General features: G+C 68.1%; 58 protein-coding genes and 1 pseudogene (1 of these 59 cut by a window edge). 37 read left to right on the top strand and 22 right to left on the bottom strand.

All coding sequences use genetic code 11. The annotated features are described in order from the left end of the window. Positions 1-232, top strand: the 3' portion of a protein-coding gene (locus FHR96_RS17785; RefSeq protein ID WP_183389072.1) for a DUF2721 domain-containing protein. It extends 212 nt beyond the left edge of the window; 232 of the gene's 444 nt are visible here — the last part of the coding sequence; the start codon falls outside the window, past its left edge; it ends in the stop codon at positions 230-232. A gap of 46 nt (positions 233-278) precedes the next feature. Beyond that, entirely contained in the window at positions 279-1346 is a 1068-nt protein-coding gene (gene rlmM, locus FHR96_RS17780) for a 23S rRNA (cytidine(2498)-2'-O)-methyltransferase RlmM (RefSeq protein WP_183389071.1), read from the top strand. Positions 1347-1418: 72 nt separating this feature from the next. On the opposite strand, the gene FHR96_RS17775 is transcribed toward rlmM, so the two are convergent. Continuing rightward, positions 1419-1706, bottom strand: a complete 288-nt coding sequence (locus FHR96_RS17775) for an antibiotic biosynthesis monooxygenase family protein (RefSeq protein ID WP_183389070.1) — start codon at positions 1704-1706, stop codon at positions 1419-1421. Between the two features lie 45 nt (positions 1707-1751). Here FHR96_RS17775 and tusA point away from each other — a divergent pair, with 45 nt between their 5' ends. Further along, positions 1752-2003, top strand: a complete 252-nt coding sequence (gene tusA, locus FHR96_RS17770; protein ID WP_183389069.1) for a sulfurtransferase TusA — start codon at positions 1752-1754, stop codon at positions 2001-2003. Positions 2004-2019: 16 nt separating this feature from the next. Here the strand turns inward: tusA and FHR96_RS17765 are convergent, their stop codons facing one another. From FHR96_RS17765 to FHR96_RS17750, 4 genes are all read right to left on the bottom strand, one after another. Next, positions 2020-2724: a hypothetical protein gene (locus FHR96_RS17765; RefSeq protein ID WP_183389068.1), complete on the bottom strand. Its 705-nt coding sequence runs from the start codon at positions 2722-2724 to the stop codon at positions 2020-2022. A 119-nt stretch (positions 2725-2843) separates the two neighbouring features. Continuing rightward, positions 2844-3827, bottom strand: a complete 984-nt coding sequence (locus FHR96_RS17760) for a DUF3080 family protein (protein WP_246393021.1) — start codon at positions 3825-3827, stop codon at positions 2844-2846. Positions 3828-3870: 43 nt separating this feature from the next. Next, on the bottom strand, positions 3871-5325 hold the full coding sequence (locus tag FHR96_RS17755; protein WP_246393020.1) for an MATE family efflux transporter: 1455 nt from the start codon (positions 5323-5325) through the stop codon (positions 3871-3873). Between the two features lie 94 nt (positions 5326-5419). Further along, positions 5420-6112: a winged helix-turn-helix transcriptional regulator gene (locus FHR96_RS17750; RefSeq protein ID WP_183389065.1), complete on the bottom strand. Its 693-nt coding sequence runs from the start codon at positions 6110-6112 to the stop codon at positions 5420-5422. A 158-nt stretch (positions 6113-6270) separates the two neighbouring features. Between FHR96_RS17750 and FHR96_RS17745 the strand changes: the two genes are divergently transcribed. Both FHR96_RS17745 and FHR96_RS17740 read left to right on the top strand, forming a co-directional pair. Beyond that, positions 6271-7692, top strand: a complete 1422-nt coding sequence (locus tag FHR96_RS17745; protein WP_183389064.1) for an FAD-binding oxidoreductase — start codon at positions 6271-6273, stop codon at positions 7690-7692. 89 nt (positions 7693-7781) lie between these two features. Further along, positions 7782-8354, top strand: coding sequence for an elongation factor P hydroxylase (locus FHR96_RS17740; RefSeq protein ID WP_183389063.1), 573 nt, complete (start codon positions 7782-7784; stop codon positions 8352-8354). 28 nt (positions 8355-8382) lie between these two features. On the opposite strand, the gene FHR96_RS17735 is transcribed toward FHR96_RS17740, so the two are convergent. Continuing rightward, positions 8383-8865 carry a hypothetical protein gene (locus tag FHR96_RS17735; protein WP_183389062.1) on the bottom strand — a complete coding sequence of 161 codons (483 nt, stop codon included), beginning with the start codon at positions 8863-8865 and terminating at the stop codon, positions 8383-8385. Continuing rightward, positions 8858-9739, bottom strand: a complete 882-nt coding sequence (locus FHR96_RS17730; protein ID WP_183389061.1) for a TatD family hydrolase — start codon at positions 9737-9739, stop codon at positions 8858-8860. The genes FHR96_RS17735 and FHR96_RS17730 overlap by 8 nt, the downstream gene beginning before the upstream one ends. A gap of 217 nt (positions 9740-9956) precedes the next feature. Here FHR96_RS17730 and FHR96_RS17725 point away from each other — a divergent pair, with 217 nt between their 5' ends. Beyond that, entirely contained in the window at positions 9957-11906 is a 1950-nt protein-coding gene (locus FHR96_RS17725) for an ATP-binding cassette domain-containing protein (protein ID WP_183389060.1), read from the top strand. Positions 11907-12128: 222 nt separating this feature from the next. On the opposite strand, the gene FHR96_RS17720 is transcribed toward FHR96_RS17725, so the two are convergent. Further along, a complete protein-coding gene (locus FHR96_RS17720) occupies positions 12129-12584 on the bottom strand; it encodes a universal stress protein (protein ID WP_183389059.1) in 456 nt (151 codons plus the stop codon). Positions 12585-12688: 104 nt separating this feature from the next. Here FHR96_RS17720 and FHR96_RS17715 point away from each other — a divergent pair, with 104 nt between their 5' ends. After that, complete coding sequence (locus FHR96_RS17715; protein ID WP_183389058.1) at positions 12689-13219, top strand: preprotein translocase subunit YajC; 531 nt, start codon at positions 12689-12691, stop codon at positions 13217-13219. 34 nt (positions 13220-13253) lie between these two features. Here FHR96_RS17715 and slyA read toward each other — a convergent pair whose 3' ends face one another. Both slyA and FHR96_RS17705 read right to left on the bottom strand, forming a co-directional pair. Further along, a complete protein-coding gene (slyA, locus tag FHR96_RS17710) occupies positions 13254-13694 on the bottom strand; it encodes a transcriptional regulator SlyA (RefSeq protein WP_183389075.1) in 441 nt (146 codons plus the stop codon). A gap of 72 nt (positions 13695-13766) precedes the next feature. Further along, on the bottom strand, positions 13767-14927 hold the full coding sequence (locus FHR96_RS17705) for a DUF5924 family protein (RefSeq protein WP_183389057.1): 1161 nt from the start codon (positions 14925-14927) through the stop codon (positions 13767-13769). Between the two features lie 307 nt (positions 14928-15234). On the opposite strand from FHR96_RS17705, the gene fadB reads away from it, so the two are divergent. Continuing rightward, complete coding sequence (gene fadB, locus FHR96_RS17700) at positions 15235-17412, top strand: fatty acid oxidation complex subunit alpha FadB (protein ID WP_183389056.1); 2178 nt, start codon at positions 15235-15237, stop codon at positions 17410-17412. A gap of 30 nt (positions 17413-17442) precedes the next feature. Next, complete coding sequence (fadA, locus tag FHR96_RS17695; protein WP_183389055.1) at positions 17443-18621, top strand: acetyl-CoA C-acyltransferase FadA; 1179 nt, start codon at positions 17443-17445, stop codon at positions 18619-18621. A gap of 72 nt (positions 18622-18693) precedes the next feature. Here the strand turns inward: fadA and FHR96_RS17690 are convergent, their stop codons facing one another. Beyond that, positions 18694-19365 carry a GntR family transcriptional regulator gene (locus FHR96_RS17690; protein WP_183389054.1) on the bottom strand — a complete coding sequence of 224 codons (672 nt, stop codon included), beginning with the start codon at positions 19363-19365 and terminating at the stop codon, positions 18694-18696. Between the two features lie 138 nt (positions 19366-19503). Here FHR96_RS17690 and FHR96_RS17685 point away from each other — a divergent pair, with 138 nt between their 5' ends. The 5 genes from FHR96_RS17685 (at position 19504) to FHR96_RS17665 (ending at position 25298) form a co-directional block, all read left to right on the top strand. Then, a complete protein-coding gene (locus FHR96_RS17685; RefSeq protein WP_183389074.1) occupies positions 19504-20856 on the top strand; it encodes a malonyl-CoA decarboxylase in 1353 nt (450 codons plus the stop codon). Positions 20857-20882: 26 nt separating this feature from the next. Beyond that, complete coding sequence (locus FHR96_RS17680) at positions 20883-22430, top strand: malonate--CoA ligase (protein WP_183389053.1); 1548 nt, start codon at positions 20883-20885, stop codon at positions 22428-22430. 124 nt (positions 22431-22554) lie between these two features. Then, a complete protein-coding gene (gene madL / locus FHR96_RS17675) occupies positions 22555-22977 on the top strand; it encodes a malonate transporter subunit MadL (protein WP_183389052.1) in 423 nt (140 codons plus the stop codon). Between the two features lie 12 nt (positions 22978-22989). Beyond that, on the top strand, positions 22990-23751 hold the full coding sequence (gene madM, locus FHR96_RS17670) for a malonate transporter subunit MadM (protein WP_183389051.1): 762 nt from the start codon (positions 22990-22992) through the stop codon (positions 23749-23751). Between the two features lie 71 nt (positions 23752-23822). Then, entirely contained in the window at positions 23823-25298 is a 1476-nt protein-coding gene (locus tag FHR96_RS17665) for an amidase (RefSeq protein ID WP_221195871.1), read from the top strand. Here FHR96_RS17665 and FHR96_RS17660 read toward each other — a convergent pair. Beyond that, positions 25295-26377, bottom strand: coding sequence for a TAXI family TRAP transporter solute-binding subunit (locus FHR96_RS17660; protein WP_183389050.1), 1083 nt, complete (start codon positions 26375-26377; stop codon positions 25295-25297). The genes FHR96_RS17665 and FHR96_RS17660 overlap by 4 nt on opposite strands. 63 nt (positions 26378-26440) lie before the next feature. Then, positions 26441-26902 carry a flavodoxin family protein gene (locus FHR96_RS17655; RefSeq protein ID WP_183389049.1) on the bottom strand — a complete coding sequence of 154 codons (462 nt, stop codon included), beginning with the start codon at positions 26900-26902 and terminating at the stop codon, positions 26441-26443. 124 nt (positions 26903-27026) lie between these two features. Between FHR96_RS17655 and FHR96_RS17650 the strand changes: the two genes are divergently transcribed. After that, on the top strand, positions 27027-27503 hold the full coding sequence (locus FHR96_RS17650; RefSeq protein WP_183389048.1) for a YbhB/YbcL family Raf kinase inhibitor-like protein: 477 nt from the start codon (positions 27027-27029) through the stop codon (positions 27501-27503). Positions 27504-27540: 37 nt separating this feature from the next. On the opposite strand, the gene FHR96_RS17645 is transcribed toward FHR96_RS17650, so the two are convergent. Beyond that, entirely contained in the window at positions 27541-28428 is an 888-nt protein-coding gene (locus FHR96_RS17645) for a LysR family transcriptional regulator (protein WP_183389047.1), read from the bottom strand. 103 nt (positions 28429-28531) lie between these two features. On the opposite strand from FHR96_RS17645, the gene FHR96_RS17640 reads away from it, so the two are divergent. From FHR96_RS17640 to FHR96_RS17610, 7 genes are all read left to right on the top strand, one after another. After that, the gene (locus FHR96_RS17640) at positions 28532-29416 is read left to right on the top strand and encodes a HalD/BesD family halogenase (protein ID WP_183389046.1); all 885 of its coding nucleotides are present in this window, start codon (positions 28532-28534) and stop codon (positions 29414-29416) included. A gap of 87 nt (positions 29417-29503) precedes the next feature. Next, the gene (locus FHR96_RS17635; protein ID WP_183389045.1) at positions 29504-30787 is read left to right on the top strand and encodes a M24 family metallopeptidase; all 1284 of its coding nucleotides are present in this window, start codon (positions 29504-29506) and stop codon (positions 30785-30787) included. A 51-nt stretch (positions 30788-30838) separates the two neighbouring features. Beyond that, on the top strand, positions 30839-32344 hold the full coding sequence (locus tag FHR96_RS17630; protein ID WP_183389044.1) for a CoA-acylating methylmalonate-semialdehyde dehydrogenase: 1506 nt from the start codon (positions 30839-30841) through the stop codon (positions 32342-32344). Positions 32345-32559: 215 nt separating this feature from the next. Next, the gene (locus FHR96_RS17625) at positions 32560-34143 is read left to right on the top strand and encodes a thymidine phosphorylase family protein (RefSeq protein ID WP_183389043.1); all 1584 of its coding nucleotides are present in this window, start codon (positions 32560-32562) and stop codon (positions 34141-34143) included. Continuing rightward, positions 34143-35048 carry a ribose-phosphate diphosphokinase gene (locus FHR96_RS17620; protein ID WP_183389042.1) on the top strand — a complete coding sequence of 302 codons (906 nt, stop codon included), beginning with the start codon at positions 34143-34145 and terminating at the stop codon, positions 35046-35048. The genes FHR96_RS17625 and FHR96_RS17620 overlap by 1 nt, the downstream gene beginning before the upstream one ends. Before the next feature lie 149 nt (positions 35049-35197). Next, positions 35198-35833 (top strand): hypothetical protein, encoded by a 636-nt coding sequence (locus FHR96_RS17615; RefSeq protein WP_183389041.1) that lies wholly within the window; start codon positions 35198-35200, stop codon positions 35831-35833. 155 nt (positions 35834-35988) lie between these two features. Continuing rightward, positions 35989-36273 (top strand): YrhK family protein, encoded by a 285-nt coding sequence (locus FHR96_RS17610; RefSeq protein WP_183389040.1) that lies wholly within the window; start codon positions 35989-35991, stop codon positions 36271-36273. A 12-nt stretch (positions 36274-36285) separates the two neighbouring features. Here the strand turns inward: FHR96_RS17610 and FHR96_RS17605 are convergent, their stop codons facing one another. After that, complete coding sequence (locus tag FHR96_RS17605) at positions 36286-37233, bottom strand: zinc metalloprotease HtpX (RefSeq protein WP_183389039.1); 948 nt, start codon at positions 37231-37233, stop codon at positions 36286-36288. A gap of 138 nt (positions 37234-37371) precedes the next feature. Here FHR96_RS17605 and FHR96_RS17600 point away from each other — a divergent pair, with 138 nt between their 5' ends. Then, positions 37372-38397, top strand: coding sequence for a D-alanine--D-alanine ligase family protein (locus FHR96_RS17600; RefSeq protein WP_183389038.1), 1026 nt, complete (start codon positions 37372-37374; stop codon positions 38395-38397). A 3-nt stretch (positions 38398-38400) separates the two neighbouring features. On the opposite strand, the gene FHR96_RS17595 is transcribed toward FHR96_RS17600, so the two are convergent. Further along, a complete protein-coding gene (locus tag FHR96_RS17595; protein WP_183389037.1) occupies positions 38401-40434 on the bottom strand; it encodes a CocE/NonD family hydrolase in 2034 nt (677 codons plus the stop codon). Positions 40435-40701: 267 nt separating this feature from the next. On the opposite strand from FHR96_RS17595, the gene FHR96_RS17590 reads away from it, so the two are divergent. Next, positions 40702-41217: an Hsp20/alpha crystallin family protein gene (locus tag FHR96_RS17590; protein ID WP_183389036.1), complete on the top strand. Its 516-nt coding sequence runs from the start codon at positions 40702-40704 to the stop codon at positions 41215-41217. Positions 41218-41286: 69 nt separating this feature from the next. Here the strand turns inward: FHR96_RS17590 and FHR96_RS17585 are convergent, their stop codons facing one another. After that, a complete protein-coding gene (locus tag FHR96_RS17585; RefSeq protein WP_183389035.1) occupies positions 41287-41769 on the bottom strand; it encodes a hypothetical protein in 483 nt (160 codons plus the stop codon). A 288-nt stretch (positions 41770-42057) separates the two neighbouring features. On the opposite strand from FHR96_RS17585, the gene FHR96_RS17580 reads away from it, so the two are divergent. The 4 genes from FHR96_RS17580 (at position 42058) to FHR96_RS17565 (ending at position 45913) form a co-directional block, all read left to right on the top strand. After that, complete coding sequence (locus tag FHR96_RS17580; RefSeq protein ID WP_425485680.1) at positions 42058-44046, top strand: CocE/NonD family hydrolase; 1989 nt, start codon at positions 42058-42060, stop codon at positions 44044-44046. Positions 44047-44225: 179 nt separating this feature from the next. Further along, positions 44226-44792, top strand: a complete 567-nt coding sequence (rloA3, locus tag FHR96_RS17575; RefSeq protein WP_183389033.1) for a retropepsin-like aspartic peptidase RloA3 — start codon at positions 44226-44228, stop codon at positions 44790-44792. Between the two features lie 124 nt (positions 44793-44916). Continuing rightward, entirely contained in the window at positions 44917-45525 is a 609-nt protein-coding gene (locus tag FHR96_RS17570) for an O-methyltransferase (protein ID WP_183389032.1), read from the top strand. Positions 45526-45547: 22 nt separating this feature from the next. Beyond that, positions 45548-45913: a DCC1-like thiol-disulfide oxidoreductase family protein gene (locus FHR96_RS17565; RefSeq protein WP_183389031.1), complete on the top strand. Its 366-nt coding sequence runs from the start codon at positions 45548-45550 to the stop codon at positions 45911-45913. Between the two features lie 14 nt (positions 45914-45927). Here the strand turns inward: FHR96_RS17565 and FHR96_RS17560 are convergent, their stop codons facing one another. Then, positions 45928-46854, bottom strand: a complete 927-nt coding sequence (locus FHR96_RS17560) for a LysR family transcriptional regulator (RefSeq protein WP_183389030.1) — start codon at positions 46852-46854, stop codon at positions 45928-45930. A gap of 140 nt (positions 46855-46994) precedes the next feature. On the opposite strand from FHR96_RS17560, the gene FHR96_RS17555 reads away from it, so the two are divergent. Next, complete coding sequence (locus FHR96_RS17555) at positions 46995-47291, top strand: DUF2798 domain-containing protein (RefSeq protein ID WP_183389029.1); 297 nt, start codon at positions 46995-46997, stop codon at positions 47289-47291. A gap of 20 nt (positions 47292-47311) precedes the next feature. Here the strand turns inward: FHR96_RS17555 and FHR96_RS17550 are convergent, their stop codons facing one another. Beyond that, complete coding sequence (locus FHR96_RS17550; protein ID WP_183389028.1) at positions 47312-47899, bottom strand: NADPH-dependent FMN reductase; 588 nt, start codon at positions 47897-47899, stop codon at positions 47312-47314. Between the two features lie 81 nt (positions 47900-47980). On the opposite strand from FHR96_RS17550, the gene FHR96_RS17545 reads away from it, so the two are divergent. The 3 genes from FHR96_RS17545 (at position 47981) to FHR96_RS17535 (ending at position 49675) form a co-directional block, all read left to right on the top strand. Beyond that, on the top strand, positions 47981-48316 hold the full coding sequence (locus FHR96_RS17545) for a hypothetical protein (protein ID WP_183389027.1): 336 nt from the start codon (positions 47981-47983) through the stop codon (positions 48314-48316). 78 nt (positions 48317-48394) lie between these two features. Then, on the top strand, positions 48395-49153 hold the full coding sequence (locus FHR96_RS17540) for a VIT1/CCC1 transporter family protein (RefSeq protein WP_183389026.1): 759 nt from the start codon (positions 48395-48397) through the stop codon (positions 49151-49153). A gap of 84 nt (positions 49154-49237) precedes the next feature. Next, a complete protein-coding gene (locus FHR96_RS17535) occupies positions 49238-49675 on the top strand; it encodes a nucleoside deaminase (RefSeq protein ID WP_183389025.1) in 438 nt (145 codons plus the stop codon). Positions 49676-49701: 26 nt separating this feature from the next. Here the strand turns inward: FHR96_RS17535 and FHR96_RS17530 are convergent, their stop codons facing one another. Next, a complete protein-coding gene (locus FHR96_RS17530; protein ID WP_183389024.1) occupies positions 49702-50643 on the bottom strand; it encodes a 2-dehydropantoate 2-reductase in 942 nt (313 codons plus the stop codon). A gap of 126 nt (positions 50644-50769) precedes the next feature. Between FHR96_RS17530 and FHR96_RS17525 the strand changes: the two genes are divergently transcribed. Then, the gene (locus FHR96_RS17525) at positions 50770-51081 is read left to right on the top strand and encodes an antibiotic biosynthesis monooxygenase family protein (RefSeq protein ID WP_183389023.1); all 312 of its coding nucleotides are present in this window, start codon (positions 50770-50772) and stop codon (positions 51079-51081) included. Between the two features lie 4 nt (positions 51082-51085). Here FHR96_RS17525 and FHR96_RS17520 read toward each other — a convergent pair whose 3' ends face one another. After that, positions 51086-51289 carry a YjfB family protein gene (locus FHR96_RS17520; RefSeq protein ID WP_183389022.1) on the bottom strand — a complete coding sequence of 68 codons (204 nt, stop codon included), beginning with the start codon at positions 51287-51289 and terminating at the stop codon, positions 51086-51088. A gap of 134 nt (positions 51290-51423) precedes the next feature. Between FHR96_RS17520 and FHR96_RS17515 the strand changes: the two genes are divergently transcribed. Then, on the top strand, positions 51424-51765 hold the full coding sequence (locus FHR96_RS17515) for a zinc ribbon domain-containing protein YjdM (protein WP_183389021.1): 342 nt from the start codon (positions 51424-51426) through the stop codon (positions 51763-51765). A 3-nt stretch (positions 51766-51768) separates the two neighbouring features. On the opposite strand, the gene FHR96_RS17510 is transcribed toward FHR96_RS17515, so the two are convergent. Continuing rightward, positions 51769-52671, bottom strand: a complete 903-nt coding sequence (locus FHR96_RS17510; protein ID WP_183389020.1) for a complex I NDUFA9 subunit family protein — start codon at positions 52669-52671, stop codon at positions 51769-51771. A 335-nt stretch (positions 52672-53006) separates the two neighbouring features. On the opposite strand from FHR96_RS17510, the gene FHR96_RS17505 reads away from it, so the two are divergent. The 3 genes and pseudogenes from FHR96_RS17505 to FHR96_RS17495 all read left to right on the top strand — a co-directional run. Next, a complete protein-coding gene (locus FHR96_RS17505) occupies positions 53007-53810 on the top strand; it encodes a FadR/GntR family transcriptional regulator (RefSeq protein ID WP_183389019.1) in 804 nt (267 codons plus the stop codon). Then, positions 53807-53977, top strand: coding sequence for a hypothetical protein (locus FHR96_RS17500; protein WP_379685214.1), 171 nt, complete (start codon positions 53807-53809; stop codon positions 53975-53977). The genes FHR96_RS17505 and FHR96_RS17500 overlap by 4 nt, the downstream gene beginning before the upstream one ends. After that, a pseudogene (locus tag FHR96_RS17495) lies at positions 53958-54070 on the top strand (TRAP transporter large permease subunit); the annotation flags it as partial. The gene FHR96_RS17500 and the pseudogene FHR96_RS17495, both read left to right, overlap by 20 nt.

The raw sequence follows: 54070 nt of genomic DNA, 5'->3' as shown, positions 1-54070 counted from the left end.
TACGCTATCGATGTTCGCGCTGTTCCTGTCACTCAAGCTGCTCGGCATGCTGCTGTTCGGGGTCAGCCTGATCAGCCTGTCGGTGTCGCTGGTCTTCTCCCTCTGGGAGGTGAAGATCTCGACCAACGCCCTGAATGTCCAGTTGCAGGACATCGAGAACTGGAGCCGTGATCGGGCGACCAGCAGGGCCGTTGCCGAGGAGGATGAGGACGAGGGCATGCACGGCTTGTGAGCCCTGTGTCCCCCGGCTAGACTGGCGGGCCTTCACAGGAGGCTACATGAACCCCCAGCAGTTGCTGTTCTATTGCCGCTCCGGTTTCGAGCCCGATCTTGCCGGCGAGGTCGCCACCAAGGCGGCCATGCTGGGCTGGCAGGGCTATCCACTGTCCGAGCCCCATGCCGGCCACGTGCGTTTCGTGGTGACCGACGAGCGTCCCGCCAACGCCCTGCATCGCGCACTGTCCCTGGAGACACTGGTCTTCGCCCGTCAAAGCCTGGTCGCCCTCGAGCCTCTGGAAGGGCTCTCCCGGGAGGATCGACTCTCACCCATCGTCGAGCAGGTACTGGCCAGTGGCTGGAGCTTCGAGTCTTTGTGGCAGGAGACCCCGGACACCAACGAGGCCAAGGCGCTGGCCGGATTGATCAAGGCCCTTCGGCGCCCGCTCGAGTCGACCCTCAAGAAGCGCGGGGCGCTGCGCCGCAAGGCGGGGGGGCGGCGCCTGCATCTGCTGTGGACCGACGGCGATCGAGTGCAGCTCGGCATGAGTTTCCCCGGCAATCGCAGCGAGCAGCTCGGCGGCATCCGCCGACTACGCGCGCCTCGCGAGGCACCCAGCCGCTCGACCCTCAAGCTCGAGGAGGCCTGGCACGAATTCGTCCCGCGGGACCAGTGGGAGACGCGCCTGGCCGAGGGCATGCAGGCGGCGGACCTGGGGGCTGCACCGGGAGGCTGGACCTGGCAACTGGTCCATCGCGGCATGCAGGTGTTCGCCATCGACAACGGCCCCATGGATCGACGACTGATGGCGACCGGACTGGTGGAGCACCTGCGCGAAGACGGTTTCGTGTGGGAGCCGCCGATGCGGCTCGATTGGCTGGTCTGCGATATCGTCGACAAGCCGGCGCGGGTAATCGACATGGTCGAGCGCTGGCTGGTCCGGCGCTGGTGCCGAGAGGCGGTGTTCAATCTCAAGCTGCCGATGAAGCGGCGTTGGGAAGCGGTCTCGGAAGGATTGGCCCGCCTGGATCAGGCCCTGGACGAGGCGGGCGTCAAGGCAGAGATCGCCTGTCGCCACCTCTACCACGACCGCGAGGAAGTGACGGTCCACGTGCGGCTGCTGAACTGAGGGCGAGCGGCCCTGGCGGCAGGCTCATCCTTGCGGATTGCAACGGGATCACCGCGCTGGCAGGTGGGCCGACTAATAGCTGGGCGCGAAGATGCGCACGTGTTCTTCCTCGGTCAGCAGCGGGTAGAGGTCCTGCATGACCCGGCCGCGTTGCTCGCTGTCGCGCCATGCTTTCCAGGCGTTGAGGTCGCGCCACTTGGTGATCACCAGGCGCCGGTCGTCGTGGCCCTGTTCGGTGAGGCTCTCGCCGCCGCCGAACCCCGGGGCACCGAGCACCTGGCGCATGGCCTCCCGGGCGACCGCCTCGTATTCTGCCTCCAGCCCGGGCATGATACGACGTTCGATAAGAATCTTGATCATCCACTCACTCCCCACTCACTGCTGCGTTTCGAGGCGAACTCATCGATGGTTGACTCCACGGATTCCCTGCCGACCTGCCATGCCGAGCTGGACACCACCGGGCTCTACTGTCCCGAGCCGATCATGCTGATGCACAACAAGGTGCGTGACATGCAGCCGGGCGAGGTGCTCAAGGTGATCGCCAGCGACCCGGCCACCACCCGCGACGTGCCCAAGTTCTGTGGATTCCTGGGGCACGAACTGCTGGCACAGAGCGAGGCCGACGGCCAGTATCTCTACTTCATCCGCCTGGGGTGACGTAGCGCCTTACCCCTCAGCTTTCGGACGACTCCGGCATGACCATCAAGGCCAGGGCCTCCAGGGTGGCGGGGTCCTCGCGCCGGATGCGGTTGGCGATCTGTCGCTGGAAGAAGTAGACCACCCGGTGGCGGCTGTGCCCGGGATAGAGGCAGGCGTCGCCGAGCAGGATCGGCGTCGAGTCGACCAGCTGCTCGTCGGCCAGCAGTGCCTCCACGGCGCCGTCGCTGTAGAGCCGCCAGCCGAAGATCTGCTTGAGCTGCCAGGGGGCATCGCCCTCGTCCATGCACAGGGCGTGAGTGCCCTGGGTATCCGGCAACTGCTGGATCAAGGTGGGTTCGTCGGTCGTCTCGTACTCGAAGTAGGCGGCGGCCTGCTCGAGTTCCATGACCTTGTGATCGGGAGGCAGCTCGAACAGCTCCTCGGTTTCCGGGTCGCGATAGCCGATGAAGCGGCCATGCTCGGGATCGTCGAGCACCTGGCAGGGCGTCAGGTGCTCCATCCAGGGCACCAGGCCGACGACTTCGCCGTCCTCACGCAGCCCCCAGGCCAGCAGGGGCATGCCGAAGTAGGCATCGGATTCGTCGGGCAGGTGGTACACCATCTCCAGGCCATCGAGCTCGGGAGCGAGGCGAATCAGGCGTTTACGAGCCTGCTGGCGTTGGCGCATGGCGTCCAGGTCGATGACCTGGGCGGGGCGAGGTGACAGCGGGATACCCATGTAGTCCCTCCAGCGGCGGCTTGGTCACGGCGTTGGCCCTCGGGGCCGGTCGGCAGCGCTCAACGTCACTGTCACCCCATCAATAGCACAGACTGGTGACCGAGGTTAAGCCTTGGTTGTCAGCGGCAGTGCCGCAGCAGGCTGGCGCGCAACTCCCGATGCCGTTGCCGAGCCGTCGCCAGGGCAGGCCAGGGCGCCCGGGGATCCTCGAGCGACAGCCAGCGCCGTCGGTAGGTCACGATGGCCGGTCGAGGGGAAATCAGCTGGGCGTCGAGCAGGCGATGGACGGCCGATAACCAGCGTCGTGACGCGAGCTCGAGGCGATCCAGCCAGGCCACCAGCCGCGTGTCGCCAGAAAAGGACGGCAGGCCGGCCGGCGTGGCCGGGCAAGCCTCGTCTTCCAGCGCCGTCTCGAGCAGACGCGAGGCCTCGCTCAGGCGCCGTTCGGCGAGCATCAGCGCGCGCAGCAGCTCGGCGGTCAGCGGCCGCTCCTGCAGCGTCTTCAGGTGCCCTTCCAGGGTGGCCGAGTCCGCCTCCCAGCGGCGGTCGAACTGGTGAAGGGTCGCCTCGCGTAGATAGGCCAGCGCCGGCAGTTGAACATCCACCTCGGACAGGGCATCCGGTGGCAGCGGCGAGCTGGCCCGGGAGAAGCTGTCGACCCATTCGCTCGAGGCGAACAGGGCGTTCCAGCTTGCCCTGGGGAGCTGGTCGGTCTTGAGCTGGGTGAGGCGTGCCAGCCTGGCCTTGTCGTTGTCGCCGAGCGTGGCCGGGACCTCGGTGTTCCAGCACCCGCTCAAGCGACGCCACAGGGCCAGCTCATAAAGCCAGCGTTGGCTGGGGGCGGCCACCTTGCCCAGCTGGTTGTTGCGCCCGGCGACCAGGTTGGCAATGTGGCAGCCGCGCAGGGCGAACACGTCCAGCAGCCCCTCGCGGGTCTCGGGGAGGGTGAACAGCCGGGCGTCGGGCCCGGGGAAGTCGCCGATATTGGTCGGACGGGCCTTGGTCGGGGGCGCCAAGTCCAGCGCAGCGGCCAGGCGCTGTTGATAGTCGCCGAGCAGGGCTCCGGCGGGCCCCTCGCCGCAGCCGTTCAGCAGCCAGGCCATCAGGCCGAGCAGCCACCACCGGCCTCGTTTATTCCGGCGGCGTTTATTCCGCTGACAGGGGAATCTCCAGGTCACCATCCGCGATTGCCTTGCTCCGTCGTCTCAAGCGTTCGCCCAGCAGCAGGGCGGCCACCGTCAGGCCGGCCACCAGGCCGATCCAGTAACCATAGACGCCGAGCGGTGCCAGCTGGCCGAACAGGCCGTGGTCGCCGAGCCAATGGCCGCCACCGAGCCCGACCAGCCAGTAGGCGACGAGCGTGATCAGCATGATCACCCGGGTGTCCTTGTAGCCGCGCAGGGCGCCGGCGAGATTGACCTGCAGCGAATCGGAGATCTGGTAGAGCATGGCCAGGCCCACCAGCGACAGGGTGATGCGAGTCACCTCCGGATCGTGGGTATAGAGGCCAATCACCGGCTCGGCGGTGAGCCACAGCAGCAGGCAGTTGAGCAGCGCCACGCCGAGCGCGATCAGGATGCCGTTCCAGGCTACCAGGCGCGCGGCCTCGGGGCGTCCTTGCCCCAGGGTGTTGCCGACCCGCACCGTCAGCGCCATGCCCAGTGACAGCGGCAGCATGAACAGCAGCCCCGTGTAGTTCAGGGCCACCTGGTGGGCGGCCACGGTGACCTCGCCGAGGCTGGCGATGAACAGCGCGATCAGGGTGAACAGCGTCACTTCCACGAAGATCGCTACCCCGATGGGCACGCCTACGTAAAGCAGCTCACCGATCGGCCGCCAGCGCGGCAGGGTGGGCGAGCGCCACAGCGCGACATCGCCGTAGGCGCGGCTGCGGCGGGTGTAGGCGATCATGGCCAGGCACATCACCCACATCGACAGTGCGGTGGCCAGCCCACATCCCACCGCCCCCAGCGCCGGGAGGTGCGCCAGGGGCGCTGGCAGCCAGTCGCCCAGCAGGGCCTCGAGCCCCGCGCCGCCGTAGATCAGCAGATAGTTGCTGGGCACGTTGACGGCCAGGCCCAGCAGGCTGATCCACAGGGCAGGCCGGGTATGGTTCATGCCGTCGGAGAAGGCGCGTAGCGCCATGAACAGTCCGACGCCCGGCATTCCCAGCGCTACCGCGGCCAGATAGCCCGTGGCGCGCTCGGCCACGGCGTCGGGTACCTCCATCAGCCGAAACACCGGCATTACCGTGGTCCACAGCAACCCTGCCGCGACAATCCCCAGTGCCATGCCGATCCACAGTGCCTGGTGCACCTGGATGCGAATGCCGTCTCGGCGCCCTGCGCCGAGCAGCTGGGCCACCACGGGGGTCAGGCCCATCAAGGTGCCGGTCATGAACAGCATCAGCGGCATCCACAGGCTCGAGCCCACCGAAACGGCAGCCAGGTCGGTGGCGCTGAGACGGCCGGTCATCATCACGTCCACCGTGCTCATGGAGGCCTGGGCGAGCTGGGCGCCGCAGATGGGCAGCGCCAGGCGAATCAGGGGACGAGTTTCCGTGCGCGAGGCGGCTATCAGTTGGGGAATGAACTGGGCCAAGGGAGAGCTCCATGCGAGGGTGACCCCGTGCTCCATGCATTCGGGGAAGCCCTCCAGTCTATCAGGACAATCGGGGCTTAGCCCGCTGCGCTGCCTACTGCCGCGTTCCCGCGCGGGGAACCTCGGCAAAGGAGCTCAAGCGAAGCCAGCCAGCGAAGGACTGCCGCAGCGACCGAGGGCCATGCAGGGTCAAGTCCCCGTCGCGCCGGGCACGTTCGACGCTGCGGTCACCCAGCCAGATGGCGGTCATCACCGCCAGCGGAACGGCCACCTGCAGGTCCACGTCGAAGCCAGGGTCCTTGAAGCAGACATCTACCCGCTCTGCTTCCAGAAGCAGCCAGTAGAAGCGCTGGCGTGCCGGCATGTCGAGGAACTCGAAGCGCAGCACGGTGCGGCCGGTCGGCAGGCGATCGAGATGCAGGCGACGATGGAGGTCCCACATCAGCAGGTCCGGGTCCAGGTCCTCGCGCGAGGCGTGCTGGCTCACCCAGCGTTTGCCCCAGGCCCCGAGGGCTTCGATCACCGGGCGCAGGGCTTCCCCGGCGGCGGTGAGCCGATAGGCACTGCCACCGCCTGGCAAGGCGAAGCGCTCCACCAGGCCCTGATCCTCGAGGCGCTTGAGTCGCTGGGAAAGCAACGAGGGCGACATCCGAGGCACGCCGCGGCGCAGGTCGTTGAAGTGCTGGCTACCGCACAGCAGCTCGCGCATCACCAGCGGCGTCCACCGCTCGGCGACGATCTCGGCGGCCTTGGCCACCGGGCAGAACTGTCCGTACCCCTTGTCCATGTTCTGACGCTAGCCCAGCGCCACACGGGGTACAAATATCGAACTGGTGAAAGCCCCCAGGCAGCGCCACGCTGAAAGCGAACTCTCTCCATGCCTGGCGGCCACCATGATGGGCCGCCGTCTCGAACGGGGATAGATACTATCCCGGGAGCTTGATCATGAAGCCGCATCTTTCTGCATCCCGCCCGTCGGCCGAGGCGCTTGCTGCCCTGCGTGGCCGCTTGCGCGGCACCCTGATGGCGCCGGACGAGGTGGGGTACGAACAGGCCCGGATGGTCTGGAACGCCATGATCGATCGGCATCCGGCGCTGATCGTGCGAGCCCGTGGCACCGCCGACGTGATGGCTGCGGTGCGCTTCGCCAGGGAACATCGGCTGGCGATCGCCGTCCGCGGTGGCGGCCACAACGTGGCCGGTCTCGCGGTCTGCGACGGTGGCCTGATGATCGACCTGTCGGCCATGACCTCGGTACAGGTCGATCCTCAGCGGCGGAGGGCTCGCGTCGAGCCGGGCGCCTTGCTCGCCGACCTCGACCGGGAGACCCAGGCTCGGGGGCTGGTCGTTCCCGCGGGGTTCATCTCTTCTACCGGCGTCGCCGGTTTGACCCTGGGAGGCGGCTTCGGCTACCTGTCGCGGCGCTGGGGGCTGACCGCCGACAATCTGCGCGAGGTGGAGCTGGTCACCGCCGAGGGAGAGGCGCGCCGGGTCACGCCCGATGGCGACCCCGAACTGTTCTGGGGGCTGTGCGGCGGCGGGGGAAACTTCGGCGTCGTCACGGCCTTGGTGTTCGCCCTCCACGACTTGCCGCACGAGGTCCTGGCCGGCCCGGTGGTGCATGATATTGCCGAGGCGCCGGCAGTGTTGCGGCGGGTCGCCGAGATCATGCGCGATGCCCCCGACGATGTCGCCTGCCTGCCGGTGCTGCGTCATGCACCGCCCAAGCCCTTCATCCCCGAGTCCCACCACGGGGCCATGATCCTGCTGCTGGCGATGATCCACAGCGGCGAGCCAGGGCGAAGTGAGCAAGCCTTGGCGCCATTGCGCGGGATCGGTCGGCCGCTGGGCGACGCCGTGGCCAGACGCCCCTACGTCGCCTTTCAATCGATGTTCGACGCCACCGCCGCTGCCGGAGCGCGCAACTACTGGAAAGGACACTACCTCGACGATCTCGCTGACGATGGCATCGACACGCTGTGCGAGCAGGCGGTTCGCATGCCGGGGAGCGAATCGTCCATCGGCATGCTGTCGCTGGGCGGCGAGATCGCCAGGCGAGACGCGGCCTCGACTCCCTATCCGCATCGCCGCGCCGGCTGGGTCGTGAACATCCAGGCCCGCTGGCGCGATCCCGAGGAGGACCCTCGACAGACCGCCTGGGCGCGAGAGGCGTTCGCCGCCCTGGCGCCTTTCGCCACCGGTGGGGCCTATGTCAACTTCCTCAGCGGCGACGAGGGCGAGGCCAGGCTCCGCGCGGCCTATGGCGAGGCGACCCACGACCGCCTGAGGGCACTCAAGCGGCGTTGGGATCCGGACAACGTCTTTCACCTCAACCAGAACATTCCGCCGGCCGATGCGGTCGCCTGAGCGCGAAGGCTTGCCGCCCCGGCGGTTTTCGGCGCCGGGGCGGCCTCGCTATACTGTGCGGCCTCATTCACGACCCTGCCGGAGCCCGCGTGAGCCACCGCCTCGAGGATGTCATCGCCCTGTTCGACGGCCTCTTCCTGCCGACCTGTCGTACCCGCCTGGTGCGCGGCGGCGACGAGCCGCTCTACCTGCCCGCCGATGCCGAGACGCCCTGGCATCGGGTGATCTTCGCCCGCGGCTTCTACGCCAGTGCGCTGCACGAGATCAGCCACTGGTGCATCGCCGGCGAGCGTCGTCGCGAGCTGGAGGACTACGGTTACTGGTACCTGCCCGATGGGCGCGATGCCGAGCAGCAGCGCGACTTCGAGGCGGTGGAAGTCGCGCCCCAGGCGCTGGAGCGACTGTTCGCCGCGGCCTGCGGGCATCGTTTCCAGGTCAGCGTGGACAACCTGGGCGAGGTGGAGGTCGATCGAGAAGGCTTCGCCGAGCGGGTCGCGGCGCGGGCGGCGCGCTTTGAACGGGAAGGCCTGCCAGCCCGGGCCGAGGCCTTTCACGTGACACTGACGGCCTTCTATCGCAAGGGCGCCTCGCTCGAGGCGGCCGTGGCGGCGGGCCGGGCGTGTCTCGAACGCCGGGAGGCGCCCGTGGCCGAGCCCGCCTGAGGGCCCAGGCCCTGCCGGCCTAGAGGTGTCAGAGCTCGGTGTCGTTGAGCCGCTGGTGCAGGGTCAGCATGACCTGGATCTCTTCCTCGGGGCGCAGCGGTTCGAGCCCCAGTTCGCCGAACAGCTCGCCGCGGGCCCGGGACCAGTCGCCGGGAGCCAGGTCGGCGTAAAGGCTCTCGGCCGGGGCCAGTTCCACGAAAGGGTCCAGCCCGTAGGTGTCGAACAGTCGCGAGAGTGCCGCCTCGTCGTCGCCGACGCCGGCGGTGTAGAGAGTGGCATTGAAGTGGTCGGTCTCCAGCTCGCGGATCACGTCCAGCGGGCTCACGCCCATGCTGGAGAGCTCCTCCAGGCTGTAGGCGCCCAGCGAGACCAGTTCGTCATCCAGCCAGTCGTCGTCGGGCTGGATCAGGGTGTGCTTGACGCGACCGTCCGGCAGGGTCCAGGCGATGGACAGCGGCAGGTCGCCGTCGTCGCCGGTCTCGATCGCAATGAAAGCAGGCAGGTCATCCATCTCGGTGCCCCTCCTTGCGGGCAGGCTCGTCGAGGCCGAAGAAGGCCCGGGCGGTAGCGGTGGTGGCGCGGGCCAGGTCGGCTTCCGTGTCGCCGCGCCAGTGGGCGATCTCGCGCACGATCCAGGGCAGCAGCGCCGGCTCGTGGCGTCTGCCCTTGAGTTTGGCAGGTAAATTGCGCGGCAGCAGGTAGGGGCAGTCGGTTTCCACCATTAGCCGCTCGGCGGGAATCGCGCCGACAAGCTCGCGCAGGTGGTGGCCCCGGCGCTCGTCGCACAGCCAGCCGGTCAGGCCGATGTGCAGGTCGAGGTCCAGGTAGCCGTAGAGGGTGTCGCGGTCGGCGGTGAAACAGTGCACCACCGCGCGGGAGATGTCGTCGCGCCAGGCGTGCAGCATCTCGCGCAGGCGCTCCCCGGCATCGCGCTCGTGGACGAACAGCGGCAGGCCGCTCTCGGCGGCCAGTGCCAGCTGGGCCTCGAAGGCGCGCTGCTGCTCGGCAGGCGTCGAGAAGTTGCGATTGAAGTCCAGGCCGCATTCGCCCACCGCCACCACTTCCGGCTGGCGGTGGAGCTCGCGCATCGCGGCCTCGAGCTCGGCATTCCACTGGCTGGCATCATGAGGATGCACGCCGGCGGTGGCATACAGGCCCGGGTGGCGGCGGGCCAGGGTCACGGCCTGCTGGGCGTGCTCGCGGTCGGTGCCGGTGAGGATCAGCGTCTCGACGCCGGCGGCGCGCGCGCGCCGGAGCGTGGCCTCGAGGTCGCGGGCGAAGCTCTCGTGGGTCAGGTTGGCGCCGATGTCCACCAGCGGGGCCGGCGAACGGAACCTCAGCGCCTCGGGCAGCACGTCGTCGAAGGGGGGCGCGGTGTCGGCCAAGGCGAAACACTCCTGTCGTTATACCTGGCAAGCGAAGCGATCATCGCCCGTGCCAGCCGGGCGCGTCGGCATGCGTTCGCCGGCGGCACGGGCGCGTGCCGGCCTGTTGGCCGGCGTGATACGAGGCGCGCATTGTACCCGGCGCGGGCAGGGTGGGGCCACGTCGAGGCGGCCATGCGTTACACTGGGTCGCTTGGATGAATGAAGAGGTGAGCGCGTGACCCTGCTACGTCTGGAACAGCTGCAACTGGCCTACGGCCCCCAGGTGCTCCTCGACGGCGCCGACCTGGTGCTGGAGAAGGGCGAGCGCCTGGCCCTGGTGGGCCGCAACGGCACCGGCAAGTCGACCCTGCTCAAGCTGGTGTCGGGCGAAAACCTGCCCGACGGCGGCCATATCTGGCGTGCGCCGGGTCTCAAGATCGGCGTGCTTGCCCAGGACCTGCCTGATGCATCCGGCGAGACCATCTTCGACGTGGTGGCCCAGGGCCTGCCGGAGGCCGGAGAACTGCTGTCCGAATATCACCACCTGGTACAGCAGGCCGAGCCGGACATGGCACGCATGGCCAGTCTGCAGACTCGGCTCGAGGCCATCGACGGCTGGTCCTTCCATCAGCGAATCGATGTGGTGTTGACCCGGCTCGGGCTGCCGGAGGATGCGGCCATGGCCGACCTCTCCGGTGGCTGGCGGCGCCGTGTGGCCCTGGCCCGGGCGCTGGTGGCCGAGCCTGACCTGCTGCTGCTCGACGAGCCCACCAACCACCTGGACCTGGACACCATCGCCTGGCTGGAGGAACAGCTCTCCGCCTTCAACGGCTCAGTGCTGTTCATCACCCACGACCGCGCCTTCCTGTCGCGTCTGGCCACCGGCATCCTCGAGCTTGATCGTGGCCGCCTGGGTCGCTATCCCGGCGACTACGCCAAGTATCAGGAGCAGAAGACCCACGAGCTTGAGGTCGAGGCCCGCGAGAACGCCGAGTTCGACAAGAAGCTGGCCCAGGAGGAAGCGTGGATTCGCCAGGGCATCAAGGCCCGCCGCACCCGCAACGAGGGTCGCGTGCGGGCCCTGGAGCAGATGCGTCGCGACCGCGGCGAGCGTCGCGAGCGCCAGGGCCGCGCCAGCCTGTCGGTGGACAGCGGCGAGCGCAGCGGCAAGCGGGTCGTGGAGCTGTCCCACGTCACCCAGTACTACGACGGCGAGGCGATCATCCGCGACCTCAGCATCGAGGTGCAGCGCGGCGATCGCATCGGTCTGATCGGGCGCAACGGCGCCGGCAAGACGACCCTGCTCAAGATCCTGCTCGGCGAGCTCGAGCCCAGCGAGGGTCAGGTACGCATGGGCACCAAGCTGCAGGTGGCCTACTTCGACCAGCTGCGTGCCGGGCTCGAGCCGGAGAAGAGTGTCTACGACAACGTCGCCCAGGGCAGCGACCGGCTCACCGTGGGCGGGCGCGATCGCCACGTGATGAGCTATCTGCAGGACTTCCTGTTCACCCCGGAGCGCGTGCGTCAGCCGGTCAAGGCGCTGTCCGGCGGCGAGTCCAATCGCCTGTTGCTGGCCAAGCTGTTCACCCAGCCGGCCAACGTGCTGGTGCTCGACGAGCCGACCAACGACCTGGACGTGGAGACCCTGGAGCTGCTCGAGGAGCTGCTGCTCGACTTCGACGGCACCCTGCTGCTGGTGTCCCACGACCGTGCCTTCATGGACAACGTGGTGACCAGCGTGCTGGCCTTCGAGGGCCAGGGCTGCGTGCGCGAGTACGTGGGCGGCTACCACGACTGGGTGCGCCAGGGCGGCAAGCTACCGCCGGCACCCTGGGAAGGTGCGGCCCGCCAGGCGGCGGAGCCGGTGGCCGAGGAGGCCCCGGCCGCCAGCCAATCGGCCTCGTCGGCCAGCGAGAGCGCGGCGCCGGCGGCCAAGGCGGCGCCCAAGCGGGCCAAGCTGTCCTACAAGCTGCAGCGCGAGCTCGACGGCCTGCCGGCGGACATCGAGCGCCTGGAAGCGGCGGTGGCCGATTTCGAGGAGCAGGTCGGCGATCCTGCCTTCTATCAGCAGGACAACGAGACAGTGACCGCGACGCTGCAGGCGCTGAGCGACCGCCAGGCGGAGCTCGATGCGGCCATGGAGCGGTGGATGGAGCTTGAAGCGATGGCGGCCGGCGAAGCCTGAGAGATTCGCTACTGCGTTCGACGCCCCACAGGGAGGTGGAAAGTGCGTTGGCCCTCGAGAGCGGCCTGCCTCTATCCTCGCTCGTCGACGTTTCGGGCGCCGCCTGAATGAGAGTGCGTACTCTCGTCACGCCAATTCAGATCAGGGCTCCTGGAGGGCCTGCCCATTACGCCGAAAGGCGCCACTCGTGGCGCCTTTCGCAGGGAGCGCTTGGCGGGAGACTTATTCTTCGGTTTCCTCGCCGTCCTTGCCGACGCGCACCGCCAGCACGTCGCACTTGGCGCCGTGCAGCACGCCAGTGGAGGTCGATCCCAGCAGCAGGGCGAAGCCGTGGCGGCCGTGGGAGCCGACCACGATCAGGTCGACGCCCTGTTCCTCGGCAAAGCGGTGAATCTCGGTGTCGGGCATGCCCACCACCACGTGCTGGTTTTCCTTGTCGACGTGGGCGTCGGCGATCTCCGCCAGGCGCTGCTTGGCATGCTCGTCGAGCTGGTCCTGTATGCTGGTCAGGTCCATGGGGATGTCGCCGCCGTAGGCGAAGCCGAGGGGCTCGAGGGTATGCATGATGGAGAGCTTGGCATGGTTGCGGTCGGCGATCTGCATCGCCCGCTCCAGCACCCTGTGAGAATCCTTGGTCAGATCGACTGCGACCAGGACGTGACGATACTCGTTGCTCATGGCATTGCCTCCGGCAGGGTTCGAGATGAGTCGCTGCCTCCCACTCTAGGACGCACGACGAGACAAGACAACGACTTGCATCAAGATAGGAACAGAAAACGCTTATGATCTGGTTGATCATTGCCGTGGTGGTCGGGTTGGTCTTCGCCCCCGCCATGTGGCTGCGCCCAAGCCCACGCCAGCAGAGGACGATGCGGCTGCGCGACGCCTCCGTCCAGGCCGGTATTCAGGTGCGCCTGGACCCTTCGCCACTGCACCAGGATGCCGAGCGCCTGCCCGCTTACCGCTGGGCCTATCCCCCGCAGCGTCCGGGGCCGGACTTCATGCTGGTGCGCGACGCCGAGGCCAGCACGGCCCTGAAGCCGTTCGTGGCGGGGTGGCGATGGCGCAAGGAGCCGCTGCGCCCGCTGCCCGAGACCGTGCGGCGGCACTTCGAGGCGCTGCTGGCGACGCTGCCCGGCGATGCGGTGGCGGTGGAGTCGGGGCATGATGCCCTGGTGCTGTGGTGGGACGAGTCGATGGAGGTGGAAGCCTTCATGCCGCTGGCCGACGACATGGCCGAGCTCCGTGAGGGGTTGGCGGGGCGTCCGGATCGCCCCGAGGCGCATGTCGGGCCGAGGGCTCCCCGCGCCTGAGCGCGGGGTCTGGGCTGGTGGGCCCAGGCGATGCCTAGCCTTCTTCCCGGGCCTGGATCGCCAGCCCATTGGCCTCGATGCGTGACAGCAGCTCGCTGAGCTGGGCGACCTCCTCGCTGGAGAGCCCCTCGAGCATCTCCTTGCGGGCCTGGCTGACTACGGCGTCGATGCGCTCGAGCAGAGGCATGGCCTCGGCGGTGAGCACGATACGTTTGGTGCGCCGGTCCTGGTCGCAGGGGCGACGCTCGATGAGCCCCTGTTCGGCGAGCTGATCCAGGGTTCGGACCAGCGAGGGCGCCTCGACGCCGATGGTCCGTGCCAGGTCGCACTGGGGCTGGTCGTCGCCCATCTGCCACAGATGATAGAGGGTGACCCAGCGCGTTTGCGTCAGCCCCTCGGGGGCCAGGCGGCGGTCGATGATGGCGCGCCAAAGGCGCGGCAAGCGAGAGAGTTGAAAGCCGATGTTGGGATGCATGGGACTCTGCATGAACGGGGAAGCCTGAGCCGATTGTCCGGAGCCGTGGCGTGTAATGCAAGTCGCGCGCCATCAGGACTCTGGTCCCGGGCGAGCGATCAAGCGACGCAGGTCCAGCCCGGGGATGCCCGGCGGAAGTTGGATGTGGCCGTCGGCCTGGGTGGCCTGTTCGGCGGTGTCGCTGACCCGGAAGCGCAGCACGCCGATGCGTTGGCCGCTGGCGGTCATCACGTCGATCCGCCAGCGGCCGGCCGGCGACTCGGGAAAGTGGCGCTTGTGGGTCCAGGCCCGATAGCCTTCCTCGCGTCCGCCCTGTATCTCCAGCGGGATGCGATCGACCAGCTCGCCGTCGTGGCGCCACTCGTGGACGACCTCCTCCTTCAGTCCCCGCGGAGCATGGATGGCCGTGTAGGCGTAGAGGCCATGACCGGTCAGTGCCGCCGGGGTGAGGCGCAGTCCACCTTCGGGTGCCCGAGCCTGCTCGTCGAAGGAGGGCGACAGGGCATAGCCGGAGAGCCACAGGCTGGCCGGCGGCACCCACGCCCGCCCCAGCCAGCCGAGGCCGGCCAGCAGCGGTAGCAGGGCCAGCATGGCCAGCCAGCGTCCCAGGTTCAGGGGGCGCAGCAGCTGCATCAGGCTTGGCAGGCTGAAGACCACCATGGCGACCAATGCGATCGCCAGGCTCTGGCCGGTAGTCAGATGCAGCAGCGTCGGCAGCGTCACCAGTACCACCAGGAACACGCACTGGGCGTGGAAGGCGAAGTACAGCCAGCGGTGTCGGGCGGCCAGGCGGTAGTAGAGCGGGTCGAGGATCGACAGCAGCGCCAGGCCCAGCATCAGCACCGTGAACAGTGCCTGGCCGCTGGTCCAGACCGTGGTGGCCAGCAGGAAGGGCAGGGTGAAGAACAGGGTTTCCTGGTGGACCATCTGGGCGACGAAGGTGGTGATCCCGCGGGGCAGGGCGGGATAGCCGCGATGGGTCAGCCAGCGCGCGATCAGGCTCTCCGATACCAGCAGTACCCAGGTCACCAGCATGCCCAGCGCCAGGGCGGCGCCCAGCCACTGCTGGCGCTCCACCAGGAAGAAGCTCGCCACCCCGGCGACGAAGGCGATCGGCGGCCACAGCCAGTGCCAGGGACGGGCGCGCTCGGCCAGGCGAGCCAGGCGCAGTTGCCAATCCTCGAGCCGGGAGGCGCGAGAACTGGGAGGGGGAGGAAGGCGGTCGGCGGTCATGGGCGCATCCAAGTGTCCTGTATCAGAGGTCGACTGTCGAATTCCGGCGGCCCCTTGGACCGCCATGCGGTGTTGCCACTCCTCGCCATAGCGCTGCCATGCCTCGTCGTGGCGCCGTGCCTGGCGACCCAAGGCGCTCGCCATCTCTTCAACGAACCTCAGAAACAGGACACTAGCAGGCTGCGCGCCGTGGTGGGAGTCGCCGTGGCGCGACGCGGGGCGATCGGAAGGGCTTGACGTCATCCTCAGACTGGCCCAAGCTGATCGAATCAAACGGCCGTATGAATTCCTGCACGGAGATTCGTGGATGATCTATCAAGGCAATGCCATCACCGTGGCACGCGATGACGACGCCGTCGCCACCCTGACCTTCGACCTCGCGGACGAGTCGGTCAACAAGCTGTCGGCGTCGGTGGTCGAGGAACTCGCCGAGGCAGTAGAGGCGGTTCGCCATGCCCCGGGGGTCGAGGGGCTGATCCTGACCAGCGCCAAGGAGGCCTTCATCGTCGGCGCTGATATCACCGAATTTCACGCCATGTTCGAAAAGGGCGAGGACGAGATCCTGGCCATGCTCGAGCGGGTACACGGTATCTTCAATGCCCTGGAGGACTTGCCGTTTCCCACCGTCACCGCGCTCAACGGCCTGGCCTTGGGCGGTGGCTGCGAGGTGGCATTGTCGACGGATTTCCGGGTGATGAGCGAGTCCGCCCAGATCGGCCTGCCCGAGACCAAGCTCGGCATCCTGCCCGGATGGGGCGGCTGCGTGCGCCTGCCGCGGCTGATCGGTGCCGACAACGCCATCGAGTGGATCGCCGGGGGCACCCAGAACAAGGCCGCCGAGGCGCTGCGCATGGGCGCCGTGGATGCCGTGGTACCCGGCGATGAACTGGCCGCGGCGGCCCGTGATCTGCTCGATCGCGCCCGCGCCGGTGAACTGGATCACAAGGCGCGACGCGCCGAGAAGACGACGCCGCTGAAGCTCGATGCCATCGAGCAGATGATGGCCTTCGAGACCGCCAAGGGCTACGTGGCCGGCAAGGCCGGGCCTCACTATCCGGCGCCGATCGAGGCCATCAAGGTGATCCAGAAGGGTGCCGGCGAGGGCCGGGAACGGGCCCAGGCCATCGAGGCCAAGGCCTTCGCCAAGCTGGCCAGGACCGAGGTCTGCTACAACCTGGTGGGCCTGTTCCTCAACGATCAGATGGTCAAGAAGCAGGGCGGCCGCTATGCCAGGCAGGCGCGCCCCGTCGAGCGTACCGCGGTGCTGGGTGCCGGTATCATGGGCGGCGGCATCGCCTACCAGAGCGCTTCCAAGGGCACGCCCATCCTGATGAAGGACATCAAGGAGGAAGCCATCGAGCTGGGGCTCAAGGAAGCCCGCAAGCTATTCGCCAAGCAGGTCGAGCGCGGCAAGTTCTCCGTCGAGCAGATGGCCGAACGGCTGACCAACATCCGCCCGACGCTGTCCTACGGCGACTTCGCAGGGGTCGACCTGGTGGTCGAGGCCGTGGTGGAGAATCCCAAGGTCAAGGGCGCCGTGCTGGCCGAGGCCGAAGACGCGGTGGGCGAGGAGACCGTGCTGGCCTCCAACACCTCGACTATCTCGATCACCCGCCTGGCCGAGCACCTCAAGCGCCCCGAGAACTTCTGCGGCATGCACTTCTTCAACCCGGTGCATCGCATGCCGCTGGTCGAGGTGATCCGCGGCGAGAGGACCGGCGACGCCGCCGTGGCGGCCACCGTCGCCTATGCCCGTCAGATGGGCAAGACGCCGATCGTGGTCAACGACTGCCCGGGCTTTCTGGTCAATCGGGTGCTGTTCCCCTATTTCGGCGGCTTCAGCCAGCTGGTGGCGCAAGGGGCCGACTTCCGCCGCATCGACAAGGTGATGGAGCGCTTCGGCTGGCCCATGGGCCCCGCCTACCTGCTCGACGTGGTGGGCATGGACACCGCGGTGCATGCCGGCGAGGTGATGGCCGAGGGCTTCCCTGAGCGCATGGCCGACATGGGCAGCGCCGGAGGCAAGAGCGCGATCCAGCTGATGGTCGACCACCAGCGCCTGGGCCAGAAGAACGCCAAGGGCTTCTACGCCTACGAGGAAGACAAGAAGGGCAAGCCGAAGAAAGTCGTCGACGAGGCTGCGCTGGAACTGGTCGCGCAGTTGGCCGAGGGCGAGCGGGAATTCTCCGACGAAGCCATCATCGCCAGGATGATGGTGCCGCTGTGCCTGGAGACGGTGCGCTGCCTGGAAGATGGCATCGTCGGCACGCCCGCCGAGGCCGACATGGCGCTGATCTATGGCATCGGCTTCCCGCCGTTCCGCGGCGGCGCCCTGCGCTATATCGATGCCATGGGCGTGGATGCCTTCGTCGCCCAGGCCGATGAGCTGGCCGCCGAACTCGGGCCGCTCTACGCCCCCACCGACAAGCTGCGCGAGATGGCCCGCCAAGGCGAGCGTTTCTATCAGGATGGCGGTCAGGCCTGATTCACCGCGTTACAAGGGAGAAATCATTCGATGAGTTTGCATCCGAGAGACATCGTGGTGGTCGACGGCGTCCGCACCGCCATGGCCAAGGCCAAGCACGGCGCCTTCCGCCACGTGCGCGCCGAGAACCTGTCCGCCGCCGTCATGCAGTCGCTGTTCGACCGCAACCCGGGGCTCGACCCGAAAGAGGTCGATGACGTCATCTGGGGCTGCGTCAACCAGACCCTGGAGCAGGCCATGAACATCGCCCGCAACGCGGCGATCATGACCGGCATTCCGCGCAGCGTGCCCGCCCAGACCGTCAACCGCCTGTGCGGCTCCTCGATGAGCGCGCTGCACATCGCCGCGGCCAACATTCGCGCCGGCATGGGGGACGCCTATGTGATCGGCGGCGTCGAGCACATGGAACACGTGCCGATGACCCACGGCGTCGACGTCAATCCGGCCGCCAGCAAGCATGCCGCCAAGGCGGCGATGATGATGGGCCTGACCGCCGAGCTGCTGGGCAAGATGCACGGCATCTCCCGGGAGGACCAGGACGCTTTCGGCGTGCGCTCCCACCGGCTCGCCCAGGCCGCCCAGGACAACGGCGGCTTCGACCGCGAGATCATCGGCGTCGAGGGCCACGACGCCGAGGGGCGCCGGGTCCGCGTCGACCGCGACGAGGTGATCCGCGCCGATGCCAGCCTGGAGAGCATGGCCGGGCTCAAGCCGGTGTTCGATCCCAGGAACGGCACCGTCACCGCCGGCACCTCCTCGGCGCTGTCGGTGGGCGCGAGCGGCATGGCGGTGATGAGCGCCGAGCGCGCCCAGGCGCTGGGCCTCGAGCCGATCGCCCGCGTGCTGTCCACCGGCGTGGCGGGCTGTGACGCCTCGATCATGGGCTACGGCCCAGTGCCGGCCTCGAAGAAGGCGCTCAAGGCTGCGGGCCTGACCATCGACGACATCCAGACCGTCGAGCTCAACGAGGCCTTCGCCGCCCAGTCGCTGCCGGTGCTCAAGGACCTTGGCCTGCGCGACCGCATGGAGGAGGCGGTCAACCTGCACGGCGGTGCCATTGCCCTGGGCCATCCGCTGGGCTGCTCCGGGTCGCGTATCTGCACCACTTTGCTCAACGTGATGCGCGAGCGCGATACTAGCCTCGGCCTGGCCACCATGTGCATCGGCATGGGCCAGGGCGTGGCCACGGTGTTCGAGCGCCTCAAGTAAGCGCCATGGCCGTTCGCGGCCTGTCCCGCAACGTCACGACGGCACCCCTCGGGGTGCCGTCGTCGTATCCGCTCAGTCGCTGCCGGTCTGCTGGAGCTGCTGCACCGAGGCGACCAGGTCGTTGAAGCGCTCGCCCTGTACCTGGACGTGGGACTGGATCTCGGTTTCGGCGCGCTGCTCGTCACCCTCGGCGATCGCCGCCAATACCCCCTCGTGTTCCGCCAGCGAGCGCTCGAGTCGATGGCGCAGGTGGAGCTGCATGCGTCGGTAGGGCTGCAGCACCGCATGCAGCCGCGCGGCCTCCTGGGCCAGGAAGCGGTTGTGGCTGGCCTCGTAGATGCGCTGGTGAAAGACGCCGTTCTCGTAGTAGTAGCCGTTGGCATCCCCGGCCTCGGCCATCCGCCGGCAGGCCTCGTGGGCCTCGCGCAGTCCCGCCAGCTCCTCGGCGGTGATGCGCCGTGCCGCCAGCCGTGCGCACATGCCCTCCAGCTCGGCCATCACCTCGAAGCGTTCCACCAACTCGGCCACGCTGAGCTGGGTGACGAAGGTGCCGCGCTTCGGCACCACCTTGACCATCCCCGACATCGCCAGCTGCTGGATCGCCTCGCGGACCGGGGTGCGCGAGCACTCGTACTCCCGCTCCAGGGCTTCCGGATCGAGGCGAGCCCCGGGGGGGTAGCGCCCCTTGATGATGGCGTCCTCCAGCAGGTCGCGCAGTCGCTGTGCCTGGGAAACCTTGCCCATTTCCGATCCTCCTGCTTGACACATCTATATCTTGGACCTAAATGTTATATATAACAACTCGGCATCATATATTCCTGGTGCCGTCTTCATCCTCGCACGGGGTCGGTTTGCCTCGCATCTGGAGATCAGGGCATGAAGATGAACATGGATTTCCTGGAAAGATTGCTGTCGAGCGTGTCCCGGCGGGCGCGACATCGTCCCGGGCGCCAGCCAGGGAGAGAGGCCTCGCCCGACGTGCCGCAACTCGCCGCGGCCTGTGACACCCTGCTGACAGGAAGCGGCGGTGAGGCGTCGCAGATCCTCGTTGCCCAGCGGATCCTGAACGGCTATGACGGCCTGCAGGCCGACGATCGTCGCGCCTTTCTCGCCATGCTTGCCGAGCGCCATGGGGCGCTGCCCGAGGCGATCCACGCTGCCTATGCCGCCTATCGCGAGCATGAGGACGAGGCCAGCCTGCAGCAGCTGATCGAGGCCTGCGAGCCGCCGCGCCAGGAGCTGCTGCGTCGGCTCAACCTCTGCCCCGGCGGCACCTATGAGCTGGTCAAGATGCGCGCCGACCTGCTGGGCAGTCTCGCCGACGCCCCGCAACTGGCGGCGCTGGATGCCGACTTCGCGCACCTGTTCGCCTCCTGGTTCAATCGCGGCTTCCTGATGCTGGAGAGCATCGACTGGAACACGCCTGCGGCGGTGCTGGAAAAGCTCATCGAGTATGAGGCCGTGCATGAGATCCGGGACTGGAGCGATCTTCGCCGCCGCCTCGACCCGGAGGATCGACGCTGCTACGCCTTCTTCCATCCGGCCATCGGCGACGAGCCGCTGATCTTCGTCGAGGTGGCACTGTGCCGCGGGATTCCCGGTAATATCCAGACCCTGCTCGCCGGTGGCGACGAGGTCGCTCCGGAAGACGCGGATACCGCGGTGTTCTACAGCATCAGCAACTGCCAGGCAGGGCTGAAGGGCATCTCCTTCGGCAACTTCCTGATCAAGCAGGTCGTGCAAGAGCTCAAGCGCGAACTTCCCGAGCTCGACAACTTCGTCACCCTGTCGCCGGTGCCGGGGTTCGCCAAGTGGCTGGAGCAACGGCGCGAGGCCGGCGAGTGTCGGCTCTCGCCCGACAACGCCGCCTGCCTGGACGAAGCCGGCTGGTGCGACGACGCGGCGGCCCGTGAAGCCCTCGAACCCGAGTTGCTGGCCCTCGCCGCCCACTATCTTTGTGAGGCCAAGCAGCGCCACGGTCTGCCGCGAGACCCCGTGGCACGCTTCCATCTCGGCAACGGCGCCAGCCTTCACCGCCTCAACTGGCCCGCCGACACCTCCGCCAAGGGCTGCCGCCAGGCCCATGGCCTGATGGTCAACTATCGCTACGAACCGGACCGCATCGAGCAGAACCACGAGGCCTTCAGTCGCGAAGGCAGCGTGGTCTGCACCAGCGAGATTCGCCGCCATGCCAAGCGCGCCCAGCCGCTGTTGGCGGCGCCGGTCGACGCCTGACGCCCCTCTCACCCCAGGAGACACGCATGAATCACAATCTCTTCTTGCAGTTCCAGGCCCATTTTCGCCAGACCCCGGACAAGACGCTGATCGATACCCCCGAGGGCAAGCGCTATTCCTACGCCGAGGTGCTGGTCACGTCCCAGCGCCTGGCCGGTACGCTCCAGGCGCTCGATGTCCAACCCGGTGACCGGGTGGCGGTGCAGGTCGACAAGAGCCCCGAGGCGATCATGCTCTACCTGGCTTGCCTGCAGGTCGGCGCGGTCTACCTGCCGCTCAACACCGCCTATACCGGCGCCGAAATCGACTACTTCCTGGGCGATGCCGAGCCGCAGCTCTATGTCTGCCCGCCCGAGCGGTCCGGCGAGGCCCAACGCTTCTGCCAGGCGGGGCGCGCGGTGCACGTCGAGAGCCTGGGCACTGCCGGTGACGGCAGCCTGATGGAGCGGGCCGCGGACGCCGAGCCGGTCACCGAGATCGCCCGGCTCGACGAGAACGACCTGGCGGCGATCCTGTATACCTCGGGCACCACCGGGCGCTCCAAGGGGGCCATGCTCAGCCACGCCAACCTGGCGTCCAACAGCCTGGCGCTGGCCGAGGCCTGGCACTTCTCCGCCGACGATCATCTGCTGCACGCGCTGCCGATCTTCCACACCCACGGGCTGTTCGTGGCCTGCAACATCGTGCTGACCGCGGGGGCCTCGATGACCTTCCTGCCCGGGCTCGATGTCGACCAACTGCTCGATCTGATGCCGCGCGCCACGGTGCTGATGGGCGTACCGACCTTCTACACTCGCCTGCTGCAGTCGCCGCGCCTGAACCGCGACACGGTCGCCAGCATGCGGCTGTTCGTCTCCGGTTCGGCGCCGCTGCTGGCCGAGACCCACGAGGCGTTTCGCACGCGCACCGGTCACGCCATCCTCGAGCGCTACGGCATGACCGAGACCAACATGAACACCTCCAACCCCTACGACGGCGAGCGTCGTCCGGGGACGGTGGGCTTCCCGCTGCCTGGCACCGAACTGCGCATCACCGACCGCGACAGCGGCGCCGAGCTGGCGCGTGGCGAGACCGGAATGGTCGAGCTGCGCGGCCCCAATGTCTTCCAGGGCTACTGGCGCATGCCCGAGAAGACCCGCAGCGAGTTCCGTGGGGATGGCTTCTTCATCACCGGCGACCTGGGCGTGATCGACGCCGACGGCTACCTGCACATCGTCGGCCGCGACAAGGACCTGGTGATATCGGGGGGCTACAACGTCTACCCGAAGGAGGTCGAGCAGTTGATCGACGAACTCCCGGGCGTAGCCGAGTCGGCGGTGTTCGGCGTCGCTCACCCCGACCTGGGGGAGGGCGTCACCGCGGTGGTGGTCGTCCGCGGGGGAGAGGCGGCACTCGACGAGGCGGCGGTGAAGGCGGCGCTTGCCGACCGGCTGGCGCGCTACAAACAGCCCAAGCGGGTGTTCGCCATCGAGGCACTGCCGCGCAATGTCATGGGCAAGGTGCAGAAGAATCAGCTGCGCGATAGCTATGCCGATCTCTATACCGAGCAGGAGGCGGATACCATGGCCGGGTGACCCGGCTTTCCTGCGCCCGGCCATGCCGCCGGGCATTCCCCGTCGCGAGGATACGCGGCATGGAGCACGCTCATATCCGGGCAAGACCCGAGACTCGATTACAACGACAAAGAAGGACATGACCATGGTGATTTACGGAGTGGCCCTGCTGGCCGGATGCATGATGCTGGGGCTGGTGGTCGGCGACCTGCTGGGGCAGGTGCTTGGCATCGATGCCAACCTTGGCGGTGTCGGCATCGCCATGCTGCTGCTGATCTTCTCGACGGGCTACCTCAAGGCCCGCGGCAAGTTGCCGGAGGCGACCGTCAGCGGCATCAACTTCTGGAACGCGATGTACATCCCCATCGTGGTGGCCATGGCGGCCAGCCAGAACGTCGCCGCGGCCTTCAGCGGCGGCCTGGTGGCGCTGCTGGGCGGGGCCCTGGCCGTGGTGCTGGGGCTGGCGCTGGTACCGGTTTTGGCCGGAAAGCCCGCGCGGGCGCCGGTCGCGGCTGACGGACCGGCGGCCCGCGCCGAGTCCCTGTCGCCCCGCACCGCCAACCGTTAAGGGAGCCCCTCCATGCTGCAGTCACTGTTCGACCTCTTCGACAAGTACCACCTGGTGGCGGCCTTCGCCGTCATCGGCCTCACCATGTACGCCGCCTACTGGATCAGTGCCCGCTTCACCCGTGGCAAGCTGCACGGCTCGGCGATCGCCATCATCCTCGGCCTGGCGCTGGCCTATGTGGGCGGCAAGGTCACCGGCGGGAGCGACGGGCTGGCGGATATCACGCTGTTCTCCGGCCTGGGGTTGATGGGTGGGGGCATGTTGCGCGACCTGGCGATCATTGCCACCGCCTACGGCGTTCGCTTCGAGGAGATACGGGAGGCCGGTATTCGCGGCGTGCTGGCGCTGTTCGCCGGGGTGGGGGTGTCCTTCCTCGCCGGTGGACTGGTCGCGGTCGGCTTCGGCTACACCGACCCGGTCGATATCACCACCATCGGTGCCGGCGCCGTGACCTACATCGTCGGTCCGGTCACCGGCGCGACCCTGGGTGCCAGTTCGGAAGTGATCGCCCTGTCCATCGCGGCGGGGCTGGTCAAGTCGATCCTCACCATGATCCTCACGCCCATGGCGGCGCGATTCATCGGCCTCGACAACCCTCGCTCGGCGATGATCTTCGGTGGCATGATCGGTACCACCAGCGGCGTGGCTGCGGGGCTGGCCGCCACCGATGCTCGATTGGTGCCCTACGGTGCCATGACCGCGACTTTCTATACCGGCCTCGGCATCCTGCTTGCGCCTACCGTGCTGTTCCTGCTCGTGCGTGGCGTGTTCTAGGCGACGGTAGCGCTTGGGCCCCGTGGTGTGCCCCGGGGCCCGGGTACCCGCTCCATGACAAGGAGATCGACATGTTCACGACTTCTTCCATGTCGGCGTCAGGCTGCGGCCAACGCCTCCCCGAGATCGTCCAGTGGGACGCCCTGAGCCTCTCCCGGGCGATCCATGCGCGGGAGGTGTCCTGCCGCGAGGTGATGTCGAGCTACCTGGCGCATATCGAGGCATGCAATCCTCGGGTCAACGCCCTGGTGTCGCTGCAGGATGGCGAGCGCCTGATGGCCGAGGCCGACGAGCGTGACCGAGAGCTGGCGTGCGGCGAGTCGCACGGCTGGCTACACGGCATCCCGCAGGCGATCAAGGATCTGTCTCCGACGGCCGGGATTCGTACCACCCTGGGCTCGCCGCTGTTCGCCGATCAGGTGCCGACCCGTGACGGCATCATGGTCGAGCGCATCAAGCGTGCCGGCGCCATCGTCATCGGCAAGACCAACACGCCGGAATTCGGCCTCGGGTCGCAGACCTACAACCCGCTGTTCGGGGCCACCCGCAACGCCTTCGATCCCGCCAGGTGCGCCGGCGGCTCCAGCGGTGGCGCCGCCGCCGCGCTGGCCATGCGCCTGCTGCCGGTGGCCGACGGCAGCGACATGATGGGCTCGCTACGCAATCCGGCCGCCTACCACAACGTCTTCGGCTTTCGTCCCTCTTTCGGCCGGGTTCCCCATGGGCCGCAGCCCGAGGTGTTCGGCCACCAGCTGGCCACCGAAGGGCCGATGGGGCGTACAGTCGCCGATGTGGCGCGGCTGTTGGCGACCCAGGCAGGCCCCGACCCGCGGATGCCGCTGTCCATCGTCGAGGATCCCGCGGCCTTCGCCGGTGATCTGGAGGGAGAGATCAGGGGGCAGCGCATCGGCTGGCTGGGCGATTGGCAGGGATACTTGCCCATGGAGCCGGGTGTGCTGCCGCTCTGCGAGCGGGCGCTCGGCACCTTCCGCGAGTTGGGCGCGGACGTCGAAGCCGTGGTGCCCGATTTCGATCCCGCCCGGCTGTGGCAGGCCTGGGTGACGCTGCGCCAGTGGGCGGTAGCGGGCAATCTCGGCGAGGCCTATCTCGATGCCGCCAAGCGCGAACGGCTCAAGCCCGAGGCCCAGTGGGAAGTGGAGGGCGGCCTGGCGCTCTCGGCGCTGGACGTGCACCGTGCCAATCTCATCCGCAGCGCCTGGTATGCCTGTCTCCTGGAGCTCTTCGAGGACTACGACTATCTGGCGCTGCCCACCGCCCAGGTGTTCCCCTTCGACGTCGATACGCCCTGGCCGCGGGCGATCGCCGGTCGACGGATGGATACCTACCACCGCTGGATGGAGGTGGTGATCCCCGGCTCGCTGTCGGGCTGCCCGGTGATCAGCCTGCCCGCCGGGTTCAGCGACGCCGGCCTGCCGATGGGCATTCAGGTGATCGGTCGCCACCAGGCCGACCTGGCCGTACTGCGGTTGGCCCGGGCGTACGAGGCGGCGAACGAAGCGCTGCTGAGCCGCCGGCCGATCGACTAACCGGACGTCGCCGTGTCCGCCGCCGGCGCCTGGGTCGGATCCGTCGACGTGGCCGGCTCGGAAGCGTCGGGGGAGGGCGTTTCGGCGGGCAGCCAGCCGCGCTCCCGGTAGTAGCGCTTGGCGCCTTCGTGCAGCGGCGCCGAGAGCCCGTCGTGGATCATGCGTTCCGGGGTGAGGTCGGCGTAGGCCGGATGCGTGGCCTTGAAGGCCTCGAGGTCGTTGAAGACGGCGGCAACGATGTCATGGACGGCCTGCGGATCGGTGTCCGCCGAGGCCACCAGGGTGGCACGCACGCCGAATGTCGTCACCGCCGGCTGGTCGTCGCCATAGAGGCCGGCGGGAATGGTGGCGCGGGCGAGGTAGGGCGTCTCGGCCACCAGGCGGTCGACCGCCGGGCCGGTCACGTCGACCAGCCGGGCGTTGCAGAGCCGTACGGCTTGTTCGACGGAAGGGTTGGGGTGTCCCACGGTATAGACCATGGCATCGATGTTGCCGTGGCAGAGTTCCAGCGACTGCTGGTCGGCGGGCAGTTCGTCGGCCGGCCTGAAGTCGTCGAGGGTCCAGCCCCAGGCCTCGAGCAGCGTCATCATGGTGCCACGCTGGCCGGATCCGGGGTTGCCGACGTTCACCGCATGCCCCTTGAGGTCGGCGAAGCCGTCGATGCCGCTGTCGCGCCGGACCACCAGGGTGAAGGGCTCGCCGTGCAGCGACATCACCGAGCGCAGCGAGGCGTCCGGACCGGCCTCGGCGAAGCCGCCCGTGCCGGTGACGGCCTGAAACTGCAGGTCCGACTGGGCGAGGGCGATGGTCACCTCGCCGGCCCGCAGCGCCGCGAGGTTGGCGGCGGAGCCGCCGCTGGGTTGGGCCACGCAGGGCGCGTCGAGCAGCCTGCACAGGGTGCGCCCGGTGGCGTGGTAGACGCCGGCGGGGCTCGCCGTGGCGATGACGATGGGCGGAGCATCGGCGGCCTGGAGCGGCGTGATTGACCAGGCCAGGGCCGCCAGCCACAACAGGTGACGGCCGAGCGAAGCGCGAAAAGACGCGATGGCGCGCTGTGGCGCCGACCATTGGAATTCCATGGCGCACCTCCTGAGGCATCGACGTATTGCCGGGCGTCGATAGCCTCAGCATAGCCCCGCCCCTCACAGGATGCCGCCGTCCAGGCCTGCGGCCAGATACAGCCCCAGTTCCTCGGTCCTGTCGAGGAAGGCGTCCTGCCACTCGCCCCTGAGCGTCAGCGGTTCCTGTGCCCACTTCCAGCGCAGGCCGGTGACGATGCCTTCAACGGCGCGACGGGTGCCGGTACCGTCGTGGCCGGCGCGAATGTAGAGCGCGCAGGGCAGGCCCTGGGTCTCCTCCAGCAGCGGGTAATAGCAGCGGTCGAAGAAGTCCTTAAGCGCTCCGCTCATGTAGCCCAGGTTTTCGGTGGTGCCGAGCAGGATGGCGTCGCAGGCCCGCACGTCCTCGGGGCCGGCCTCCAGCGGCGGCTTGACCACTACCTCGACGTCCTCGATATCGGGGTGGCGGGCGCCGCGCTCGGCGGCCTCGCGCAGGCGGCGGGTGTTGGGGGAGGGCGCATGGGCCACGATCAAGAGTCGCTTCATGTCGGCCTGCCGGGTTGAAGAATGGCGTGGCCGCCATCATGCCATGGAGTAGCGCCGTTGACAGGCTCGCACGCCTCGCCGACGCTGAAATCAGCATCCACGATTCCATCAGGGAGGAAGCCCCATGGCCTTCGCCTTTTCGAAGATGCAAGTGACCAGTTCCGCCTTCGAGGACCGTCAGGCAATCCCCATCAAGTACACCGGGGAGGGCGATGATCTATCACCGCCCCTGGCCTGGGAAAATCCCCCGGAAGGCACCAAGGGCTATGCGGTGATCTGCCACGATCCGGATGCACCGCTGGTGCAGCACGGCAGCTATGGCTTCGTCCACTGGGTGCTCTACGACCTGCCGGCGTCCACTACCTCGCTGAAGGAAGCCACCGCCGCGGGCACCCGGGGGCGCAACGACTTCAACCGCAACGGCTACGGCGGGCCGATGCCGCCGGAAGGGCATGGCCTGCACCAGTACTATTTCTGGGTGCTGGCGCTGGACAAGCCGACCGCGCTGCCCGAGGGCATCTCCATGGATGAGCTGCTCAAGCAGGTCGAGCCGCACCTGCTGGGCATGAATCGGCTGATCGGCACCTACCGCCGCGACTGAACGCGCCCGCGCCCTGTTGCCTGGCGAGCGGCGGGGCTCAGTCGGCGATCATGTCACTGTGAGATGGGGCGGCGACGTCGTGATTGGTGGTGACGATGCGCTCCAGCTCCTCGCAGAAGGCCTCCAGCGCCCCACCGGTATGGCCGGGTCGCCGGTGGAGTTCGATTTCCACCTGGCCCAGCAGCGGCAAGCCCTCCGCCTCGCCGACGATCCGGCATCCCGCCGGCACGCTGCGAGGCGTCTTCACCGTCATCGCCAGGCCCGCCTGCACCGGCAGGTTGATACCGGTGGGAGACTGGCTGGCGTAGCGAATCTCCCAGCGCCGCTCTTCACGGCCCAGCGCCGACAGTGCATGGGCCCGGAAGGTACAGCCCTCGGGATTGAGGGCCAGCGGCAGGACCTCCCAGTCGCCCGGGTGGCACTCTTCGGCCACCACCCACACCATCGGTTCCCAGCCCAGCAGCTGACCGGACTGGGTCGGCAGGTGGCGGATCGACAGCACCACGTCCAGCAGGCCCTCCTGGAACTGCGCGACCAGCGACGCGCTGATGTCGCAGGTGATGTCCAGCCGGGTGTCCGGAAAGCGCTGGGCGTAGCGTTCCAGCAGCTCGGGCAGGTAGGCGCTGGCCTGCTCCTCCGAGGTGGCGAAGCGGATCAGCTCGCCGCGCCGCTGCTCGCCCAGCGCCTCACGGGCTTCGTCCTCCAACGTCAGTATGTGACGGGCATAGGGCAGCAGTCGCTCGCCGTGGCGGGTCAGCAGCACGCTGCGACTGGTGCGCTCGAACAGGGGCTGGCCCATCTGGTCTTCGAGGCGCTTGATCTGCAGGCTTACCGCCGACTGGGTGCGATGCAGCACCTTGCCGGCGGCACTGAAGCCCTGGCACTCGGCCACGGTGACGAAGGCGCGAAGCAGCACGGTATCCATAAATTGATGAGCCTTTGAAATTGGTATCATCTCAATGATTCATTTCTATTATGAATAGGCCGCTTCTAAGCTGTCCAGTATGAATACGACAGCGGAGCATCCCATGCCTGTGGAACCCTCGGTCGACACCCCTGCCAGCGCTCTCGACGGGTTGATCGACCTGCAACGCTACCCCCTCGACGACCTCGATGGCGATACGGGGCACACCCTCATCGAGCAGTGTCGCCGCCAGCTGGCGGTGGACGGTTGTGTGGTCCTCAAGAAGTTCGTGCCTGCCGAGGCCCTCGAGCGTCTCGAGCGCGAGACCGAGCGTCTGTCTCCGGACGCCCACTACAACCAGACCGAAACCAATCCGTACAACTGCGATGCCGATCCCTCCAAGCCGGCCAGCCACCCGCTGAATCGGTTCGACGACCGCACCAACGGCTTCGTCGCCGGCGATCGCATCGGCGAAGACACCATCATCCGTCAGGTTTACCAGAACCCCGACTTCCAGCGCTTCATCGCCACCGTGGTCGGCATGGAGGAGATCCACCAGTACGCCGACCCGCTGGCCGACCTGGTGGTCAACGTGCTGCGCGAGGGCTGCCAGCACCCGTGGCACTACGACACCAACGAGTTCATCGTCACCATGATGACTCGCCAGTCCCGCGGCGGCGGCCGCTTCGAGTATGCCCCGGGCATCCGCAGCCCCGAGGGCGAGAACTTCGAGGACGTCGAGAAGGTCCTCGACGGCGACCGCTCGCGGCTCAAGTCGCTGGACCTGGCGCCCGGCGACCTGCAGATCTTCTTCGGCCGCTACTCGCTGCACCGGGTGACCCCGGTCGAGGGCAATCGCGAGCGCCACACGGTGATCTTCGCCTATGCCAAGGAGCCGGGCTTCATCGGTCGCCCCGAGCGGGCCCAGCGCATCTTCGGGCGCATGGCCCCGGTCCACGAGAAGCTGCTGAAGCAAGGCATGCAGCGCAGCGACTCGCTGGTCGACTGATCTGGTTCTTGCCCTTCCTGCCTACGGCGTCGGCCCGGTCGGCGCCGCCCGAGGTGACCCTCACACCGACACCCCGAGAGACCTGACATGAGCATCGTGGATTTCGAGAAGCTGACCGACAACGAACCGGAACGGATTCCGGTGGTGCCTTCGGCGCCGATGGCCAACGGAGACAGCATCCCCACCGCCTTCGACCCGGTGCAACTGCGCGCCGGCCGCCTCGAGCGCCTGCGGGCGATGATGGCCGAGCAGGGCTATGCGGCCCTGGTGCTTTTCGATCCCTACAACCAGCGCTACGCTACCGGCTCGCGCAACATGTTCGGCTACTTCCTGCGCAACTCCACGCGCTATATCTACGTGCCGCTGGACGGCCCGGTCATCCTGTTCGAGTATCCCGGCAGCGCCCACGTTTCCACCTGGCTGGAGACCATCGACGAGTCGCGCACCTCCAAGGTGGTGTGGTCGGCGGTCAACCAGCGCGACAACCTGTCCTCCGACCCCTTCGGCGTCGAGATCGCCGAGCTGATGGAGGAGCACGGCCGTGGCAACAAGAAGATCGGCCTGGATCGCTGCGCACTGAACCTGGCGCGCTCGCTGGAGGCCCAGGGGCTGGAGGTCTTCGACTGCATGCAGGACACCCTGCACTGCCGACGCATCAAGACGCCCGAGGAGATCGCCTGCCTGGCCCAGTCGATGGCCGGCAGCGAGGCCGCGGTGGCCGAGGTGGAGGCCGCCATCAAGCCCGGCGTCACCGAGAACGAGCTGTTCGCCATCATGTACGGCGACGTCATCCGCCAGGGCGGCGAGTTCATCGAGACCCGGCTGCTGTCCTCCGGACCGCGCACCAATCCCTGGTTCAACGAGGCAAGCGACCGGGTGATCCGCCCCGGCGAGCTGGTGGCGCTGGACACCGATACCATCGGCTGCCACGGCTACTACTCCGACTTCTCGCGCACCTTCCACGTCGGCCCCGGCAGGCCCAGCGCCTACCAGAAGGGCCTCTACCGCATGGCCTACGACCAGGTGCACCACAACATGGGTATCCTCGAGCCGGGCATGAGCTATCGCGAGATCGCGGAAAAGGCCTGGAAGATCCCCGGGCGCTTCCTCGATCGCCGCTATCCGTCGATCATCCACGGCGTGGGCATGCACGGCGAGACGCCGCTGGTCGCCCATCACATGGACTTCGATCGCTTCTCCAAGGATGGCGTCCTGGAGCCCGGCATGGTGGTTTCCGTGGAGAGCTACATCGGTGAGGTCGGCGCCGCCGACGGCGTCAAGCTGGAGGAGGAGGTGCTGGTCACCGAGACCGGCATCGAGAAGCTCTCGCGCTACCCGTTCGACGAGGCCCTGCTCGACCGGGAGGTCTAAAGCAAACCGCCGTCCAGCGAATGTTGTGCCAACGAATCTAAGAGAGAACCCATGACCGATGTGAACTCGACAGAGGTAAGCCACTGGATCGCCGGCGAGCCCCTGGCAGGTGACCGCAAGCTCGACGTCTTCAATCCCGCCACCGGCGAGGCCGTGCGTCGCGTCGCCCTGGGCGACGCGGCCACCGTGGAACGGGCCATCGAGGCCGCCCGCGAGGCCCAGCCGGCCTGGCGCGATCTGCCGCCGGCCAAGCGTGCCCAGGTGATGTTTCGCTTCAAGACGCTGCTTGAGCGCGACGCCGACGAGATCTGCCGGCTGATCGCCGAGGAGCATGGCAAGGTGCTCGAGGACGCCATGGGCGAGCTCAAGCGCGGCATCGAGAACGTCGAGTATGCCTGCGGCGTGCCGGAGCTGCTCAAGGGCGAATACTCCCACAACGCCGGGCCGGGCATCGACACCTGGTCCAACCACCAGCCGCTGGGCATCGTCGCCGGCATCACGCCGTTCAACTTCCCGGCCATGGTGCCGCTGTGGATGTATCCCATGGCCATTGCCTGCGGCAACGCCTTCATCCTCAAGCCCTCCGAGCAGGTGCCTTCGGCCGCCATCAAGATGGCCGAGCTGCTCGACGAGGCCGGCCTGCCGCGGGGCATCTTCAGCGTGGTTCACGGCGATCGTGAGGCCGTGGATGCGCTGATCGACGCGCCGGACGTGAAGGCGCTGTCCTTCGTCGGCTCCACGCCGGTGGCACGCAAGATCTACGAGGGTGGCACCCAGCGAGGCAAGCGCGTGCAGGCCCTGGGCGGGGCCAAGAACCATGCCGTGGTGCTGCCCGACGCCGACCTGGACAACGCCGCCAGCACCCTGATCGGCGCCGCCTTCGGCAGCGCCGGCGAGCGCTGCATGGCGATTTCGGTGGCGGTCTGCGTGGGCGACGCCGCCGCCGACGCCCTGGTCGGCAGGCTCGCCGACCAGGCCCGCACCCTGAAGATCGGTCCCGGCACCGAGCCGGGCCTGGACATGGGGGCGCTGGTCAACGCCGGCCATCGCGACAGGGTGGCCGGCTATATCGCCAAGGGAGAAGAGGCCGGCGCCGAGCTGGTGGTCGACGGCCGCGAGCATCCGCTGGTCGAGGGCTCACCGGGCTACTTCCTTGGCGCGACCCTGTTCGACCGGGTGACCCCGGCGATGGATATCTACCGCGACGAGATCTTCGGCCCGGTGCTGTGCGTGGTGCGCGTCGAGACCTTCGAGGAGGCCATCGCGCTGATCAACGCCCACCAGTACGGCAACGGCACCTGCGTGTTCACCCGCGACGGCGAGGCCGGGCGGCGCTTCGCGGATGCCATCGAGGTCGGCATGGTCGGCATCAACGTGCCGCTGCCGGTGCCGGTGGCCTTCCACAGCTTCGGCGGCTGGAAGGAGTCGCTGTTCGGCGACCTGCACGCCTACGGTCCCGATGCGGTGCGCTTCTACACCCGCCGCAAGGCCGTGTCCCAGCGCTGGCCGCAGCGTTCCCGGCAGGAGCGCGCGCAGTTCAGCTTCCCGTCACACTGACCGTCTCGCACTGAGCGTGTCGCACTGACCGTCCCAAACTGAGCGTCTCGCACTGATCGTCGCGTACCGAGTGGTTTGCGAGACGTGAGCGCGCCCGTCCCGTTTCGCGGGGCGGGCGCAATGCGTTGCACGGGGCTTGTCCGTCGTCAAGGGAGCGGGCTCCATGGCGCTGCTAATCTGTGGTCATGGGAATGTCACCGGAGTGCCATGCCGGGATGAGCCGCACGCCTGCCGCCGAGCCGGATTCTCACGAGGACGCGCTGACGCCGCTGACGCTCAAGCGCGTCGGCATCGATACCTATCGCGAGAACGTGGCCTACATGCACCGCGAGTGCGATCGCTACCGGGCCGAGGGCTTCCAGGCGCTGGCCAAGGTAGAGATACGTGCCGATGGCCGGCGGATCCTGGCCACTCTCAACGTGGTCGACGATGCCACCATCGTCGGCTGCGGTGAGCTCGGTCTTTCCGAGGACGCCTTCGCGCTGCTGGGCGCGGGGGAGGGGATTCCCGTCAGCATCCGCCAGGCCGAGCCGCCGCCCTCGATTCCCGCCATGCATCGCAAGCTGGCCGGCGAACGCCTGACCCGGGACGACTTTCGCCACATCATTCGCGACATCGCCGAGCGGCGCTACTCCAAGATCGAGCTCACCGCCTTCGTGGTGGCTTGCGACCTGGGCGAGCTCGACCGCGAGGAGGTGTTCTACCTCAGCGACGCCATGAGCCGGGTCGGGCGACGCCTGGACTGGCACGAGCATCCGGTGGTGGACAAGCACTGCATCGGCGGCATTCCCGGTAACCGCACCTCCATGCTGGTGGTGCCGATCGTCGCTGCCCATGGTCTGCTGTGCCCCAAGACCTCGTCGCGGGCGATCACCTCGCCGTCCGGCACCGCGGACACCATGGAAGTGCTGGCGCGGGTCGACCTGCCCTTCGAGACGCTGAGTGGGTTGGTACGCACTCACCGTGGCTGCCTGGCCTGGGGCGGCACCAGCGAGCTGTCGCCCGCCGACGACGTGCTGATCTCGGTGGAGCGTCCGCTGTCGGTGGACTCGCCCGGCCAGATGGTCGCCTCGATCCTGTCCAAGAAGATCGCCGCCGGCTCCACCCACCTGCTGCTCGACATTCCCATCGGCCCCCATGCCAAGGTGAATTCGATGGCCGAGGCCAGGCGGCTGCGCAAGCTGTTCGAGTTCGTGGCCGGGCGCCTGGGGTTGACCCTGGACGTGGTGATTACCGACGGCAGCCAGCCGGTGGGGCGGGGCATCGGCCCCGTGCTGGAGGCTCGCGACGTGATGCGAGTGCTCACCAACCATCCAGAGGCCCCCATGGACCTGCGCCAGAAGGCGCTGCGCCTGGCCGGGCGGATGCTGGAGTTCGATCCGGACGTGCGCGGCGGCGATGGCTTCGGCCTGGCCCGCGACATCCTCGATGCCGGCCGCGCGCTGGACAAGATGCAGGCCATCATCGAGGCCCAGGGCAGGCGTCCCTTCGATCCCGACCGGCCTCCACTGGCGCCCCAGGTGCTGGAAGTGACCGCTCACTGCGCCGGCACGGTGATCGCCATCGACAACCTGCAGCTGGCGCGCATCGCCCGACTCGCCGGTGCACCGCGGGCGATCGGCGCGGGCATCGACCTGGCGGTGCGCATCGGCGAGGCGGTCGAGGCCGGCCAGCCGCTCTATCGCGTCTACGCCGCCTATGCCAACGAGCTGACCTTCGCCCGCCAGGCCTGCGAGCGCGACCATGGCATCGCCATCGGGCACCCCGACCGGATCACCCGACTCAATGTGGAGGGCTGATGACTGCCGTGCTGTTGTACTGCGATGACGAGAGCGCTGCAGGGCGACGCCTGGCCGAGGCCGCGGGCCTGGAAGCCGGGGCCGTGGCCTGCCACCGCTTTCCCGATCGGGAGCTGCGCCTGACGTTGCCCTTCCCGTGCGCCGACGAGTTGCCACGGACCCTGGTGGTCTATCGCAGCCTCGACCGGCCCAACGACAAGCTGGTCGAGCTGCTGCTGATCGCCCGACATGCCCGGCGTCAGGGAGTGCGTCGACTGGTGCTGGTGGCGCCCTATCTCGCCTACATGCGTCAGGACAAGGCCTTTCAACCCGGGGAGATCGTCAGCCAGACGCTGATCGGCGCGTTTCTGGCCGAGCTGTTCGATGCGGTGCTCACCGTCGATCCTCACCTGCACCGCATCGAACGGCTGGATCAGGCGATACCGCTCACCCAGGCGGTCGCCCTGTCCGGGGCTTCCCGGCTCGGCGAGCTGGTCGCCGTCCGGCGCGAGAATCCGCTGCTGATCGGTCCCGATGCCGAGTCCTACCAGTGGGTGCGGGAGGCCGCGGCGGCCGGCGGCTTCGCCTTCGACGTCTGCCACAAGACGCGACGCGGCGATCACGACGTGGCGATCGAACTGCCCGGAATTCCGGTGCGGGGCCGACAGGTGGTGCTGATGGATGACGTGGCCAGCACCGGCCACTCCGTGGCCCGGGCCGCCGAGGCGCTGCTCGCCGCCGGCGCCGTTTCGGTGGACCTGGCCGTGACCCATGCGCTGTTTGCCGGCGATGCCCTGGCCGTCGTCGAGGCTGCCGGGGTAGGGGAAGTGTGGAGCACCGACTGTATCGCTCATGCCAGCAATGCCGTCCCCATGGCGCCCTTGCTTGGGCCGGCGCTGATACGGGTGCTGGCGGCCCTGGGATGAAGGCAGGGGCCACCGAGGCAGCCAATGATGTCAAAACGATGAAATGGCGTCGTTCGTCGCCGATGTTCCGCGTCTGACGCAGTTGTGCCGCAGCGGGCTTCGTGTTTCCTTCATGAGTCATCAAGGAAGACGCGAGGGATCGAGGCGCGATGGACATAACGAGCGGTGCCATGCTGCTGGCCGGCGTGGCCCTGGCGATGGGTGGGTCGGCTCTGGGGCTGTCCTGGTATCTGCGACGCGGCGCGCGGCGGGAGCCGCCGGCTGAGCCGGATGCTCCCGCGATGACGCGTGAGGCGCCGCCAGCGGCCGAACCTCGATCCGCCCCGCCCCCGACGGCCTCCGGGCCGGAGCCCGAGGCCGTGGCCCGGCGCTTTCGCGTCGCTTCGGCCGACGACGTCAGGCAATGCCTGTTCGTGGTTCTCGACTGGCCCGGCCTCGACACCAATCGACGGCTGCGGCGCAAGCTCGAGGAGCTCGACGCGGTCTACGACGCCAGGCAGCGGGTCTACAACATCCGGCCACCGCGGACCGGCTATCGCATGGTGATCGCCAACAGCACTCCGCCCGGGGCATTGCCGCCTCTGCATGAGGAAGGTGAGCACCCGGTAGTCGAAGGCATCTCCATCCTGGTGCATTTCCGCAACAAGCGGCGGGTCGCCCACAGCCCGGACGCGCTGATCGATTTCACTCTCGGCGTGGCGGCGCTGGGCGGCAAGATCCTCGATGCCGAGCGCCGCGAGATCAGCGACGAGGAGTTCGAGCGGCTACGCCGCGCCGCGCCCTGAGTCGCAGCGCGGCGTTTGCGTTCATGCTGCCGGCATCGCTCGATGTCCTGAATCGGACGTCCGCTGAGGGGGCGGCCCGGGGAGCCGCAGGAATGCTATGGTCAATTCCTGATACCGCACACTAGTGCGTACCGACACTGTCCAGGGAGGGAATCATGGCGTTATTCGATCGTGACCGGCGCGAGGAGAATCCACGAACTCGCCGGCTCTATGCGCTCTGGGAACTGGTCTACACTCTCGTCGACTTCGGTGCCGCGGCCGCCTTTCTGGTCGGCTCGGTGCTGTTTCTCTATGAGAGCCAGCAGACGCTGGCCACCTGGTTCTTCATCGTCGGCTCGGCCATGTTTGCCTTCAAGCCGACCATCCGCACCGTCCGCGACCTCAAGCTGGCCTCCATGGGCGATGTGGAAGACCTGGAGCATGAAGCGCGCGGTGATTGACGTCGGGCCTCGCTAGCTGCGGCGCCGCCAATCGCCTGAACGCAGCGGAGGCGGTCGTCGCGGGATCGCTGCCCGTGTTGGCGTGGTCGTCAGCGGTGGCCCGTGGCGGTCGTCGTCGAGCTCGGCCAGCCGGCGGATGCGCTCGCGGGTGTCGGGGTGGGTGCGCAGCCACTCGAGCGCCGCTGGACGCTGACGCCCGAACAGGCTCGACAGCCAGCGTCCATGCTGACGTTCCAGCACCATCAGTGCCGACATCAGGCCCTTCGGGTCGCCGGTGAGCGCCGCGGCCTCGAGGTCGGCGGTGTATTCTCGCTGCCGGGACAGGGCCAGCGACAGCAGGGTGCTGAGCGTGGGGGCGAAGGCCACGACCAGCAGCGTCAGCCAGGGCATGGTGACGTCGCCGGCCAGCATCAGCGGCAGGCTGAACAGGATCGCCAGCTGGATGGCCGAGGTCAGCCACAGCGTCAACCGGGTCATGGTGGCGGCGATCGACATCACCCGGGTATCGCCGTGACGCAGGTGGCTCACTTCGTGAGCCAGCACGCCGGCCAGCTCGCGCAGCGTCAACGAGCGCAGCAGCCCTTCGGTGATCGCGATGCCGCCGTCGCGCGGGCCGCCCACCGCGAAGGCGTTGAGCTCCGGCGTCGCGGCATAGTAGAGCTGCGGCGGGCTTCTCAGGCCGGCCCGGGCATAGAGGCGGGCGAGCAGGGCATGGATTTCCGGTGCCTGGGACGGCGCCAGTCGGCCGGCACCGGCCTGGGTCAGGATCAGCCGAGCGGGCACCCGGCTCGTCGCCAGAGTGGCCACCGTGACCGCGGACAGGCCGATCAGCACGCCACCGAGACCGGCCAGCAGGTAGCCGGGCAAGGACAGCGTGAGCGCGAGTCCGCCCATGATCAGCGCCGTCTGGACGCCGTTGACCAACCGCTGTCGAGTGAAGCGTCTCTGCCCCGATGTCATGGCCCGCCTCGCGGTAGGTCTGTCCTCTATAACCTAGTCCGGATCGCATGGCGTCGACCGCTCCCGTACAGCGATGCGTCGGAGCTATACTTGCCGAGCAGGCGTCAGCCGACGATCCCGCTGCCGGGAGGACGTATCATGGCGGATATCGACGTGGCCGTGCTGCTGGGCGATCCTCGTCTCCCCTATGCCTACGCCCCCGATGGCCGGTTCGGCGACGAGGAACTGACCGCGGTCATGCGGCTGCGCGAGGCGTTGCAGCGGCTCAAGGGATATCGTTTCCGCTTCCTCGATGATCACGGCGCCTGGATCGACACCCTGCGTGCCGCGCCGCCGGACCTGGCCCTGAATCTTTGCGACACGGGATTTCGCAACGACTGGTTGCTGGAACGCGACGTGCCGGCGCTGATGGAGATCCTGGCGATTCCCTACACCGGCGCCGACCCCATGGCCATCAGCCTCACCACCGACAAGGCGCTGGTCAGGGCCCTGGCGGCGGGCCTCGGCATTCCCGTTCCCAACGAGAGCTACGTGGACCTGGCGGCGGATCCCCTGGTGTTGCCGACCATCTACCCTTGCCTGATCAAGCCCAACGGCAGCGGCGGCAGCTTTGGCATCACCCGCGACTGCGTGGTCGACGACGCCCGGGCGGCGGAGGGCTACCTGCGCTGGCTGGCCGGACAGCCCGGGGTCGACGATGCGCTGCTCCAGGACTTTCTCACCGGCCCGGAGTACACGGTCGGCCTGGTGGGCAACGCAGCGAGCGGCTTTACGGTGCTGCCACCGCTGGAGGTCGATTACTCGGCCTTGCCTTCCGGGCTGCCGCCGATCCTCACCCACGGCTCCAAGGCCGATCCCGACTCGCCGTACTGGGAGAAGCTCGGCTTCCGGCCCGCCCAGCTCGACGAGGTGACCTGGAGTCAGCTGGTCGATCACTGCGTGCGTCTGTTTCGGCGCCTGGGGCTGCGCGACTATGCGCGCCTCGACTTTCGCGCCGGCGAGGACGGCATGCCGCGACTGCTCGACGTCAATACCAACCCGACCTGGTACTGGGACGGCAAGCTGGCGCTGATGGCCGAGTGGGCGGGCTACCCCTATCATGCGCTGCTGCGGCTGATCCTCGAGGCGTCGCTCGCCCGACTCGGCCGGGGCGTCGGCGGTTGAGGCTCACAGCAGGCGGCGTTCCACCTCCTCGTCCCAATCCCGGCGGGCGAACAGCGTGTCGCCTTCGTAGGCCTTGAGCACGCCGCGAATCCGGAAGCGTTGCGGCGTGGCGGTCAGGCTGGTGCGGCATTCCAGGCGCGTGTGCCAGTGTCCCCGCCGATGGGTGGTGACCTGTTCGACCGTGGCTTCGGCGGTCTCGGGGTCGTAATCGTGGATGCGGTAGCTCTTGGCCAGGGTGTAGCCGACCGTCAGGTCGATGTCCTCGATGCGTGCCAGGGCGGCGTCGCCGAAGTCGCCGCCGGTGGTCGAGATGCGGTAGACCGTCATGCCGGTGGTCAGGTCGCGTTCGACCAGGCGTCGGAAGGGAGCGGCCTTGAGCGTCGTCAGCTCGGGCATCGGGCCTCGCTCCGGCGGCTCGAAGGGGCGCAGCTCGGTATCCTCCGGCCGCGGTGGACGCGCCGGCAGGGTCAGTCGGCTGGTGCCGGTATGCAGCTCGAGCTGAACGCGTTCGGGGGCCGGCCAGATCACCGGCCAGTAGCAGGTCGAGATCGCCAGCCGCAGGGTATGCCCGGCGGCGAAGGCGTAGGCGATATCATTGAGGCGGACGTCGACCTGGTAGCGCCGGCCCGGTATTACCGGCGCAGGCTCCGCGCGGCTGTCCCGCTGGGTCAGGTTGAGGATGCCGTAGCTGACCCGCGCCGACGCGCCGTCCGGGGCGACGTCGTCGAGGCGTACGATGACATGGGCCACCGGCCGGTCGACCGCGAGGTCGAGCGAGGCCACGGGCGCGCCGAGAATCTCCAGGCGCTCGATGAGAGGGTCGGAGTCGAACACCAGCGACTTGCCGTCGTCCTCTCGCTGGTCGGTGGGCGACTCGCCCTCGGCGCCGAACCCGTACCAGTCGCCGGCCGCCAGGCCGGTGGTCTGTGGCGAGGCGAGGCGCAGGCGGTCCGCCGGCTCGGGGCTCTCGCCCAGCGACAGCACGTTGAGGTAGAGCATCCGCGGGCGAATCCTCGGCGACGGCCAGGCGTCCTCGGCCACCCAGCGTCCCGGGCGTTCGACGTGCATCGGCGCCGGCGGCACGTATTCCTCCATCCATACCCGCAGCAGGGGCTCGTCCATGACCCCGGTATCGAGCCCCTTGAGCCAGTGATCCCACCAGCGCAGCGCTTCCTGGAAGAAGCCGATCGCCGGGCCGGGCAGGGCGGCATGGGGGAAGGCATGGGACCAGGGGCCGATCAGGCCCTTGCGCGGTACCTCGAGCCCGGCCAGCAGCCTCGGGATGGCGTTGACGTAGCCATCGGCCCAGCCCCCGACCGCGAAGACCGGGCAGTCCACGGCGGCGAAGGCCTCGCAGATAGAGCCGTGCCGCCAGTAGGCATCGCGATGGGGATGGCGCATCCAGGTCAACGGGTAAAGGGGCGCGCGCTCGATGCGCTGTCGCCACTGGTCGCGCCAGGCTGCGCCCACGATGTCGGGATCCGGCGGGGTCGTGGCGCACGACAGCAGCACCGATCCCCAGCCGAGATTCTCGTTGAGCAGGCAGCCGCCCTGGTAGTGGACGTCGTCGGCATAGCGGTCGTCGGTGGAGCACATGGTGATGATCGCCTTCAGTGCGGCCGGGCGCAGGGCGGCGACCTGGAGCGCGTTGAAGCCGCCCCAGGAAATGCCCATCATGCCGACCTCGCCGCTGCACCACGGCTGGTCGACCAGCCAGGCGATGGCCTCCACGGCATCGTCGAGTTCCTGGGGCAGGTATTCGTCCAGCAGCAGGCCCTCGGAGTCGCCGCTGCCGCGCAGGTCGAGGCGCACGCAGGCATAGCCGTGGCCGGCGAAATAGCGATGCAGGGGTTCGTCGCGCAGGCGCGTGAAGTCGCGCTTGCGGTAGGGCATGTATTCCAGGATCACCGGTACCGGGTCTCCCACGGCATCGGTGGGCAGCCAGACGCGTGCGGCCAGCCGAGTGCCGTCGGACATGGGGATCCACAGGTTCTCGATGACGCGCACGGTGCGAGGGAAGGAATGCACGATCTTCATGGACACCCCCGGTAGCATGGCCGGCGGCGGCGGGGTCTGTTCTCAGCATATACGACGATGCGCCTCTCGGCGTCGGTCTCGAGAGGCGCGACGGCCCCGGAGAATCGGGGTAAAACTTGACCGGCGTCATCGCCGCTTGCGGCCGCTCGCCTATGCTCATTCATGCGATCAGATCGGCTGATCGAGGTCCCGCCGGCGGAGCGTGTGGCAAGGCGTTTTCGCCGAGCGTTTACTCTCTACATGTCGCTTGTACCGAGGTGCAATGTCATGGCCGATAAGAAGTTAAAGGGGGCATCTGCCGCCGCCAGCCAACTGGCCAAGGCGCCCGAGACGAAGGCCGAGGAGCCCGCGTCTCGCCCGATCAGTCCCTTCCGGGAACTGGATCGCATGTTCGACGGCTTGCTGGCCCGGGACTGGATGCATCCGCTGCGCTGGGAGCGCATGTCGTCACTGGAGCCGAGGATGCCGCGGGTCGATATCCTCGACAAGGATGCCGAGGTGGTGCTGCGCGCCGAGATTCCGGGCATCGAGCGTGAAGATCTCGATGTCTCGGTGACCGACCGCACGGTGACCATCAAGGGCGAGAGCCACAAGGAAACCCGGCAGGAAGAGGGCGAGTACTATCGCTGCGAGATTTCACACGGCAGCGTGCTGCGTACCGTGGAACTGCCTTGCGACATCGATGCCGACAAGGCGGAGGCCAACTTCCGCAACGGAGTGCTGGAACTGACCCTGCCCAAGGTCAAGGAAGCGCATCGCCGCCGGTTGGATATCCAGGCGTGAACTGCGTGGCAGGGCGGGGCCTCCCGGCCCCGCCCTGCCATCGGTTGGCCGCGGCTTCGACCTTAGGGATCATGCCTGCCGGGCGTGGCCGGCATGGCATGCCATCAACACATCGCATTCGGCCGCCTTCTGGCGGGCATACTCCAGCAGCGGGCGTTCCAGCTCCGGCGTGCCGTTGACCGCCAGCAACCGCCGCGCGAAGCGCTGATCCTCGAGGGCCGCCTCCAGCGCCTCCTGCCACACGAGTTCGGCCGTGGCATCGTCGACGATGAAGAAGCCTCCCCCCTGGTTGCTCTCGCCCTGTCGGTCGGCAAGCGCCTCGGGAAGGGCCACGCAGGCGCCCAGCCCGAGACTCTCGGCGGCCCATTTCAGGGCGTCGATCCGGTGTTCGCAGGCGATACCCAGCTGGGTCATGCGTTGGCTGCGGTCGGCGTCGTAGGGCAGGAAACTCAGGGCCAGCTGTCGATAGCGTCGACCGGCCTCGATTTCGAGGGTACTGGCCTGCAGGAGCTCATCCTGCGGCAGAAGAGTGAGCGTCTTGATGTCGATCATGCTGTCAGCCTCGTGGAATTTCCCGGAAATTCCCTGCGTTGACGATGCTCTCGAGCACCGGCCGATGATGTTTGGGGGGGGGTGATGAATGGCGCTCGAGCGGGCATCGGCGGGGCCGCCGAGTCACCATCGGGCGTAGTCTATGGAGAGCCTTTGGCCCCCGCCTTGACCGGCATCAATATTTCCTGACGACGCTGCTGGCGGCGGGGGAGCACGCGCGCTATATGCTGAATGTCATCGTCGGGCGTCCGTGTCATGGGTCGGGGGAGGAACGGGATGGGGCGCGGGGTGAGGATCATCGAAAACGCCTGGATCCCCATGGCGGATGGCGTCCGGCTGGCCGCCAAGCTGTGGCTGCCGGCGGATGTGGCGGCGATGCCGGCCCCCGCGGTGCTCGAATACATTCCCTACCGCAAGCGAGATTTCCGCTCGCCGCGGGATAGCCAGGTCCATGGCTACTTCGCCCGGCACGGCTATGCCGCCGTGCGGGTCGACCTGCGCGGCAGCGGCGATTCCGACGGCGTCCTGCATGACGAATACCTGCCCCGCGAGCTCGAGGACGGCGTCGAGGTGATCCGCTGGATCGCGGCGCAGCCCTGGTGCAACGGCCGGGTCGGCATGATCGGCCTCTCATGGGGCGGCTTCAATGCGCTGCAGATCGCGGCGCTGCGGCCTCCCGCGCTGGAGGCCGTGATCAGCGTCTGTTCCTCTGACGATCGCTACACCGATGACGTCCACTATATGGGCGGCTGCCTGTTGACCGACAACCTGTCCTGGGCCTCGGTGATGCTGTCCTACAATGCCTGCCCGCCGGATCCGGCCATCGTCGGCGCGCGTTGGCGCGAGATGTGGCTGGCGCGTCTCGAAAGCAGCGAGCCGTGGCTCAAGACCTGGCTGGCGCATCAGCGGCGCGACGCCTACTGGCGTCATGGGTCGGTCTGCGAGGACTTTACCGCCATTCGCTGTCCGGTATTCGCGGTCAGCGGCTGGGCCGACGGCTACTGCAACACGGTGTTCCGGCTGCTCCAGCACCTGGGCGGGCCGCGCAAGGGGCTGATCGGTCCCTGGGGGCACAAGTACCCGCATCTCGGTGGCCCGGGACCCTCCATCGATTTCCTCGGCGAGTGCCTGCGCTGGTGGGATCGCTGGCTGCGTGATCTCGACAACGGCGTGGAGCGCGAGCCCATGCTGCGAGCCTGGATGCAGGACAGCGTCTCGCCGATCAGCGACGACCGGCCCGGTCGCTGGGTCGCCGAGCCAGGCTGGCCCGGTCCGCGGCTGAAGCCTCTGACGTTCGCCCTGACCCGGCAGGGGCTGGCAGCCGGTGGCGCCGGTGACGACGAGGAGGCCGACCTGTCGATCCGCAGTCCGCTGAGCGTGGGGCTGTTCGCCGGCAAGTGGTGCAGCTATGCCGAGAGCACCGACCTGCCCACGGACCAGCGGCTCGAGGACGGCGGCTCGCTGTGCTTCGATACGCCGCCGCTGGAGGCGGATCTCGAGATGCTCGGCCAGGCGGTAGTCGAGCTCGAGGTGGCTGCCGACCGCCCCCAGGCGATGGTGGCCGTGCGCCTGTCCGACATCGCGCCCGACGGCAGCGTGACCCTGGTGACCTATGGCCTGTTGAACCTGAGCCATCGCCATGGCCACCACCGTCCCGAGCCGCTGCGGCCCGGCGAACCCTGTCGCGTCCGGGTGCGCTTGAACCACGTCGCCCAGTGCTTTCCCGCCGGCAATCGGCTGCGGCTGGCGATCTCTTCCTCCTACTGGCCGCTGGCATGGCCCTCGCCGCTGCCGACGATCCTGACGCTTCGTCTTCGCCACTGCCGATTGTCGCTGCCGCAGCGCCCGCGCCCGGATCGGGAAGCGACGCTGCCTGACCTCGGCGAGCCGCACATGGCGATGGCGCCGGCCGTCACCCTGCTGGTGCCGGCGCATCGGGAATGGACGGTACACTTCAACCTGGCGACCAACGAGGCCAGCCTCAACGTCATCGACAACGATGGCAGCTGGCGTCTCGAGGAGCAGGGGCTGACGCTCGGCTACGATGTCACCGAGCGCTATCGCCAGGCCAACGATGACTACGCCACGCTGTGCGGCGAGGTCGTCAACCGGCGGTTCATGGCGCGGGGTGACTGGCGGGTCGAGATGACCAGTCGTACGCAGCTGACCAGCACGCCGAGCCACTTCCATCTCAATGCCACCCTGGATGCCTACGAAGGCGGCGAGCGGATCTTCTCGCGAACCTGGAACGAGACGCTCCCGCGCGATCATCTTTGACGACGGGCGACGGGCGACGGGCGACGGGCGACGGGCGACGGGCGACGGGCGACGGGCGACGGGCGACGGGCGACGGGCGACGGAACCCGAGCATTGGCGTAGAGTCTCATGACGTTCGATGGCTTCATGATCCGGCGCCGTCGGATCGCGATACACCGCGACCTTCAGAAGGAGAAAGCATGCACAAGTTCCTGTCTCGCGCCCTGGTTCCCCTGCTGGGGGCCGGTCTACTGTCCGGCGCTGCGGTGGCCGACGAGCCCGAGGTCTACGGCTGGGTGGAGAAGACCCTGATCGACCCCGGCTGGGGCGTGGAGGTGAAGGCCAAGCTCGACAGCGGTGCGCTGACCTCGTCCATGCAGGCCGAGCATATCGAGGAGTTCAAGCGCGACGGGGAAGACTGGGTACGCTTCGACGTCGAACTCGAGGACGAGGCCTCAGGCGAGGTGGTCAGCCGCGAGTTCGAACGTCCGATCTTTCGCCGGCTGATCCTGAGCGGTGCCGGCGGCGAGGACCGTCGTCCGGCGGTGCTGATGACCATCTGCATCGGCGACACCCGTTACCAGGAGCAGTTCAGCCTCCGGGATCGCGATGACATGCTCTACCCGGTGCTGCTGGGCCGCCGGACCATCCAGAGCCTGGGGCTGCTCGACGTGACGGAGACCTTTACGCACGAGCCGCGCTGCGACGACGATTCGCCGCTGAAGACCCATGACGACAAGGACTACGACGACGACATCGGCGCCTGATGCCGGCCGGTCCCGGCGGGGGCGATGCGCGCCCCGGGCAGGGCGCGCAGGGAACCCATATCGCCTGAACGGGTCTCCATGGTCGAGCCACGATCACGAGACCCGATGCCAAACGGAGATGGCGATGCCTCACATCACTCCCCTTGATCGCCTGCTGGCCGACCTGGAGGCCTTCGGCGAGCAACATGACCGAACCGTCACGACGCCCGACGATCGGCTGCGCAATATCACCCGCGACACCGGCCAGTTCCTCGCCGTGCTGGTCAGGGCCACCGATGCCCGGCGGATCCTCGAGGTCGGCACCTCCAACGGCTACTCCACCCTGTGGCTCGCCGAGGCGGCCCGGGCCATCGGCGGCCGGGTCACCACCGTGGAGTGGGCCGCCGACCGCTGGGGCATGGCTGGGGAACACTTCGCCTGCGCCGGCCTGGCGGAGGTGATCGAGTCGCTGCATGCCGATGCCGGCAAGGTGCTCGATCGACAGGCGCCGGCCTCGCTGGACCTGGTGTTCCTCGATGCCGACCGTGCCCAATATTCCGACTGGTGGCCGAGGGTTCGCGAGGCGCTGGTGCAGGGAGGACTGCTGGTGGTGGATAACGCCACCTCCCATGCCGAGGAGCTGGCGCCCTTCATCGACCTGGTGGAAGCGGACCCCGCATTCACCACCAGCCTGGTGCCGGTCGGCAAGGGCGAGTTCCTGGCCACCCGTTCCCCGGCGGCGACAGCCGCTTGACCCCACGCTTGCCGAAGATCTCATGAGCGAGCCAGCGACCCTCAAGGTCTACTACGATGCCGGCTGCCCCATCTGTCGGCGCGACCGGCGCCGCTATGAACGATGGTCCGGCGGTGCGGCGTCGGTGGAGTGGCTCGATGTCACCGACCATGCCGATCACCTGCGCGCACGAGGCATCGAACTCCAGGAGGCCTTGCGCTCCCTTCACGTGGAAGACGACGCGGGGCGACTGTGTCATGGCCTCGACGCCTACATCCTGCTGATGCGTCGTGTCACGTGGCTCAGGCCGTTGGCCTGGCTGATCGGCCTGCCTCTGGTCAAGCCGCTGCTCGGCGCCTGGTATCACCGCTGGGTGCGTCGCCGCCTGCGCCGCGAAGGGCGCCTGTAGGCGACGCATCGCCCTCAACGCGGCCGCCAGGCCGCCGGCAACTGTTCGACGAGATAGTCCATGAACGCCCTGACCTTGGGCGTCAGCGCCTGGCGGTCGGTCACGCACAGGTAGATGTCCATGGGTTCCGACACGGCATGTACCCCGCTCCCGTCGCCTGCCTCGAACAATGGCACCAGGCGGCCGGCCTCGACATGCGGGTCGGCGATGAAGGCCGCCAAGCGCGTGATGCCGCCGCCGGCCAGCGCCATGCGCGCCAGGACATCGATGTCGTCACTGAGCATGGTGGCCTTGAAGTCCGGTTCGAAGCGCAGTCCATCGCGGATGAACCCCCAGCTCATGAAGCGTCCGTCCAGCGGTGAGCGGAAGGCCAGGCAGTCGTGGCTGCGCAATTCCTCGGGGCTGTGCGGATGCCCGGCCCTGGCCAGGTAGTCCGGGGAGGCGCAGAACAGGAAGGGAATGGAGGCGATGCGGCGTGCTACCAGGCCTTCCTCGAGCTGGGGAGTGAAACGGATGCTGATATCCACGTCTTCCTGGATGTGGTCCACGCTGCGATCGGTGGTCAACAGCTCCAGCGAGAGGTGGCGATAGCGGGCGTTGAATCCGGGCATCAGCGGCGCCAGGACGTGGCGGCCGAAGGCGGCGGTGGAGGTGATGCGCAGCCGTCCCCGCGGTTCGGCCTGCAGCGCGGAGATGGCGCCGTGCGCGCGTTCCAGATCGCGGGCGACGTGGCGGACGTGTTCGTAGTAGATCGCTCCGCTGTCGGTCAGCGACATGCGGCGCGTGGTGCGCGCCAGCAGCCTTACTCCCATGGCGGCTTCCAGGCGCGCGATGCCCTGGCTGGCCGCAGCCGGGCTGATGCCTAGGCGTCGCGCGCCGGCGGCGATGCTGCCGGCCTCGACCGCCTTAACGAAGCTCTCGATGGCGCGCAGGGTATCCATTGGCTTTCTCGCAGAATGCTTGTCTGGATTCGTAAATAAATCTTTATAGTGAACCAAGGCCATGACGTCTACAGGCATGAGGCCGGGGCCACTAGGCTGGGGGCATCCCGATCGACAAACGACGACAGAGGAGAGTTGAGATGTCGACGCCTTCAAGCTCACAGCGCACCGCCGACGGAAACGTCACCAGGCCGCGTCGAGGCATCCCGCCGCGCTTCGCCCCGCTGGTCTTCGCCTTCTACATGTCCGCCTTGATGACGCTGCTGATGAGCCTGGTGATCACGGCGGTCAACGGGGGACTCGGCCCCGACTACCTGGCCGCCGTGGGCCGGGCCTACGTGCGGGCCATGCCGGTGGCCTTCCTTGGCGTATTGACCGTGCGGCCCCTGGTGCTGCGGCTGGTGAAGTGGACCCTGGCCGGCGAGGAGCAGCGCTGAGGGCGCCCTCGTCGACTGCCTCAGCCGTGCAGGCGCCCGAGGTCGTGCACCAGGCGCTGGCAGATGGCGTCCAGCTTGTCGCGCTGGCCGTCGTCGACCAGTTGGCCGTCGTCGGCGAAGGCGTCTCCCGCCTTGGCCACGGCCAACTGGTCCGGCAGCACCGTCACGCCGATGTTGCCCAGCAGCTGACGAATCAGTGCCAGGCCGCGCAGCCCGCCGAGCCCGCCCGGCGAGGCGGCGACCACCGCCGCCAGGCGCCCCTGGAAGAGCGCCAGGCCACTGGCGCCCTCGTGCGGACGGGTCAGCCAGTCGATGACGTTCTTGAGCAGCGGCGTGATGAAGCCATTGTATTCCGGCGAGGCAATCAGCAGGCCCTGGTGCTCGGCGAGCCGTTCGCGCAGGGCCAGGGTGGCCTCGGGCAGGCCCTGATCGGCCTCCAAGTCGCCGTCGTAGAGCGGCATGGGATAGTCGGCCAGGTCGATGAGGGTCGGGCGGCCGCCGTGGGCTTCGATGCGTTCGGCGGCCAGGTGTGCCAGGCGTTTGTTGAAGGAATGCCGGCGAGTGCTGCCGGCGAAGACCAGGATACGGGGAGAGGCGTGATCGCTCATGGGCGGTGCTCCTTGCTTGCCTTGGAAGAGGCTTCGATCATGGTGGTAATCGGCAAGCGGTACAAGCGAGGGAAAGTGACGATGTCCCGACACTACCCCCGGACGCCGGATGGCCGCTACTTCGTGGCCCGCCAGCGACTCTGGCGATGCACCGACCCACGGCTGGACGAGACGACGCGGCGCGACCGGGTGCGCGAACTGATGCGTGCCCGGCGAGCGGTGAAAGCGGCCTTGGGGGCGGATGATGACGCTGCACTGGCCGAGGCTCGGGCGGCGGTACAGGCCGCCAAGCTGGCGCTTGGCGAGCGTGGCCCGGTGTGGTGGGACGACGGCGCGCCCGATGAAGCCGGCCGGCACCCGGCCAACTCCTCTTATGCGGCCTGGTGGCGGGCCCACGAGGATGTCGACGCCCGCTGAACGGCCTGGACACGCCGACGCGCCTGGCCGACGCTCGTTAACGAGGGCAGTCATCGCCCATCCGGCGAGGAGGGCATCATGGCCCGCAGCAAGCGCGAGGCGCTGCAGGAGCACCATCGTCCCGAGGCGATTCGCCGCCGCCTGGAGACGCCCGAGCGTCCACACAGCATGCCGGATGCCATCCTCGGCGGCATCGACGGCTGCGTAACCACCTTCGCGGTGGTCTCCGGCGCCTTCGGAGCCGGCTTCTCGGCACGCGTCGCGCTGGTACTGGGCTTCGCCAACCTGCTCGCCGATGGCTTCAGCATGGCGATCAGCAATTACGAGGCGGTACAGGCCCAGCGCGAAGGGGTGGAGCGTGCCCGGGAACGGGAGTTCGAGCATATCGAGCTGGTGCCCGAGGGCGAGCGCGAGGAGATCCGCCAGATCTACGCCCGCAAGGGCCTGTCGGGAGAGCTGCTGGAGCAGGTGGTGGAAACCATCAGCCGCGACCGGGAAGTGTGGGTGGAGACCATGCTGACCGAGGAGCATGGCCTGCAGCGCGGCGGCCTGAGCCCGTGGCGCTCGGCCTGGGTTACCTTTCTGGCCTTCCTGGTGGTGGGCGCCATGCCGCTGCTGCCCTATGCGCTCCCGGGGCTGGCCGCCCGTGACCGCTTCTGGGCCAGCCTTGCGATCGCCGCGCTGATGTTCCTGTCGATCGGCATGCTCAAGAGTCTGGTCTATCGGCGACCGGTCTGGCAGTCGGGCCTGCGTACCCTGTCGATGGGCGCCGCGGCGGCGGGCCTGGCCTTCCTCACCGGAGTGCTGGCCCAGGCGCTGTTCGGGGTTTCCCTTTGACCCCGGTCTCGGTTGCCCCTGGCGCCGGGACGCCGAAGGCGCATAGGCTGGGTGGATGGCATGGTGACCCAAGGGAGAGAGGGAATGGAGCATTTCATGAGGGCGGCGCTGGAGGCGGCGCGCAGGAGCCTATCCGAGGGAGGCATTCCCATCGGTGCGGCACTGGTGCATCGCGGGGTGATCCTGGGAACGGGGCATAACCAGCGGGTGCAGCTCGGCAGCACGGTACTGCACGGCGAGATGGATGCCCTGGAGAATGCCGGTCGCCAGCCGCCCGGCACCTATCGCGAGTCGACCCTCTACACCACGCTCTCGCCCTGCGCCATGTGTACCGGCGCCATCCTGCTGTATGGCATCCCTCGGGTGGTGATCGGCGAAAACCGCACCTTCCAGGGCGAAGAGACGCTGCTGCGTGAACGAGGCGTCGAGGTCGAGGTGCTGCAGGATCCCGAGTGCATCGCGCTGATGGAGCGCTTCATTGCCGAGCGGCCTACGCTTTGGCACGAGGATATCGGCGACTAACCAGGCAAGGGCGTGGTGTGCCGGGTTCAAGCGTCGGGATCCAGGCCCCGGGCGGCGTTCTCCTGGGGCAGCAGGGCGGCGTGGATCATGGCGTTCACCGGGGTGGCAACATTGACGGACCGCCCGAGCCGCACCACGGCACCGTTCTGGGCCTCCAGCTCCGAGGGGCGCCCGGCCACGATGTCGCGCTGCATCGAGGCGGTGCTGGTCGCCGGCATGGCATCGATGAAGTCCATTGCCCGGGGCACGGCATCCGACGGCAGGGCCACACCCCGGGCGCGCGCCACGGCCTCGATCTCGCCCAGGATCTGCTCGATCAGCCGCCGGGTCTCCGGCAGGCGCCGGGTCACGCCGAGCGGGGCCCGGGTCAGGCTCCCGATGCCGCTCATGGCGCAGATGAAGAGGAACTTGCTCCACACCGCGGCCTCGATGTCCTCGGGCAGCTCGGCCGTGACGCCGATAGCGCGGTCGAAGGCTGCCTTGAGGCGCTCGGCGCCCGGGCGCTGTCCGGGCAGGCGCGTGCCGAAGCGTACGAAGGGAGACACGCCGGCGTGACGGATGTGGCCAGGCGCCTCGCGCCAGGCGAGGATGCCGCACAGGCCGTCCAGCACGGGAGCCTCGCCCAGTACCTCGCTCAGTTGATCGGCGGCCTCGACGCCATTCTCCAGCGGCAGCACCAGGGTGTCGGGGCCGACCAGGGGACGAATGGTCTCCGCGGCGGTCGGCACCTGCCAGGCCTTGACCGCTACGATCACCGCGTCGACCACGCCTGTCTCGGCGGGATCGTCGGTGGCCGAGACTCCCTTCAGGACCAGGTCGCCCTCGGGGCTCGAGACCTGGAGTCCCGAGCGGCGCATGGCCGCCAGGTGCTCGCCGCGGGCGATGAAGGTGACGTCCTCGCCGGCCTCGGCCAGGCGGGCGCCGAAATAGCCGCCCACGCCGCCGCTGCCCATGATCGCCAGTCGCATGCTGTGGTTCTCCCTCGTCTCGCTGGAAATGGCCGCTGAAGGGCATAGCGTGCCCGGCGGGCGTGGGCTTGTCGATGCTCCCGGCACGAGCTCTAATGGCGCCCTGGATGCACAAGGAGCCCTTCCATGATCGCCGAGACCCCCGTGCCGCCCTATTACGCCGTGATCTTCACCTCATTGCGCAGCGAGGTCGATGCCGGCTACGCCGCCGTGGCCGAGCGCATGATGGCGCTGGCCGCCGAGCAGCCCGGTTTCCTGGGCGTGGAGTCGGCCCGCGAGGGCCTGGGCATCACGGTGTCCTACTGGTCGGATCTGGAGGCGGTGCGGCGCTGGAAGGCGCAGGCGGAGCATCGCGAAGCCCAGCGAATGGGGCGCGAAAGATGGTACTCGCGCTACCGGGTGCGCATTGCGAGGGTGGAGCGCGAGTACGGCGCCTGAACGATCAGGCGTAGGTGTTGATCTGGGTGCCGAGGCTGCCGTCCCGAGCCAGTTGGGGCTCGACCGATGCGGACTCGACCAGCGCGGTGACCTGTTGCTGCTGGGTGTCCAGGGCTTCCTTGAATACCTGCATCTGGGCCTGCTGGGCGGTCTGGTAGTGCGCCAGTACCTGGGTCTGGGCGACCACGTTATTGACGGAAGTGTCCATCCGTTTCTCCTGAACAAGAGGTTGACGGTTTCACCCTAGCAGCTCGCCGGTCGGGCGCAAAGGCTCGACATGGCGCTCGTGCGGTCCGCCGTGTAGGCTTGCCGGCTTTCCCGTCCACGCGAAGAGCCTCTGCCATGAATGCCATGCCCCCGTGTCCCTCCTGTGCCTCCGAGTTCACCTACCATGACGGCCTGCAGTACGTGTGCCCCGAGTGTGCCCATGAATGGGCGCAGGCGTCCCCCGGGGAGGATGCGGATGATGCGCCGGCGATCCGCGATGCCAACGGAAACCTGCTGGTCGATGGCGATACCGTCACCGTGATCAAGGATCTCAAGGTCAAGGGCGCCTCCTCGGTGGTGAAGGTGGGCACCAAGGTGAAGAACATTCGCCTGGTCGAGGGCGATCACGATATCGATTGCCGCATCGATGGCATCGGGGCCATGAAGCTGAAGTCGCAGTTCGTCAAGAAGGCCTGACGTTCACGCCGTCGGCAGGCAGGCCGGCAGCGCCTCGCGCAGCGCGCGGGGCCTGATCTCCAGATCGCTGAAGGTGCCGACGCCGTCGCCGACCACGTTGTCATGCTGCATGAGGATGACCTGGTCGCGGGTCAGCGGCGGGTCGGGCCACGCCGACGCCAGCAGTGCCAGTGTCCGCCAGGCGAGGAAGGGCACCGGCACCAGGGGGCGTTCCCGGTGCAGGTGGCTCATCACCAGCGCCAGGATCTCCCGGTAGCGGAGCACGTCGTCACCCCCCAGTTCGAACAGCCGACGCCGCGGCGCCTCGCCGCCGGTCAGGTGCACCAGGGCCCGGGCCACATCCACCACGTGTACCGGCTGCAGGCGCGTCTGGCCGTGGCCGAACAGCGGAATCGCCGGTAGCCGGGTGAGGCGGGCCAGGGTGGCCAGGAAGGCGTCCTGTGCGCCGTACAGCACGCTGGGCCGCACGATGATCGCCTTGGGCATGGCCTCGAGCACCGCGGCCTCGCCCCGGGCTCGGGCGCGTACGTAGGACGAGGGCGAGCGGGAGCTGGTGCCGATGCCGGAGAGCTGCACCAGGCGGGTCACGCCGGCCTCCCGGGCCAGCCGCGCCAGGCGCTCGGCGCCCTCCACATGAATGGCCTCGAAGCTCAGATCGCGAGTTTCCACGTAGAGGCTCACCGCATTCACCACCGCCCCGGCGCCTTCCAGTGCCGCGGCCACCTGGTCGTCGCGCCGGATATCGGCGCCGATGATCTCCAACGGGTCGCCGGGCTCGGCCCAGTCCGGGCTCGCCGGCCGCCGTGCGACCAGGCGCACCGGACGTCCGGCCTCCACCAGTTCGCGCACCAAGGTGGCGCCGAGAAAGCCAGTGCCACCGAACACCGTGACCGGTCGCTCCGTCATATCGCCTATCCCCTATCCCCTGAGCCTGCGGTAGAGCATCGAGGCATTGTGCCTGACGGGAGGGTGGCCGCAAGCGCCGTTCCCTCCATGGCGTGGTCGCGTGCGTCGTCGGGAAAGGCCGGCGGCCGCAGGGAGAGACTGTCGGCTACGTTGAAGTGGCGCTTGCGGGGGCGCGGCGCCTGGCGAGTCGTAGGCCGCGGCGATACGCGGTGGGGGAAGAGGGAAGAGGGAAGGGGACCAAAGTCTAAAGGCATAAAGTCCGATTTTGTCCGAGTCTATGTCCGACATAGCAATCAGGGAGTCCGACAGGACTCACGCGAACCGGAACGCCGATCATGCCCCACGCCTCCGACAATGCCCGCCGCTCGCCGCGACCCGACATCGCCGATGACCTCGCCGAGGCCATCTTCAGCGGTCAGTACGGGCCGGGTGATTTCGTGCCCCGGGAGCTGGATCTCTGCGAGCGTTTCGGCGTCAGCCGCAGCACCGTGCGTAGCGCCCTGCAGACCCTGGTGGCGGCGGGCCTGCTGACGCGCATCTCGGGGCAGGGCACCCGGGTGCGGGCGCTACAGGAGTGGCACCTGCTCGATCCCCAGGTGAGCGCCTGGATGGCACGCTTCGCCCAGCCCAACCCGCGCATCCAGCGCGAGATCTTCGCCTTTCGGGTCGCCGTGGAGCCCTTCGTTGCCCGCCTGGCGGCGGAGCACGCCACTGCGGCCGACCTGCTGGCCATCGAGTCGGCCTACGAGGGCATGATCCGCGCCCTGGAACACGACGACCTGCACTGGCAGGGCATCTCCCACGACGACTACGACGTGGCCTTTCACGAGGCCGTCTTCGCGGCGTCGCACAACCTGGTCTGGGCCCAGATCAGCCATGTGCTGAAGCCGGCCATCGCGCTGCTGGTGGAGCGTTCCAACCACAGTGCCGACGAGCTTCACGACAGCATGGAACGCCATCGCCGGATGATGGAGGCGATCCGCCTGCGTCAGCCGGATCAGGCCGCCGCGGCGGCCCTCAAGGTGCTGGAGCGCACCGGGCGGGACCTGGGGCTCGAAGCCCTGATGCCGGCCCTCCCCACCCTCGATGTCTCGACAACCGACGTTTCAACAACAAGCAGCGATAAGGAAGCCTCATGATCACACGCATGCCTCTCAAGACCCTGACCGTTGCCGTACTCGGCGCCCTGGCCGCCAATGCCCAGGCCGCCGACTACGAGTGGACCTTCCAGACCTCCGAGACCGCCGGCGAACCCCAGTTCGAGATGAAGAAGGCCTGGGCGGATGATGCTACGCCTGGGCTATGACAAGCACCTGTCGATCGGCGTGGTCTGTGCCGGCGGCGCGCTGGGCACCATGATGCCGCCGTCGATCGTGCTGATCATCTACGGGCTGATCGC

It is taken from the genome of Halomonas organivorans (assembly GCF_014192055.1).
Taxonomy (GTDB): Bacteria; Pseudomonadota; Gammaproteobacteria; order Pseudomonadales; family Halomonadaceae; genus Halomonas; species Halomonas organivorans.
This window is presented reverse-complemented; position numbering and strand designations above follow the sequence as displayed.

Bases quoted from the DNA above. Each gene is read 5' to 3' on its own strand.
- FHR96_RS17515 (WP_183389021.1), top strand. From the start codon at position 51,424: ATGAATGCCATGCCCCCGTGTCCCTCCTGTGCCTCCGAGTTCACCTAC.
- FHR96_RS17745 (WP_183389064.1), top strand. From the start codon at position 6,271: ATGAAGCCGCATCTTTCTGCATCCCGCCCGTCGGCCGAGGCGCTTGCT.
- FHR96_RS17630 (WP_183389044.1), top strand. From the start codon at position 30,839: ATGACCGATGTGAACTCGACAGAGGTAAGCCACTGGATCGCCGGCGAG.
- FHR96_RS17635 (WP_183389045.1), top strand. From the start codon at position 29,504: ATGAGCATCGTGGATTTCGAGAAGCTGACCGACAACGAACCGGAACGG.
- FHR96_RS17615 (WP_183389041.1), top strand. From the start codon at position 35,198: ATGGACATAACGAGCGGTGCCATGCTGCTGGCCGGCGTGGCCCTGGCG.
- FHR96_RS17590 (WP_183389036.1), top strand. From the start codon at position 40,702: ATGGCCGATAAGAAGTTAAAGGGGGCATCTGCCGCCGCCAGCCAACTG.
- FHR96_RS17500 (WP_379685214.1), top strand. From the start codon at position 53,807: ATGATCACACGCATGCCTCTCAAGACCCTGACCGTTGCCGTACTCGGC.
- FHR96_RS17620 (WP_183389042.1), top strand. From the start codon at position 34,143: ATGACTGCCGTGCTGTTGTACTGCGATGACGAGAGCGCTGCAGGGCGA.
- madL (WP_183389052.1), top strand. From the start codon at position 22,555: ATGGTGATTTACGGAGTGGCCCTGCTGGCCGGATGCATGATGCTGGGG.
- FHR96_RS17775 (WP_183389070.1), bottom strand. From the start codon at position 1,706: ATGATCAAGATTCTTATCGAACGTCGTATCATGCCCGGGCTGGAGGCA.
- FHR96_RS17565 (WP_183389031.1), top strand. From the start codon at position 45,548: ATGAGCGAGCCAGCGACCCTCAAGGTCTACTACGATGCCGGCTGCCCC.
- FHR96_RS17570 (WP_183389032.1), top strand. From the start codon at position 44,917: ATGCCTCACATCACTCCCCTTGATCGCCTGCTGGCCGACCTGGAGGCC.
- FHR96_RS17660 (WP_183389050.1), bottom strand. From the start codon at position 26,377: ATGGAATTCCAATGGTCGGCGCCACAGCGCGCCATCGCGTCTTTTCGC.
- slyA (WP_183389075.1), bottom strand. From the start codon at position 13,694: ATGCATCCCAACATCGGCTTTCAACTCTCTCGCTTGCCGCGCCTTTGG.
- FHR96_RS17510 (WP_183389020.1), bottom strand. From the start codon at position 52,671: ATGACGGAGCGACCGGTCACGGTGTTCGGTGGCACTGGCTTTCTCGGC.
- FHR96_RS17690 (WP_183389054.1), bottom strand. From the start codon at position 19,365: ATGGGCAAGGTTTCCCAGGCACAGCGACTGCGCGACCTGCTGGAGGAC.
- FHR96_RS17625 (WP_183389043.1), top strand. From the start codon at position 32,560: ATGAGCCGCACGCCTGCCGCCGAGCCGGATTCTCACGAGGACGCGCTG.
- FHR96_RS17750 (WP_183389065.1), bottom strand. From the start codon at position 6,112: ATGGACAAGGGGTACGGACAGTTCTGCCCGGTGGCCAAGGCCGCCGAG.
- FHR96_RS17555 (WP_183389029.1), top strand. From the start codon at position 46,995: ATGTCGACGCCTTCAAGCTCACAGCGCACCGCCGACGGAAACGTCACC.
- FHR96_RS17605 (WP_183389039.1), bottom strand. From the start codon at position 37,233: ATGACATCGGGGCAGAGACGCTTCACTCGACAGCGGTTGGTCAACGGC.
- FHR96_RS17585 (WP_183389035.1), bottom strand. From the start codon at position 41,769: ATGATCGACATCAAGACGCTCACTCTTCTGCCGCAGGATGAGCTCCTG.
- FHR96_RS17705 (WP_183389057.1), bottom strand. From the start codon at position 14,927: ATGACCGCCGACCGCCTTCCTCCCCCTCCCAGTTCTCGCGCCTCCCGG.
- FHR96_RS17540 (WP_183389026.1), top strand. From the start codon at position 48,395: ATGGCCCGCAGCAAGCGCGAGGCGCTGCAGGAGCACCATCGTCCCGAG.
- FHR96_RS17715 (WP_183389058.1), top strand. From the start codon at position 12,689: ATGATCTGGTTGATCATTGCCGTGGTGGTCGGGTTGGTCTTCGCCCCC.
- fadB (WP_183389056.1), top strand. From the start codon at position 15,235: ATGATCTATCAAGGCAATGCCATCACCGTGGCACGCGATGACGACGCC.
- FHR96_RS17505 (WP_183389019.1), top strand. From the start codon at position 53,007: ATGCCCCACGCCTCCGACAATGCCCGCCGCTCGCCGCGACCCGACATC.
- FHR96_RS17530 (WP_183389024.1), bottom strand. From the start codon at position 50,643: ATGCGACTGGCGATCATGGGCAGCGGCGGCGTGGGCGGCTATTTCGGC.
- FHR96_RS17685 (WP_183389074.1), top strand. From the start codon at position 19,504: ATGAACATGGATTTCCTGGAAAGATTGCTGTCGAGCGTGTCCCGGCGG.
- rloA3 (WP_183389033.1), top strand. From the start codon at position 44,226: ATGCACAAGTTCCTGTCTCGCGCCCTGGTTCCCCTGCTGGGGGCCGGT.
- FHR96_RS17640 (WP_183389046.1), top strand. From the start codon at position 28,532: ATGCCTGTGGAACCCTCGGTCGACACCCCTGCCAGCGCTCTCGACGGG.
- FHR96_RS17650 (WP_183389048.1), top strand. From the start codon at position 27,027: ATGGCCTTCGCCTTTTCGAAGATGCAAGTGACCAGTTCCGCCTTCGAG.
- FHR96_RS17760 (WP_246393021.1), bottom strand. From the start codon at position 3,827: ATGGCCTGGCTGCTGAACGGCTGCGGCGAGGGGCCCGCCGGAGCCCTG.
- FHR96_RS17520 (WP_183389022.1), bottom strand. From the start codon at position 51,289: ATGGACACTTCCGTCAATAACGTGGTCGCCCAGACCCAGGTACTGGCG.
- FHR96_RS17655 (WP_183389049.1), bottom strand. From the start codon at position 26,902: ATGAAGCGACTCTTGATCGTGGCCCATGCGCCCTCCCCCAACACCCGC.
- madM (WP_183389051.1), top strand. From the start codon at position 22,990: ATGCTGCAGTCACTGTTCGACCTCTTCGACAAGTACCACCTGGTGGCG.
- FHR96_RS17665 (WP_221195871.1), top strand. From the start codon at position 23,823: ATGTTCACGACTTCTTCCATGTCGGCGTCAGGCTGCGGCCAACGCCTC.
- FHR96_RS17525 (WP_183389023.1), top strand. From the start codon at position 50,770: ATGATCGCCGAGACCCCCGTGCCGCCCTATTACGCCGTGATCTTCACC.
- FHR96_RS17550 (WP_183389028.1), bottom strand. From the start codon at position 47,899: ATGAGCGATCACGCCTCTCCCCGTATCCTGGTCTTCGCCGGCAGCACT.
- FHR96_RS17720 (WP_183389059.1), bottom strand. From the start codon at position 12,584: ATGAGCAACGAGTATCGTCACGTCCTGGTCGCAGTCGATCTGACCAAG.
- tusA (WP_183389069.1), top strand. From the start codon at position 1,752: ATGGTTGACTCCACGGATTCCCTGCCGACCTGCCATGCCGAGCTGGAC.
- FHR96_RS17765 (WP_183389068.1), bottom strand. From the start codon at position 2,724: ATGGGTATCCCGCTGTCACCTCGCCCCGCCCAGGTCATCGACCTGGAC.
- FHR96_RS17595 (WP_183389037.1), bottom strand. From the start codon at position 40,434: ATGAAGATCGTGCATTCCTTCCCTCGCACCGTGCGCGTCATCGAGAAC.
- FHR96_RS17680 (WP_183389053.1), top strand. From the start codon at position 20,883: ATGAATCACAATCTCTTCTTGCAGTTCCAGGCCCATTTTCGCCAGACC.
- FHR96_RS17600 (WP_183389038.1), top strand. From the start codon at position 37,372: ATGGCGGATATCGACGTGGCCGTGCTGCTGGGCGATCCTCGTCTCCCC.
- FHR96_RS17735 (WP_183389062.1), bottom strand. From the start codon at position 8,865: ATGGATGACCTGCCTGCTTTCATTGCGATCGAGACCGGCGACGACGGC.
- FHR96_RS17535 (WP_183389025.1), top strand. From the start codon at position 49,238: ATGGAGCATTTCATGAGGGCGGCGCTGGAGGCGGCGCGCAGGAGCCTA.
- rlmM (WP_183389071.1), top strand. From the start codon at position 279: ATGAACCCCCAGCAGTTGCTGTTCTATTGCCGCTCCGGTTTCGAGCCC.
- FHR96_RS17645 (WP_183389047.1), bottom strand. From the start codon at position 28,428: ATGGATACCGTGCTGCTTCGCGCCTTCGTCACCGTGGCCGAGTGCCAG.
- fadA (WP_183389055.1), top strand. From the start codon at position 17,443: ATGAGTTTGCATCCGAGAGACATCGTGGTGGTCGACGGCGTCCGCACC.
- FHR96_RS17560 (WP_183389030.1), bottom strand. From the start codon at position 46,854: ATGGATACCCTGCGCGCCATCGAGAGCTTCGTTAAGGCGGTCGAGGCC.
- FHR96_RS17545 (WP_183389027.1), top strand. From the start codon at position 47,981: ATGTCCCGACACTACCCCCGGACGCCGGATGGCCGCTACTTCGTGGCC.
- FHR96_RS17610 (WP_183389040.1), top strand. From the start codon at position 35,989: ATGGCGTTATTCGATCGTGACCGGCGCGAGGAGAATCCACGAACTCGC.